Consider the following 57,671-nt stretch of genomic DNA (forward strand, 5'->3'; position numbering starts at 1 on the left):
CAAACGGAAAATGTCCGTATTTCACGTCAAACACCCACACCACCGAGGCGCACCACGCATCGACCACCGACCCCGTGTCCTCGCTGCGCAGTCCCTACCGCCGCCGTAAGTAAACGGTATTGAGCTTAGTGAGGATGACGACTCCTCTGAATGCTCCGGATTGCAGCCTTCGGGAGTTCGATCTCCGCATTTCAGAGGGTTATTCTTCCGATCTGACGCACCGTGACCCTCGCCATCGTGAATGCCCCAGGGGCTATCGCTTCGGTAGATGCTCAATTTGTCACAAGTAGAGATATCTACATCGAAAATTCAGCCCGCCGACAGTTCCACTCCAGGTCTTGATTGCGGACTCGATCAAAGGTTCAAGGATCGCCCGATGATCTCCTTCATGATCTCGGTGGTGCCGCCGTAGACGGTCTGGATGCGAGAATCCATGTATGCCTTAGCGATGGGGTATTCCTTCATGTAGCCGTAGCCGCCGTGGAGTTGGAGGCATCGGTCGATCAGTTTGACCTGGGCTTCGGTGGTCCACCACTTAGCCATGGCGGCTTCTTGCACGGTCAACTTCTCGGCATTGAGTTGCTCGATGAACTTGTCTACGAGAACGCGGACGGCCGTAGTCTTCGTGGTCTCTTCCGCCAGTACGAATCGGGTGTTCTGGAAGCTACCGATGGACCTGCCGAAGGCCTTGCGCTCGCGGCAGTACTGGATCGTGCTTTCCAGAACGGATTCCATGACTGCAGCAGCGACCACGGCGATGGAAAGCCTCTCCTGGGGAAGGTTCTTCATCAGGTAGAGGAAGCCCATTCCCTCCTCGCCGAGCATGTTGGATGCGGGGACTCGGACGTCGGTGAAGCTCAGTTCTGCGGTGTCTTGTGCCTTTAACCCGATCTTGTCGAGGTTGCGCCCTCGTTCGAAGCCTGGCATTCCGCGCTCGACAACGAAGAGGCTGAAGCCTTGCGCTCCGATGTCGGGGTCAGTGCACGCAACGACGATGACGATGTCGGCGTTGATGCCGTTGGTGATGAACGTCTTGGACCCGTTGAGAATCCAGTCATCGCCGTCGCGGACGGCTCTGGTCTTGATGCCCTGTAGGTCGCTGCCGGTTCCGGGTTCTGTCATGGCGATCGCAGAGATCAGTTCTCCCGAGGTGAATCCCGGCAGCCAACGCTGTTTCTGCTCGTCGTTACACAGATCGACCAGATAGGGCGCCACGACGTCGTTGTGGAGCATGAAACCGATACCGCTGTAACCAGCCTTGGTCGCTTCCTCGGTGATGACGACGTTGTATCGAAAGTCTTTGACGCCGCCGCCGCCGAATTCCTCGGGAACTGCCATTCCCAGGAAACCTTGCTTGCCGGCTTCCACCCAGACGTCGCGATCGACGATGTTCTGCTCTTCCCACTTGTCGTGGAAGGGCGCGACGTGCTGTGCCAAGAACTTCTGGAAGGACTCCCGGAAAAGATCATGTTCCGGTTCGAACAGGGTACGTTCCACGCCAACTCCTACTACGTCGATGTTTTGTGGGAGAACTGAATTTCGTTGCGTCCGTTTGTACTTTCGTAGGACGGTACGAACTCGTCAGAGCATTCGTCGATGATGTGAGCGATCAGGAGGGTGACTGCATCCGCCTGTAGAGCAAGCTTTCTGGCGCATCCTCACTGCGCGAGGAAACGCAGATCGACCGGTTGTCCGTCGGAGGGGAACGGCAGGGACGTGAAGTTGAGCGGGGCGACGTAGTCGGCGTCGACGCGCCAGTCGAAGCGCAGAAGGAGATGATGCATGATCGCTTTGATCTCGGCGCCGGCGAAGTGCATGCCGAGGCATTTGTGCACACCACCACCGAACGGCTCCCACGCGTATCGGTGCACCTTGTCTTCGCGTCGATGCTCCGCGAAGCGCTCGGGATCGAAGCGTTCTGGTTCGGGCCAGTACTGCGACATGTGGTGCGTGAAATGCGGCACCACCGCCGCGTACGTTCCTGCTGGCACGAAATGTCCCTGGACCTGGGTGTCGCGGACCGCGCGGCGCGCCATGACCGGTACCGGAGAGACGATCCGGAGGCATTCTTTCATGACCAGATCGAGGCTGACGAGTCGGTCGAGATCGGCGTAGCTCGGTGACGCTGTTCCCAACTCGAGGGACTCTGCCCGGCATCTGTCCTGCCACTGTGGGTGTTGGCCCAGGTATTGCATCATCGTGGAGATGGTGATGGTGGAGGTGTCGTGCGCGGCCATCAGGAGGAAGATCATGTGGTCGACGACTTCGTCGTCGCTGAAGCGTTGTCCTGCTTCGGATTCGATGTGGCAGAGCACGGAGAACAGGTCATCGGTTTCGTGTGATCGGCGTGCCGGTAGGTACTGCCGGAAGAAGTCTTCCAGGACCCGGCGTCCGTCGAGTCCTCGCTTCCACCTGGTTCCTGGGACGTTGTAGCGCACGACTGAGGTGGCTGCCTGTACACAATCGACGAAAGCTTTTTTCACCGAGTCGATTTCGCTCTCGGTGGATCTTTCCGCGCCTCCCATGAAGATGTCGGTGGCGAGATCTAGGGTGAGTGATTTGAGTGCGGTGTAGGCGCGGAATCCGTCGGTGGGAGTCCAGGCGTCGAGCGCCGAGGCGATCGCCGGGTTGAGAACGTCGACTGTTTTTTCCAGGCGTGATCGGGTGAATGCCTCCTGCATGATTCGTCGGTGTCGTAGATGTTCTTCCGAGTCGAGAAGCATGAGACCGCCGTGGAAGAAGGGGCCGATCAGGACCGACCAGCCGTCGCCGTTGATGAATGCTCGATCTTTGTTCTGCAGCACTTCTTGGCATGCGTCGGGTCCGAGGACCGCGACCCAACGTCGCCCGATCATGGAGAACCAGGAGACCTCGCCGTAGCGGTCCCAGTGCTTTTGCATCAAGGCGAGGGGATCGCGGATGTATTCGAGTGCGTGCCCGACACCGGGGAGCCCCGATCGGCCCGAGATCGGGAGTAACTGCGACTGTGCTGGTGGATCGGCCAGGATCTTGGACATGGATGAACCTCGACTTCCGCATTGATCTGACAGTGCATCCTGTCAGATATTGGTAGTCTGCGTCACAGTGATCGGATCTGTCAATATCGACCTATGACTTCTCCTACGCCACGTCGATACGCGGGCCTGAGCGGCGACCAGCGTGCAGCACTGCGGCGTGAAACCTTGCTCGAAGCCGCATTGGAAGTCTTTGCTGCCACAGGCAAGAGTGGTGCCACCATGACCGCCATCTGCGCGCACGCCAAGTTGACCGAGCGGTACTTCTACGAAAGTTTCACCAGCAGAGACGAAGTCCTGCAGAAGGTCCTGGACGGAATCGCCGACGAAGTCCGCGAAGCCGGACTGGACGCACTTCGGGCGAGCGGCGGGACGCTCGAGCAGCGCGTACGAAATGCCATCGCCTCGTTCGTCACCATCTTGACCGACGATCCACGCAAGGGACGTGTTGCGATGATCGAATCCGCCGCGTTCGAACCTCTGCGCACCCACCGACGTGCAGCGCTGCGGGGCTTTGCTCAGATGGTGGCCGACGAAGCCACCCGCATGTACGGCGACCGGGCATGGCCACCACACCAGGGCGAAATCAACGGATTGCTGTTTGTGGGCGGCTTGGCCGAGTTGGTCACCGCATGGTTGAACGACGAGATCGCCATCACCCCTGACGAGATCGTCGATGCGGCAACATATCAATTCACCTCCACCGCCCACCGGTAAGGAGTCGAGTGCTGGAGTTCACGATCGAACGGGTAGCGAAGGCTCCAACCACACCCCCTGCAGGGCATCGGCCAGCTGAAGAGTGTCACTCGTGGATGGCCGGACCGTAGGTGTCGGCGTATTCGAGCGCAAGTTCGAGTTTGAGCCGGTTGGCCCCGATGGGGTGTCCGAGCATCTCCTCGGCGCGCTGGATGCGGTACCGCACGGTGTTCTTGTGCACGCCGAGCGCGCGAGCTGCCGCGTCCGGGCTGCGGTTCACATTCAGATAGGTGCGCAGAGTGCGGCGCAACTGGGTGGAGGCTGCATCGGTACCGTCGAGGCCGCGTAGTTCACGCGAAACCAGTGCCCTCGCCGCGTCGGGGTGGCCGTCGAGTAGGTGGATAATTTCGACGTCTGCATACAAAATCGGGCGAGCCGCAACCTCCTGATGTTCCGAAATATGTTGAGCGGAAACAGCTTCGGTGTGACTTTGCCGAAATCCTCGAATTCCCTTGCCTGGGTTGCCCATCGCGATCGATATCCCGGCCGGGATATCCGCACCGATGTCCACTGCGGCGAGATCCGACTCGACGTCCATCGACAGCCACGCCCAGAGCCCTCGCGATCCCGACGGCAGAGTCAGTAGCTGCCGAGCCCCGATCGTGGCCGCGACCGCGCGGACAACGGAATTCAGGACGCCGATCACGTCCTCGGTCTGCTCGGACGGCACGTTGTCGAACCACAACACCAGTGCCGTGTTATGCCTGATCAACGGGTAATTCAAACGGTTCGATGCCGCCGCGGCATCGACGATCTCACCTCGGATGATCGCCTGCACGGTTTCCGCCTGCCGTGCGAACGCGCCGCTCAATCCGCGCTCTCGTTCCTCACTGTAGGTATCGGTGAGTATCTCCAACGACACGTTGAGCCAGTGATTCGCCCGCTCCAAGAGCCGTATCAATACCTTCGGTTCCAGTACGGGGTCGGTGATGCGCTCACTTGCCGTTTCCGCGGCGAACCTCAGCAGCGCCTTCTGGCCGACTCGGTAGATCTGCATCAAGACCCTCAGATGCAGACCTCGTCGGGCGATCGTGCGCGCGAGATCATGAGCTGCGAGCGGCAGGTCCACCTCGGCGGAGTCGTCGGTGAGCCAGATCAACAGCGCACGCCCTTGCCCGCGGGTGCTGGCATCGAGGTCCCGTCGCAACTCCCGGTCCGCGGAAACTTCGGGGACCTCCGCCACTATTGCTGCGTCGAAGCGCGCGACAAGGCCATCGAGGGTGCCGGGCACCAGCGCCTCCGCAGCGAATTCCCGGAGCCAGGCCATCACCATGTCGTCAGCGGACACGTTGGCACCTCTTTCGGATTTGGACTCAAAGTACAAGAATGACCAATCTCCTTGGCCTATTTCGCCAAGAAAACTTCGGTTCGCTTGTGTAATTCTAATAAGACGTGGCGCACATCATAGAAGGCGGGGTTCATATGAGATCCGGAAGCAAGGCCGAGACGGGCTATGACGACATCGATGTGCACTGCCCCGCGGACGGACGCCTCGTCGCGCGCGTACCGGACAATAGTTCCGAGACAGTGACCGAGACCGTCCGGCGTCTGCGCGCTCACCAAGTCGAGTGGGAAGCGCTGGGGCCGAAAGGTCGGGCCAAGTGGCTACGGAAGCTGCGGGACTGGCTCCTCGACAACGAGCGCCATCTCATCGACGTACTGCAGTCCGAGACCGGCAAACCGCGCGCCGAAGCAGCCATCGAGCCCGCGCTCGCGTGCGATCTGATCAACTACTTCGCTGACAATGCCGGCACGTTTCTCGCCGACGAGCGTGTGAAACCCCACGGACCGCTCTCGATGACCAAGCGACTGATCAAAACTGTCCGCCCCTACCCGGTAGTCGGTGTGATCACTCCGTGGAACTTCCCGCTCGCGATGCCGGCGATGGACATCATCCCGGCTCTGCTCGCCGGCGCGGCGGTTCTGCTCAAACCGTCCGAGGTGACGCCGTTGGCAGCCGTCGAACTCGCACGGGGATGGTCGGACATTGGTGCGCCCCCTGTTTTCTCGGTCCTCACCGGCCGCGGCGACACCGGTGCAGCGGTAGTGGATTCGGTGGACTTCGTGCAGTTCACCGGTTCCACAGCAACCGGTCGAGCGATCGCGGTGCGGGCTGCCGAGCGACTGGTGCCGTGCAGCCTCGAACTGGGCGGCAAAGACCCAGCGATCGTGTTGGCGGATGCCGACCTGGACCGCGCGGTAGCCGGAATCGCCTGGGGCGGCCTGTTCAATGCCGGACAAGTGTGTGTGTCGATCGAACGCGTCTACGTCGAGGCCCCCGTCCACGACGAGTTCGTCGCGCGACTGGTGGCACTCGTCGGCTCGCTCCGACAGGGCACCGACGACGACGGATATCGCACCGATGTCGGCGCGCTGGCCACCGAGGCGCAACGTGACCTCGTTGCCCGGCACGTCGCCGACGCTGTGGACAGCGGCGCCACGGCCCTGACCGGAGGCAAAGCCGGGAGCACCGGCACCTTCTTCGAGCCGACTGTCCTCGTCGACGTAAACCATTCGATGGCCTGCATCCGGGAAGAGACCTTCGGGCCCACCATCCCCGTGGTCAAGGTCGCCGACGCCGACGAAGCCGTACGTTTGGCCAACGATTCCGAGTACGGCCTGTCTGCGACGGTGTGGTGCGGGAACAGAACCCGCGGCGAGGAGATCGCCCGCCGACTCGACGCCGGCGCGGTGAACATCAACGACGCCTTCTCCAATCTGTTCGCGCTGGGGCTACCGCACGGAGGCTGGAAGCAATCCGGTCTCGGCGCACGATTCGGGGGTGAATACGGAATCCGCAAGTACACCCGGCAGCAGGCGATCACGATGCCGCGCGGACCCGTGATGAAGCGGGAATTGCTCTGGTATCCGTACACCCCCTTACGTGGTCGTTTCGTCGGCCGGCTGCTGCGCGCCCTCGTCGCGCGTGACCCGCGCCGCCGACTGTCCGTATCAAGCCGCTCGAACTCCCTGTAACGACGACTGAAGGACACAAGGAAAATGACACAATCTCTGCACGGTCGCGTCATCGCGATCACCGGCGGTGCCCGCGGAATCGGGTTCGCGACCGCGACCGCGTTGACCAGACTCGGCGCGAAGGTGGCAATCGGGGACATCGACGAGGCCAAACTCAAGGAGTCCGCGACCCAACTCGGCCTGACCAGCTACCGCAAGCTCGACGTGACCGACACCGAATCCTTCGAGGCCTTCCTCGACGACGTGGAAGCAACGCTCGGGCCTATCGACGTGCTCGTCAACAACGCCGGCATCATGCCCGCCGGCCGGATCGCGGACGAACCCGACGCGGTCACCCGCCGGATCCTCGATATCAACGTCCTCGGGGTGATCACCGGCTCCAAACTCGCTGTTCGGCGAATGCTGCCGCGCGGCCGTGGACACGTGGTCAACATCGCCTCACTCGCCGGCGAAATTTACACGCCCGGACTGGCCACCTACTGCGCCAGCAAATATGCCGTCGTCGGTTTCACCGACGCCGCGCGGGTGGAGCACCGCGGTACGGGAATCGAGTTTTCCGCGGTACTGCCATCCTTCGTCAACACCGAGTTGACGGCGGGTACCAAGGGGCTTCCCGGACTCAAGAACGCTGAACCCGAAGACATCGCACGTGCCGTCGTGGCATTGATCGAACGCCCCAAGCCGAAGGTACGGGTGACCAAGCTCGTCGGCGCCCTCGCCGCCAGTCAGAAGTTCTTCCCCCGCCAGGTCAGCGAAGCGCTCACCCGAGCGCTTCACACAGACAGAGTGTTTCTCGAAGACGTCGACACCGCAGCCAGGCGGGCCTACGAAGAGCGGGCTCGTCACAGCTGAGCCGATTGCCCGCGATGCACGGGCCCTTCGTCTCGGTCGTCGCTCCGATTCTTCCGGAGTCGACATGACAGCACTTCATCTCAGTCAACGACAGAAGGCACAGAAGATCTTCATGGCCACCGAAGCTTCCATTTCCGCGACACCGATGTCGCCCGAGGACAACCTTTTACGCCCACTCCGGGTCGCGATCATCGGCGCCGGCCCCGCCGGCATCTACGCCGCCGACGCCCTCATGAAATCCGACACCGCAGTCTCCGGCCGCGGCGTCAGCATCGACCTCTTCGAGCGTATGCCCGCGCCCTTCGGACTCATCCGCTACGGCGTCGCACCAGACCACCCGCGCATCAAAGGCATCATCACCGCCCTGCACAAGGTCCTCGACAAGCCTCAGGTACGCCTCCTCGGCAACATCGACTACGGCACCGACATCACCCTCGATGACCTGCAGTCGTTCTACGACGCCGTCATCTTCTCCACCGGCGCCAATGCCGACCGCGCACTCGGCATCCCCGGCATCGACCTCGACGGCAGCTACGGCGCCGCCGACTTCGTCTCCTGGTACGACGGCCACCCCGACGTACCGCGTACGTGGCCGCTCGAAGCCGAGAAGGTCGCTGTCCTCGGTGTCGGCAACGTCGCCCTCGATATCGCCCGTGTCCTCGCCAAGACCGGCGACGAACTTCTCCCCACCGAGATCCCCGCCAACGTCTACGAGGGCCTCAAGAACAACAAGGCCGTCGAGGTCCACGTCTTCGGACGACGCGGCCCCGCCCAGGCCAAGTTCACGCCCCTCGAACTGCGTGAGCTCGATCATTCGCCCACTATCGAGGTCATCGTCGACCCCGAGGCCATCGATTACGATGAGGGTTCCGAGCAGGCTCGCCGTAACTCCAAGCAGGTCGACATGGTTGCGAACACCCTGCAGGACTGGGCAATTCGCGACGTCGGAAACCGCCCGCACAAGCTGTTCCTGCACTTCTTCGAATCTCCCACCGAGATCCTCGGCGAAGACGGCAAGGTCGTCGGCCTGCGCACCGAGCGCACCCAGCTCGACGGCACCGGCAACGTCAAGGGCACCGGCACGTACAAGGACTGGGATGTCCAGGCCGTGTACCGCGCCGTCGGTTACCTCTCACAGAACGTCACGCAGCTGCCGTTCGACGACCAGGCCGGCACCGTCCCCAACGACGCCGGACGCGTCGTCGCCGACGACAACGCCGAGGGCGCAGCCCGGTTCATGCCGGCCACCTACGTCACCGGCTGGATCAAGCGCGGCCCCGTCGGCCTCATCGGCCACACCAAGGGTGACGCCAACGAAACCGTCGCGAACCTCCTCGAGGATTCCGTCGACTTCGCTGGCGCCGCGAACCCCGACGAGAACGCCGTCATCGAGTTCCTCGAAGGCAAGCAGGTGCCGTACACGACCTGGCAGGGCTGGTACCGCCTCGACGCGCACGAGCGCAGCCTGGGCGAGCCCGAAGGCCGTGAGCGCATCAAGGTCGTCGAGCGTCACGACATGCTCAAGGCATCCGAGCCCGACCGCACCCACTGAGTCGAATCCACGTGAACTGAGTGCTCGAACACCTGAATGTGCCCAAAAGTGTCCGAACTCTTCAATGCGTTTCATGTGGCAGACACCATCCCCGATTCCAAGAAGAACGGGGGTTTTCATTTACCGACGCGGCCACAGAGCTGTCACTGAAGGGGTCAATAGTGCGCGAGTTCTCAGTTTCACAGTCGTTCTCAATTCCTGGAAACATTTCCACGGCCGACTCCGTGTTCCGTCACGCCGAAGAAGACCCCACATTCGTGCCGTTCAAGAGGCCGTCGAACGGCGGCTGGGTCGACGTCACCGCAGCTGAATTCGCGAAGCAGGTCTCCGCAGTTGCTAAGGGCCTGATCGCGTCAGGTGTCGAACTCGGCGACCGCGTCGCTATCCTGTCCGCGACCCGCTACGAGTGGGTCGTTCTCGACTACGCCATCTGGACTGCCGGCGGATGCACCGTCGCGATCTACGAGACCTCCTCCCCCGATCAGGCGCAGTGGATCCTCGAAAATTCAGCGACAACACTTCTGGTCGTCGAAACGGCCAAGCACGCAGAGACCCACAAGGAAGTCACCGACGGCGCAGAAGCTCTCCGCGAAGTCCTGATCATCGAATCGGGTGCCATCGACGAGCTGTCCAGCCGCGGTTCCGCCATCACCGACGAAGAACTGCACACACGTCGCCACCAGGTCACCGCCGCCTCGCCCGCGACCCTGATCTACACCTCCGGAACCACCGGACGCCCCAAGGGCGTCCAGCTGACACACTCCAACCTCCACGCCGAGTCCAACGCCTGCCGCCTGGCCCTGCCGGAGTCGATGATCCCCGGCAAAAAGACGCTGATGTTCCTCCCGCTCGCCCACGCATTCGCACGAGCGATCTCCTACGGCGCTTTCGACGCCAAGGTCACCGTCGCCCACACCTCGGACCTGACGACGCTCCTCGAGCAGTTCGCCGGCTTCAAGCCCAACTTCATCCTGTCGGTGCCCCGCGTGTTCGAGAAGGTCTACAACTCGGCTCGCCAGAAAGCCGTCGACGGCGGCAAGGGCAGCATCTTCGACAAGGCTGCCGCCACCGCCATCGAATACAGCGAATCCCTCGAAAAGGGTGGCCCCGGACTGGCACTCAAGCTCAAGCACGCGGTATTCGACAAGCTCGTCTACTCGAAGCTGCGCGCAGCACTGGGCGGCGAGTGCGAGCGAGCAGTCTCCGGCGGCGCAGCCCTCGGCGCGCGCCTCGGCCACTACTTCCGCGGCGTCGGCATCCCGATCTACGAGGGCTACGGCCTCACCGAGACCAGCGCCGCAATCACCGTCAACACCTCGAGCGCGCAGCGCGTCGGCACCGTCGGCAAGCCGATCAACGGCCACGCCGCCCGAATCGCCGAAGACGGCGAACTCCTCCTGCAGGGCCCGGTCGTGTTCGCCGGCTACTGGCACAACGACAAGGCCACTGCCGAATCCATCGTCGACGGCTGGTTCCACACCGGCGACCTCGGATCGATCGACAACGAGGGCTACGTCTCCATCACCGGCCGCAAGAAGGAAATCATCGTCACCGCCGGCGGCAAGAACGTCGCACCGGCAGGCCTCGAAGATTCCCTGCGCGCGCACGCTCTGATCAGCCAGTGCCTCGTCGTCGGCGACGGTCAGCCGTTCATCGGTGCACTGATCACCCTCGATCCGGAGACACTGCCCGGTTGGGTCGAGCGCAACGGCCTACCCGCGAACACCGCGATCGCCGATCTGGTGAAGAACGCCGACCTGATCGCCGAAATCGACTCGGCCGTCGCCGACGCCAACAAGAAAGTCTCCAACCCCGAGCAGATCAAGAAATACACGATCCTCGAGGTCGACTTCACCCAGGAGACCGGCGAATTGACGCCGACGCTCAAGCTCAAGCGCAACATCATTCACGAAGCTCACAAGACCAAAATCAGCGCCCTCTACGCCTGACCCATCGACTCCGCTCACTGGTATCCAAAATTCCCTTGGAGAGCTGAAGGAGAAAATCGACAAACCTCAAAGCATGCCAAATCAGGCATCGAAAACCACGCCACATTCACCCGAAAGTCACAGGTGTGAGATCGAGTCGGCGCAACAATTGTGCGTTGGCTGCGACGATGATCGTTGACAACGACATCAGGATCGCGCCGATCGACATGGGAAGCACGAACCCGATCGGTGCCAGCACTCCCGCCGCGAGCGGAACGGAAATCAAGTTGTATCCCGCTGCCCACCACAGGTTTTGCTTCATCTTCCGATACGACGCCTTCGACAGTTCGATCACCGACAACACCGACCGGGGGTCGTCGCTGGCGAGGATCACTCCCGCCGACGCGATGGCGACGTCGGTACCCGCGCCGATCGCGATGGCGACGTCGGTACCCGCGCCGATCGCGATGCCGACATCGGCCTGCGCTATAGCGGGCGCATCGTTGACGCCGTCGCCGACCATCGCCACAGTGCGGCCCTCCCGTTGGAGATCAGCGACGGTGTGCGACTTGTCTTCCGGTTTCACTCCGGCGAAGTAGCGGTCCACACCGAGTTCGGTGGCTACGGATTTCGCGACAGCGTCGGCGTCACCGGTGATCATGACCACCGTGACACCGCGGGCGTGCAGCGCATCGATCGCTGCACGTGATTCGGGCCGGACCTCGTCGGCGAGCGCGAGCGCGCCGATCACGGTGCCGCCGGCGAAGACGTGCAGGATGATCGCTCCGTCTTCGCGCCACCGGTCGGCGACGGTGAGTTCGGTTGCATGTTCCTGCTCGAGCAGTGCAGGGCCGCCGACCTGGATTGTGGTGCCGTCGACGTCTGCGGACACCCCGATCGCTGGGGACGACTGGAAGTCGGTGGCGGCCGGGACTGTCAGGTTCCGCGTTCGTGCGGCGTCGATGATGGCGCGGGCCAGGGGATGTTCGGAATCTGCTTCCGCGGCTGAGGCCAGGCCGAGGACGTCGTCGGCGGTGTGCCCGTCGGTCACCTCGACCCCGGTGACGGTGGGTTCACCTTTGGTGAGGGTGCCGGTCTTGTCGAACAGCACGGTATCCACTGTCCGCATGGTTTCCAGCGCCAACCGGTCTTTGACCAGGACTCCGCCGCGGGCGGCGCGTTCGGTGGCGATGGACACCACCAGCGGGATAGCCAGGCCGAGTGCATGCGGGCAGGCGATGACCAACACGGTGATCGTCCGGATGACGGCGTCGTCGGGCATCCCGAACAGCGTCCACACGGCCGCGGTGATGATCGCGGATCCGAGGGCGAACCAGAACAACCACCCCGCAGCGGTGTCAGCAATTCGTTGAGCTCGCGACGTCGAGTTCTGGGCGTCGGCAACCAGTCTTCCGATACCGGCGAGGGCAGTGTCCTCACCTACCGCGGTGACTCGAACCCTGATTCCGGAGTCGGTGGCCACGGTCCCCGCGACGACGTGCTCGCCGTCGCTACGGCGGATCGTGCGCGATTCTCCGGTGATCATCGACTCGTCCATACTCGCCGATCCGGACACAATGGTCCCGTCAGCCGGTAGTCGCCCGCCGGGGCGGACGACCACGACATCGCCGAGCTCGAGCTGATCCGGTGATACCGGCACCACATCGTCGCCGTCGACGCGTTGGGCGGTGTCCGGTAGCAACGCTGCCAGCGAATCCAAGGCGGACGTGGTCTGCGCGAGTGATCGCATTTCGATCCAGTGCCCGAGCAGCATGATCACGATCAGTAGGGCCAGTTCCCACCAGAAGTCGAGCTCATGAGAAAGCACACCGAGGCTCGCGCCCATCGACGACGCGAACGCAACACTGATGGCCAGGGCGATGAGAAGCATCATTGCTGGTGCACGCGAACGGATTTCGCTCACTGCGCCGGTCAGAAACGGGGAACCGCCCCAGACGAACATCACCGTCCCCAACACCGGGGAGATCCAGGCGATCCACGACGCGTCGGGTAACGAGTAGCCGACGAGCATCGCGAACATCTCGGAGGCCAAGACCACCGGGAACGCGAGGACCAGCATGATCGCGAACAGGCGCCGGAACATACCGACGTGATCACCATGCCCCGCATGACCACCGTGACCGGTGTGACCCCCGTGGTCCGCGTGCCCGCCATGTGCGGGTGAGCCGCCGCTGTGACCGGACATGTCCTGGCCCGCGTCAGGGCCGCTGTGCGGCGACGAAGTGGGCTGATCCGTCGCAGCATCGACGCCTGCATGTATGTGCTCGTTCATCGTGCGAGTCCTTCCATCCACCTGATTCGGTGGTTACACGGAGCGTGAATCTGCGGGTTGCGGTTCTGCTGTGTATCCGGCCTCGCGGACGGCAGCGATGACCTGAGTCTGGTCGAGTTCTGCGGCACTGGTCACTGTCATCGTTCCCGCCGACGCGGACGCTTCGACCGTCTCGACTCCGGCTACGGCACCGACTTCTTCTCGCACCGAGGCCTCGCAGTGACCGCAGGTCATGCCGATAACTCGGTAGTTCGTGGTGATCATGGGTGCCCCTTCAGTTGATTCGCATACCCCCTAGGGGTATCCGATTGCCGTATCGGGACGATACCCCCTCCCCGTATGTTTTGGAAAGGGACGGCCGTTGCTGAGGGCGTGCACACACCCTCAAAACGCCTGCAAAGAGTGCAGTCGTCTTCTGAAACTGACACGCGGTGCAGACACTCTTGATAATCACGCGGTGGGGGCCCGGTTGCTCGTCATCAGCCCGCTTCGGATACGTCGAGGACGCCTCATGCCCGACTCAGGGGAACATACGTTCGACTCACATGGGGGGCTTGTGGTTACGAATCTGGCATCGGACATCGCTTTGACGGCACAGGACGTGCTTGTCTTCGTCGCGCGTGTGCAACGGGCTCAGTTCGATGTCGACGCGGCCACCGGCATCGACATCATCTCGGCGCTCGAAACGGCGAAGTGCGCGTGCGTCGCAGCCCAGGCTGTGGTCACGGACGCTGTTGCGATAACGATCAGCAACGAGCGAAAAGAGCGCGGCAAGCCGAAGCCTCAGTGGCGCAGAGGCATTGCCTCGCAGATCGGGCTTGCACGACGCGAATCTCCCCACCGAGGTGGCACACATCTCGGTCTCGCGCGGGCACTCGTTCACGAGATGCCACACACGATGGCCCGGCTGCGCGCCGGGGACCTCAACGAATGGCGCGCCATGATTCTCGTCCGTGAGACGGCATGTCTGACAGCCGAGGATCGAGGCACCATCGACGAGCGCCTGTGTGCCGATCCCGCCACGCTCGCTGGCGCCGGTGACAGGAAAATCGAGGGCCGCGCCCGGTCGCTCGCCAATCAACTCGACGCTGCCTCACAGGTCAAACGCCGAGCCAAGGCGTACTCGAACCGACGCACCAGCACCAGGCCGGCACCCGATTCCATGTGCTCCTTCACGACCCTGACCTCGATGGAACGAGCCGTGGGCATGTGGGCGACGCTGCGGCGCGATGCCGACACCATCATCAATGCAGGTGGAGAGACCCGTACCCGCGACCAGATCATGGCCGACCTCGTATTCGAACGGATAACGGGAGTCTCCGCCGCTGCAGGTTCACCGGTCACCGTCAACGTTGTGTTGCCGGACACCGCACTATTGAGCGGCAACGCCGGGTCCGCGCACCTGCAGGGCTACGGCGATATTCCCTCCGATGTCGCCCAGAAACTGGTACGTGAGGCACTCGACAGTGAGACGCGCGTCGCACTTCGCAGGCTCTACGCCAACCCTGAGACCGGGGCGCTCACCGCGATGGAATCGAAATCGCGGACCTTCCCGACGGCACTCGCGCGCCTGATCGATGTTCGCGACCGGACATGCCGCACCCCGTGGTGCGACGCACCCATCCGGCACCACGACCACATCGTGCCGCACGCTGCCGGTGGCAGAACAACAGCCGAAAACGGGGCAGGCCTCTGTGCCGCATGCAATTACGCGAAGGAAGGCGAAGGCTGGAAAGCAAGACCGGAACGCACCGGTCGCCGCGAGCTTCACAAGTACGGGGTTATGACACCTACCGGGCACACATACATATCCACAGCGTCAGGGGTGTCGGTTATCGAGCATTACACCTCACAGATCGAGAACGGCATCGTCTTCGACATCGGTGTGGTGGCGTGACGATGCCGATGACTCGGTTACACTTGTCGACGACGCGCGTAGCTGCTCGTCAGACGTCGTGGAATGCTTCTACTTCCGCCCGGCTCCGGCCGCGTAGTCCATGTGCACCCTGCACAGGCTTTTCTTACGGCGATCGAAACTGCCCACCGGCAGTCTCGCCACCCTTTGCATCTGACGGCCATCGGCCATGGGTGCAACACCCTGCCCGAAAGGCACATCTCATCGTTATGACTACTTTTGCTTCGCTCGGCGTACCGCACGCACTCGCCGATGTCCTCTCCGCACAGGGCAAGTCCGAACCGTTTCCCATCCAGGCCGACACCCTCCCCGACACACTCGCGGGACGTGACGTGCTCGGACGTGGAAAGACCGGAAGCGGCAAGACCCTCGCCTTCTCCATCCCGATGGTGGCCCGCCTCGCCGGACAGCTGCCCGGCAACCGCAAGCCCGGCCGTCCGCGCGGACTGATCCTGGCTCCCACCCGCGAACTGGCCACCCAGATCGCCGTCGCCATCGAACCGTTGGCGGCCGCATACAAGCTCAGGGTCACCACCATCTTCGGTGGCGTCTCGCAGAACCGCCAGGTCTCCGCACTCAACGGTGGCGTCGACATCGTCGTCGCCTGCCCCGGCCGTCTCGAAGACCTGATGAAGCAGCGCCACGTCACCCTCGACGGCGTGCAGATCACTGTCCTCGACGAGGCCGACCACATGGCCGACCTCGGCTTCCTCCCCGTCGTGACGCGAATCCTCGCTGCCACCCCGCCGAAGGGTCAGCGCCTGCTGTTCTCGGCGACGCTGGACAACGGTGTCGACAAGCTGGTCAAGCGTTTCCTCACCGACCAGGTCACTCACTCCGTAGACGAGGTCAACTCACACGTCGAAGCCATGACACACAGTGTGTTCGAGGTCGACGGTGTCGAGGCGAAGAAAAAGCTGGTGCAGCAGCTCGCATCGGGCACGGGTCGCCGAATCCTGTTCATGCGCACCAAGCATCAGGCGCGCAAGCTCGCCAAGCAGCTCACCGAAGCGGGAATTCCGTCGGTCGACCTGCACGGCAACCTGTCTCAGGCTGCGCGCGATCGCAACCTGTTGGCGTTCTCCTCGGGTGCAGCTCGGGTCCTCGTCGCCACCGACGTCGCCGCCCGCGGCGTCCACGTCGACGACGTCCAGCTGGTCGTGCACGTCGACCCGCCCGCCGAGCACAAGGCTTACCTGCACCGCTCGGGCCGTACGGCACGCGCCGGGAGCGCCGGAGACGTCGTCACCGTCGTACTTCCGGAGCAGCGCCGAGACACCGCAGTCCTGCTACGCAAGGCCGACATCAAGGTCACACCCGTTCGGGTCACCTCGACGTCACCTCAGGTCGCCGAACTCGTCGGCGAGCAGGCCCGCTACGTCGAGCCCGTCAAGGTCGCACCGCAGCAGCAGCCGCGGCAGGGCGGCTCGCGTCAGGGTTCGCCGCGCCAGCACGCCGCCGGCGGCGGACGTCGGCGTCGTCCCGCCGGTCCCGCCACCAGCCAGCGGTCGCGCTAGGGACCGACGAGGTTGCGCAAGTCCTTGGCTCTGACGCCCGCCGAAACGGCGACAGCAGCGGTGATGAGCAGCATCGCGGTGGCGCTGTCGGTCGTTGCCATGGTCGTTCCGATGGCATCGGCCCTGCAGATCGTCGCCGCCGTCCCGTTGGCAGTGGTGATCCAGCGTCACCGCACACGCGCGCTGGTCGCGGCTGCTGCCGCCGGGATCCTCGTCGCATTCGTCGCCGCAGGTACCACCACGGCCTTCACGGTGGCCACGTCGGCGTTGCTCGGCGGCATCGTGGGGCGGGCGAAACGCAAGAAACAGGGGCTGCTCTCGGTCCTTGCGACGGCTACCATCATCGGCCCGTCGCTGGGCCTGTTCACGGTGGGGATGCTGTTCGTTCTGACGCCGCTGCGCGAGCTGTTCCTGCGAACCATCGAGAACACCATCGAAGGTGTTGCACGCATGATGTCGCGCGCCGAGATGCTCGTGACGCCCGCAGATGTGCTGCGCTCGAGCGTCGGCGCCGTACTGGACAACTGGTGGTGGTGGATTCTCGGCACGATGTCGTTCAGCATCATCTTCGGCGCCCTGTTCACGTGGTTGATCCTCGGCGCCGTCCTCGATCGCCTCGCTACCATTCCGGTAGTCGAGCACCTGCCCGCGGCGGGTGACGGTGTGGTCGAGGCCCTTCCGCTCCGATTGACCGGCGTCGGCTTCCGCTACGACAATGCCCGCGCGGCCGCGCTCGAGAACATCGACCTCACCATCGACATCGGTGAATTCGTAGCCGTGGTGGGACACAACGGTTCAGGCAAGTCCACCCTCGCCCGCATCCTGGCCGGAACCCTGCCCACATCGGGAACCGTCGAACGTCCGGGTATCGCGGGCCTCGGACTCGAAGGCGGCACCGCCGTTGTGCTGCAGCGCCCCGAAAGCCAGGTGCTCGGCAGTCGGGTCGCGGACGACGTGGTGTGGGGACTCGCACCGGGCGTAGACCTCGATGTCGAGAAGTTGCTCGCCGAGGTCGGACTCGCTGGAATGGGCACGCGCGAGACATCGTCGCTGTCCGGTGGCGAACTTCAACGCCTTGCTGTCGCCTCGGCCCTCGCTCGCCGACCTACACTGCTGATCGCCGACGAGGCAACAGCCATGATCGACGCCGAAGGCCGGAGGTCGCTGGTCGCGCTGCTCGCTGCACTGCCGAAGCGGCACCGGATGTCGGTTGTGCTTGTGACACATCAGGACGCGGAAACAACGGCAGCCGATCGAGTTATCCATCTACACGACGGCGTGCAGGTCGAACACACACCGGAGTGGATGCGCGGACCGTACCAGGACTCCGACGCCATCGAATTCCGTACCGGCAAACCGTTGCTCGAACTGCGCGGTGTGCAACACACCTACAATCGCCGCACCCCCTGGGCGCAACGCGCACTCGACGGCATCGACCTGCAAATCCACCGGGGCGACGGAATCCTGATGCTCGGTGGAAACGGGTCCGGGAAGTCCACCCTCGCATGGATAATGGCCGGCCTGACCAAGCCGACCGCAGGGACAGCCACCATCGACGGCACAGACATGAGCGACAAAGTCGGCGCTGTCGGGCTCGCCTTCCAACATTCGCGGCTACAGCTTCAAAGACGCACAGTCGCCGAGGACATCGAAGCAGCCGGAGGTCCCGAGGTGGGGTCGGCGAAGGTCGCCCGGGCAATGGACGCCGTCGGCCTGGACCGGATGCTCGCCGGCCGCGAGATCGACTCGCTCAGCGGCGGCCAGATGCGACGCGTCGTCATCGCCGGTCTCGTGGTGAACAGCCGACCGCTTCTGGTCCTCGACGAACCACTCGCCGGGCTGGATCCACCCGGCCGCAGCGAGATCATCGACGTCCTCGGTTCACTGCGCAGTCAGGGCATCGCGATTGTCGTGATCTCCCACGACGTCGACGGTATGGACCGGATCTGCGACAGAACCATCACCCTCGACAGCGGCCGCATCGTGTCGGAACTGTCGACGAGAGGAGTGCCCTCGTGACCACAGTGGTACTCCGGCAGGTGCCGGGAAATTCACCTATCCACCGACTCTTGGCCGGCACGAAACTGATCGCCGTCCTGCTGATCAGCATCACCATCGTGGTGGCACCGTCGTGGCCCGCGATCGGGGTGATCGTCGGCCTGCTTCTCGTCACCGCGGTGATCGCACGAGTACCGCCGGGCGCGGTACCACGACCACCCCTGTGGATCTGGGGCCTGTTCCTGTTGGGGGCGTTGCTCAACCTGCCCATCGGCCTCGACGCCGTACTACTGTTCGCTCGCTCGACCGTCTTCGCGTTCGTCCTGCTCGGGGCCTCGGTGATGATCGGGTGGACCACATCGATGAGCGACATCGCCCCTGCCGTCGCGGTTCTCGGGTCCCCGCTGAAGAAGTTGAGGGTGCCGGTCGACGAGTGGGCGGCGACGGTGGCACTGTGCCTGCGCTCGCTGCCACTGCTCATCGAGGAGATGCGCACGATGAACGCGGCACGCAAACTGCGACCGAAGTCCGTTCTCAACAGCGCGTCCGACAACTCCATCGTCGACCTCATCACGGCGACGATGTCCATAGCGATCAGGCGGGCCACGGAGATGGGTGCGGCGATCACCGCCCGCGGGGGAACCGGCAAGATCACCGCCTACCCGCGCGGACCCTCTTTCGCCGACGCGATCGCGATTGCCATCGTGATCGCGTGCTGCGCAGCGGGAATCGTTCTGACCTTCGTCTGAGTCACTCTCCGCCGATGCGCTGAGTGCGGCTGTTGAGTGCCTTGACGAAGACCTCCGGGATATCGCGGGGATCCTCGGCGATGTAGCTGGTTCCGCCGGTGGCCGCCGCGATTGCCTGCAGCGCTACCGGATCGGCGTCGGTGGTGACTCCCACGGTCACGATCACCACGGGCCGCACCGGGTCCTGCTCTCGTTGAAGAGTGTCGACCAACTCGTCCAGGCTCGGGCTGCCCTCGTCCTCGTTCGAGCCGTCGGTCAACAAGATGACGCTGTTGACGAAGTTGGGATCGTAACCCTCCTTCACCCTGCGGAACGCGGCGAGAGTCGTGTCGTACAGGCCTGTTCCGCCGCCGACCAGCGAAGGCAGCGACCGCACCGCCGAGAGAATCGCTTCCCGCTGAGGCAGACCGTTGACGACGTTGCTGACCGGGCCGAGTGGCACCAGTTCTCGATAGTCCTTGTCACCACCGCCCAACCCGATCGAGAACGCCCACAAACCCATCTCCGTGCGATCACTGAAGAGTGCGTTCGCGCCGAGGCTGGCGTCGACAGTCAACGCGATTCGAGTCGAATCCCCCGAAGCCGCGGCCATCGACCCAGAAACATCCTCGACGACCAGCGTGCGCAACGGCAGCGCCAGCACCGACCAGTCACGCAGCGTGCTCTCGATTCCCAACGGGTTCTTCAATTCGAGCGACGCGGCCGATCCGACACCTCGGCCGTCGGCCAGCGGAACTGCGCTCGATGGTCGAAAACCAGCCTCGGACAGGCTTTCTGCTGCAGCGACGGTGGACAAAACTGATGCGAGCGCAGCTCCTGCGTCCCTCGCCGTGCCGTAACGCGGTCCAGCCTCGGCCGTCACCGCCAGCGGATAGTTCAGGAAGTAGCTGCCCGTCGGGGGAACAACCGCGTGCAACGGGGTCGACGGATTCTGCGCGTTATAGGTCACGACGCTCTGCTCTGTGGCCACGCTCGTGCCACCGTCGACCGCTACCTGCTCGACCAGGTCGGCGGTACCGTGCGGCTGATCAGCGATCCGTCCGAAGTCCTGCGCCATCGGCACGAGAGCTGCCGCCACCGCCTCGGCATCGGACAGACCGACTTCGGACTCCGCGAGAGCCCCGAGAATCGATGCCAGGGAGGCGCTGCTGTCCAGTGGGTCGCCGATGCGCTGCTCGGGGGTCTGCAGGACGCTCAGCCACGTGGCCGGCGCGGGTGCGTCAGCGTCGCGGGTCACCACCACGGGCAGGGTGTTGGCAACGGACGACTTGGCCACCTCCGGCAGAGCGCCCGTCGAGCGGAGTGTCTTGAGCAGCCACAGGGTCGAGTCGGGGATCCACAGATCGGGTCGCTCGGCATCGGAGTTGGCAAGTTCGGTGGCGGTGTCGGTGGGCGCCTCGGCGCGCACCTCGAACTCCGCGCACCCACGCTCGGCTACGTCGGTGGCAGCCAGAGCATCCGAGACCACCGGCGCGAGCGTCGGATCGACCGCCACCGAGATCCGCTCGACCGTCTCACATCCGGACCCGCCTGCGCCGACTGCGGTGACCGCGAAGTAGCCACCGGCCACCACGACGACCGCCGCGGCAGCCACCGCGCCCCACATGAGGACCGGACTTCTCCGCGCCCCAGCTCCATGCCGCCCCGACATTGCCCCAACTCCCCCGGTCGATACTTGCTTAAATGCAGGGTCAAACCTAGCCCTCGAATCAGCGCCCTGCCCTGGCTTTGAGCGCATTGACGAACACGTTCGGTATTTCGGCCGGGTTTCTCGCCAGATAGCTCGATCCGCCGGTGGCCGCGGAAATCTGCTGCAGAACCGCGGCGTCGGCGTCCTCGGTGATGCCGATCGTGACGATGACTACCGGCGCCGTCGGATCCTGCTCCGCACGGAGCGTCTCGAGCAACTCGTCGAGCGAGATGCTGTCCGGATCCTCGTTGGAGCCGTCGGTGAAGACGATGACACTGTTGATGAAGTCGGGGTCGTATCCCTCTTTCACCTGCCGGAACGCCGCGAGCGTGGTGTCGTACAGCCCGGTGCCGCCGCCGACGAGGCCGGGCAGCGCCCGCATCTGCTGCATCAGCACCTCGCGCTGCGATATGCCGTCCACGTCCTCGTCGAGACGCCGGATCGGTGCCAGTTCGCGATAGTCCTGATCCCCGCCGCCCAGACCGATCGAGAATGCCCACAGCCCCATCGCGGCGTTGTCCGGGAACAGGCCTATGCCCGTCTGGTTGGCCTGCACGGTCAATTCGATCCGAGTATCGGCCCCAGCGTTGTAGCCCATCGATCCGGATACGTCCTCGATGACCAGGGCACGCGAGGGCATCGCAAGCACCTGATAGCGACGCAGCACGGTTTCTGCCGTCTGCTGATCGGCGATGCCCAGCGAGGCGACCTCGCCCACGCCTCGTTCAGCACCTGCCTCGCTGCTGGTGAGGGGCGCCATGTCCGGTGCCCTGAACCCCGCCTCGGACAGGGTCGCCAGACCCGTTTCCGAACCCAGGGCATCGGCGAGAGCCAGACCGGCGGCCTTCGCACCCTCGTGCCGGTCGCCGTCGGGCTCGGTGACGGCCAGCGGGAAGTCGAGGAAAAAACTCCCGGTGGGAGGGAAAGTCGCCTGCAGATCGGCGCCGGAGACCTGGTGGCGCACGAGTGTCTGCTCCGAGACGACAGCGACGCCACCGTCCTCGATCACCTCGTCGAGCCGGGATGCGGCGTCGGACTCGTTCTTGACTTCGGCCTGCGCCTGGGCAATGGGCACCAGGGCCGCCTCTACCGAATCCACCGCCTCGTCATCGGTGCCCGCTTCCGAGAGGGCGCCGAGGATCGGGGCGTCGGAGGTGGTATTGGTCAGCGGGTTGCCGATGCGCAAGCCCTTCAGCTGCAGCGCCGTCAGCCAGGAATCGAAGAACGGCACCTCGTCGGTCCGCGCCGCGATGACCGCGGGCGTCGTTGCCACCGACTTGCTCGCAAGATCGACCAGTGAGCCCGTCGCACGTACCGTCTTGCCCACCCACAACGAGGAATCGGGGATCCACAGCGACGGGGGCTGCGACCCCATCGAGACAGCAGCGGAGGCCTCACCCGAGTCGGTGGCAGTGACCTCGATGCTCGCGCAACCCAGGTCCTCTGCGGGCACGTCGGCGACGACCTGCGTCACCACCTCTGCGATGGCCGGGTCGGCCGCGAGCGTGTATGTGGAGGTGTCGGCGCACCCAGAACCGAGTGCTTTCTGTGCGGCGAAGACACCGCCGACGATGACCACGATCGCCACAACGGCGATGACAACGTACTTGAGCAGCCCTGTCGAGCTGGACGCCGTCTGCGGCGCACTGTGTCTACCGGGCATGTGTGGAACCTCTCCGTGGTGAGCGCGAGACCGAAGAGGTCGGACTCAGGCTGTGCGGCGGCGCGGCAAAATCTAGGCGTACAGCGACTCGAACGTCTTCATCGAGTTCTCGATGTCGCCTTTCAAAGCACGTGCGACGCCGGATCCGATGGGCCCGAACAGCGGCGCGCCACCGAGGTCGACGTCGAGGGTGACGTCCGCGCCGCCACTCTTTCCCGCAGCGACGGTCAGCTTCAGACCGATCTTGACGCCGCCTTTGCCGTTGCCCTTGAGTTCGAGCTTCTTGGGCGGGTCGTACTTCTCGATGGTCCAGCGAACGCGGTTGCGCATCCCCTTCACGCTCGCCACCGACTCGAGGGTGACGCCGTCGGCGAGTTGTTCGGGCAGGTCGCAGCGCCAGGCCTCGTGGATGGACAACCACTTGTCGTAGTCGGCAAGGTCGGACGCGTGCGTCCATGCCACATCGGGTTCGAGGGGGACATTGACGGTTACCTTCAGCTTGGCCACGGAAGGGATCGTAACCACCGGCGTCAAGCGAACGGTGTGAGGTACGACTCGTCAACACCACAGCACGTGTGATATCTCCCGATCTCGACGAGTGCGATAGTGACGGCAACCAACGCTCAGAGGGCGGCCGACACAATGTCGGCCGCCCTCTGAGCGCTATCGGAAAACTTGATCAGTGCGCGGTTGCTTTCTCGGCTCCGATGCCGGTCAGCGAACGCACCTCCATCTCGGCCTGCTTGGCCCTGCTCTCGGAATCCTTCGACATCAAGGTGCCGACGATGCCGAGGACGAACGCCAGCGGGATAGCGACGATGCCGGGGTTGGACAACGGGAACCAGGCGAAGTCCGAGTTGGGGAGCATCGACGTGGGCGAACCCGATACTGCCGGCGAGAAGACGATCAGGATGAGCGTCGAGATGAGGCCGCCGTACATGCTGCACAGTGCGCCGGTGGTGTTGAAGCGGCGCCAGAACAGCGAGTACACGATGGTCGGCAAGTTCGCGGCGGCAGCGACGGCGAAGGCGAGAGCCACAAGGAAGGCGATGTTCTGCCCGTTCGCCAGGATGCCCAGGCCGATGGCCAGTACACCGATCACGATTGCGGTGATTCGCGAGACCCGGACCTGCTTTATCTCGTCGACATCGCCCTTCTTGATGACGTTGGCGTAGATGTCGTGAGCGAACGACGCCGAGGCCGTGATGGTGAGACCGGCCACGACCGCGAGGATCGTTGCGAAAGCCACCGCGGAGATCACACCGAGCAGCACAACCCCGCCGAGTTCGAAGGCGAGAAGCGGTGCTGCGGAGTTCTGCCCGCCGGCGGAGGCGAGGATTCGGTCAGGTCCGACGATTGCTGCGGCGCCGTAGCCGAGGACGAGAGTGAACAGGTAGAAGGCACCGATGAGCGCGATGGCCCAGACGACGCTACGACGAGCTTCCTTCGCGGTGGGCACCGTGTAGAAGCGCATGAGAACGTGCGGCAGACCTGCTGTTCCGAGCACCAGGGCGATACCGAGGGAAAGGAAGTTCAGCTTGGAGAGGTCGCTGCCGCCGTATTGCGCGCCCGGTTCGATGATGTTCCGAGCGTTGACGACCTCGTCGGAGGAACCGGCGATCATGGCCTGCGCGGAACCGAGCAGGTCGGAGAAGTTGCCACTGAACTTGACGAGCACCAGAATTGTCATGAACAGGGCGCCGGCGATCAGTAGGACGGCCTTGATGATCTGCACCCAGGTGGTGCCCTTCATGCCACCGACGAGGACATAGACGATCATGAGCACGCCGACCACCGCGATGACGATCGACTGACCGGTGCGGTCGGTGATGTCGAGGAGCAGTGCGACGAGGCCGCCGGCTCCTGCCATCTGCGCGAGGAGGTAGAACAGCGAGACCGTCAGCGTCGAGATTGCGGCCGCGGTACGAACCGGCCGTTGCTTGAGCCGGAAGCTGAGCACATCCGCCATGGTGAATTTACCTGTGTTGCGGAGCAATTCGGCGACCAACAGCAGCGCGACGAGCCAGGCGACGAGGAAGCCGATGGAATAGAGGAAGCCGTCGTATCCGTAGACGGCGATAGCTCCGGCGATGCCGAGGAAGCTGGCGGCCGAGAGGTAGTCACCGGCGATGGCGACGCCGTTCTGCGGTCCTGAGAAGCCACCGCCTGCGGTGAAGAACTCGGACGCAGTCGCATTCTTCTTGCTGGCGCGGATAACGACGAACATCGTCACCGCGACGAACGCGACGAAGATCGCAATGTTGATGAGTGGTTCGCCGACTGTGGTGTCGACGGCTTGTGCGAGATTCGCAGTAGTGGAGCCTGCGGAATGACCCAGTATCATAGCTTGGCCTCCTGAGATTCCAGCATCTCGGCGCGGAGAGCGGCTGCACGCGGATCGAGTTCACGGTTGGCGAATCGGACGTAGATGCCCGTGATGGCGAACGTGGTGACGAACTGGCCGAGCCCGAGCAAGAGGCCGAGGTTGATGTTGCCGAACACCTCGATGGACATGAAGTCCGACGCGTAAGTGCTCAGCAGGACGTACATGACGTACCAGGTCAGGAAGAACCCGGTCATCGGAAAGACGAAGCTGCGCAGCCGTCGTCGAAGTTCCTGAAATTCCGGGCTCGCTTGCATGTCGATGAACGCCTGCGCGTCCGGTGGCGGAGATGTATCCGGTCGTGTCACCTTCGTAGCTCCCTCTTTGCGCTTATCGTCACGGAATGTGACCGAACAACTGCAAGGAACGCTAGTGAGAGGTGAATCACAAAGATATGCAGTGGCGCCGCTCACACGCCCAGCTGCGCGAGTGTGCGCCGAGCGGTCATCTCACCACGACGAGTGGGCGGGAGATCCAACCGGTTCAGGAGGGGCGCTACAGCTCCTGTTCGCGGTCTCGGCCCACGCCCAGGCGCTCCGGCGCGTGCAGTCGAGTGAAGATAGTCCCGACATCGGCGGGAACCGACGCCGCGGTGAGCTTGCTGACGAAAAACATCAACCCGAATGCCAGCGGAACGGACACCGCCGCCGGGTAGCCCAGGATCGTCGACGCCCATCCGCTGAGCCACGTTTCGGACACTCCGAACACCGACAACGACGCGGCGACGATCGACACCGAACCACCGCCGATCAACCCGGCAGCTGCGCCCGCCGCCGTCAACCCGCGCCACCAGATACCGAGCACGAGCAGCGGACAGAGCGTCGACGCCGCCACCGCGAATACCAATCCGACGGTCCGCGACAGGTCGAGCGAGGCGACCCCGACCGACAACGCGAGAGGCACGGCACCGCCGAGCACCGCCGCGATCCGGAAGTCCCGCACCCGGCCCCGCAGCACATCGGTGCTGAGCACTCCGGCGATGCTCACCAGCAAGCCGGAGGAGGTGGACAGGAACGCCGCGATCGCCCCCGCCGCGACGAGCGCCGCCAGGAGCTGACCGGGCAACCCGGACAACACCGAACCCGGCAACAGCAGCACCGCGGCGTCCGAGGTACCGGTGATGAGTAGCTGCGGCACATACAACCTGGCGAACACGCCGAGCAGTGTCGGAAACAGATAGAACAGCGCGAGTAGACCGAGGACCGTGAGCGAGGTCAGACGCGCGGCCCGACCGTCGGGATTGGTGTAGAAGCGCACCAGTACGTGGGGCAAGCCGAGCGTGCCGAGAAACGTCGCCAGAATCAACGAATACACCTGGTAGAGCGGATGCATGCCGCCGAGACCCCAACCCGGCTCCGCCCAGTCGCTGTCGGTGGTGGGCGCGCCCGCCACCACCGGCACCGGCGACCCGGCATCGAGAATCAGCGAGGTTCCCTCGGCGAGCTGGTGCGTGCCGTCACCCAGGACCAGCCGGCCGTCGACGCTGACTCCGTCGACCATTCCCGTCGCCGTGACTTCGATCGGAACCTCGACCTGAACCGACACGTCGGTGGTGATGTCCACCGTGGTCACACTGTCTACTGTGGGCGGCGCCGGGCTCCCTACTGCACGATCGTCGGCGAAGAAGTGCATCGCGAGAACGATCGCTGGGACCGCCACCGCGGTGAGCTTGAGCCAGTACTGGAAAGCTTGAACGAAGGTGATCGAGCGCATCCCACCGCCGACCACGTTGGCGATCACGATGAGTCCCACCACGGCGGCGCCCACCCACCCCGGAACACCGAGCAGGATGTTGAGCGTGAGCCCTGCGCCCTGAAACTGCGGCACCAGGTACAGCGCGCAGATGACCACGACGACGAGCATTGCGAGCTTGCGTAGCCTGCGTGAACCCAACCGGAACTCGGCGAAGTCCGGGACTGTGTAGGCGCCGCTGCGGCGCAGCGGCGCTGCCACGAACAGCAGCAGACCCAGGTAACCGGCGGTGAAGCCGATCGGATACCACAACGCGTCGGCACCGTACTTCGCTATCAGACCGGCGACACCGAGAAATGATGCGGCCGAAAGGTATTCGCCCGAAATGGCGGCGGCATTCCAGCGCGGTCCGACGGTGCGCGAGGCCACGAGGAAGTCCGAGGTCGTACGGGCGAAGCGCACCCCGTAGATCCCGATGGCGACGGTCGCGACTGCCGCGAGCAGAAGGGCGATCACCGTGACCACCGGAATGGATTGACCGTTCACTCGACGCGTATCTCCTGGTCTCGCACGAAGCCGGACTCCCGCTCATCGTGGCACAATTCGAACATGCGCCTACCGAGGATCAGCTGATGTCCATATCGGGGGCCGTCTAGTCGTCCATCAACTCGGTGAACTCGTGTTCGTTGCGCTCGGCCTTGCGTATGTACACCCAGCCGACGCCGAGCAGCAACGGGTAGACGACGATGCCGAGAATCAACCACGGCAACCGGATTCCGAAGACCGTGGCCTGAGAGTAGGCGGGAACCAGCAGCCCGACGAGTGGGATCGCAAAGAGAATGCACAACGTCAGAGCGGCGAGTCGAACCGATAGCCACAGTTGCGCTCGCACAAGACTGCGCACCAACACGTCGCCGACTTCGGTCTGCTCCTGCACTTCGACGCGCGTGCGGACCATCCGAGCACCGCGCCGCTCGGCGAGAATCACCCGCTGGCGCTGGGGCCTCGGACCGGTCACCGACTCGTCCATGTCTGCAATGGGCCTCGGACCAGCCGGTCCTTGAGTTCCCGGGTGTGCCTTCGGCTCACCGGCAACTCGACGGCGGGCAAGTCCCCGGCCGCGCGCAGGCACACCACCAGGCCCGATCCGACGCTTCTGATACCGGTCACCAACGACAACGACACCAGGTAAGAGCGGTGCACCCGCAGGAAACCGACGCCCGCCCATCGGCTTTCCAGCGCCGAGATCGGAATCCGCACGAGATGAGACCCGTTTGTGGTGTGCAGTCTGGCGTAGTCCCCCTCGGCCTCGACCCACCCGACGGAGGATCGCTGCACCAGCGTGGTGGTACCACCGAGCTCGACCGGAATGATCTCCTCCCCGCCTGCCGAGTCCTGGGCCTCGGCTCTGCGGCCGGCGACGATACGGCCGAGCGACTCGGCCAGCCGCTCCTCACGCAACGGTTTGAGCAGGTAATCGACGGCCCCCAGATCGAACGCGGCCACAGCTCGATCGTCGTGCGCCGTCACGAACACCACGGCAGGCGGACGCGCGAAATTGGCGAGAATTCCCGCCAGTTCCATACCGTCGAGACCGGGCATGTTGATGTCGAGGAACACTGCATCGATCGCTGGCGAGGACGGCCCCGGTTGCTGCTGCAACCGTCGGAGCGCGGTGGTCGCATCCGAGGCGGTGTTCACTTCGGTGACGGAATCCTGCCTGTTGAGCAGGTATGCGATCTCGTCGAGTGCCGGCTTCTCGTCGTCGACGGCGAGCACGACGAGGCCGGTGGGAGCTGGCGGGTCAGCAGACGGTGTCATGGGCGACCTCATCCTCTCATTCACGCTTGGGTCATGCGCGAATACCTGCTTTGAACTTCGGCACCCGCATGCTCACTTTCGTACCGGCACCAGGGGCGGTGTCGACGACGAGGCCGAAGTCGTTGCCGAACGCCGCGCGCAGCCGGTCATCGACGTTCGACAAACCGATATGGGCCGCTTCCTCCGCGTTCAGTGATCCCGAGCGCAATACCTCCGGGTCCATGCCCACGCCGTCGTCCTCGACGCTGATGAGACAGTCGGTGCCCTCGTCCGCGGCAACGATGGTGATCGTCCCGCCCCCTGATCTACCGGAGAGGCCGTGCTGCACTGCATTCTCCACGAGTGGTTGCAACGCCAGGAACGGCAGCGCGACGCCCAAGACCTCGGGCGCCACCTGCAGGGTCACTTGCAGGGAGTCGCCGAACCGCGCTCGCTCGAGCGTCAGGTAGCGATCGATATTGCGCAGTTCGTCGGCCAGCACCGTGAATTCTCCTGCGGTGCGGAACGAGTATCGGGTGAAGTCGGCGAACTCGAGCACCAGCTCGCGGGCCCGGTCCGGGTCGGTCCGCACGAACGACGCGATGGTTCCGAGCGCGTTGTAGATGAAATGGGGGCTGATCTGTGCCCGCAACGCCCGCACCTCGGCCCGATCCAAACGGGCTCGGGAGGCATCGAGTTCGGCGAGCTCGATCTGACCGCACGCGTACCGCGCGACCTCGGTGATGGCACCGAGCATGCCGGGACCGGGAACGTGCGTCGTGACGGCCCCGAACACACCGACGACACCGACGCCCTCGATCATCAACGGTTGCGCGATCAAGGCCCGCACCGAGTCGTCTGCACCGAGCGGGTGGGCCAGCAGTACCCGTCGTTCTCCATCGATCGCCCGTCGCGCGGTCAGCCGGAACTGCTCGATCAGTTCCTCGTGCTGCCCGTTCCAGGTCAGCAGTGTGGCGTCGGCGTCGCTCACCCCGAGGGCGTCGGCACCCATCAATGCCCGCAGATGCGGCGCTGCCTCGGCCGCGGACTGTGCGTCCAGGCCCGTACGCAGCGGTCGAGCCGCCAGCGACGCGGTGTGCAGCGTCGCGTGCACCGCGCGTTCCTCGGGCGTGGTCAAGGCTCTGCGTCCGCGAAGACTGATGACGGCGATCGCCACGATTGCGACGGCCATGATCACCGCAAACCACATGAGGGCATAGGTCACGGCGATTGTCTCCGGCAGGCGCGGCCGCTACGCATCATCGCTCACCCTCCCTGACATGTGTCGCGCGTGGGCAGTCCCGCGAATCGTTCGCCGATCCACCGGACACCGTCCGACGTCGCGAGCTGATCCGAGTGCCCCTGCTCCGGTGCCCGAGAAAACTCGACGATGTCACCCATCGAGCATGCCCGGGCGACGGCATCCTGTGTCCATTTCGGATCGATCAACTGGTCGCGTCCTCCGACGATCACCAGCAGCGGCACCGTGGTCGACCTTCGTGGAAGCGATACCGACCGCAACCAGTCCGCCATCTCGACCCGCGCGGCCTCGGTTGCCGGCGCCGCGTCGGCGGGAGTCAAGCGCGTCGCCGCCTCGGCTTTTTGTACACCGAGCAGATCCGTGCACGCAGTGAGCGCGCGTCTTTCGGCCTCCAGTGCGCCACGGACGTACGCCGACCTGGTGACCTCGGGGCGCTCGAACTGCAGACCGTCCACGAGAAAGGGAGTCAACAACATCTGTGGGAGCGTCATCGAACTGCCCGCATCGAACATCGGCGACAGGTTCAGCACCGGCGACAACGCGGCGCTGCCGACGAGGTCGAGTCCGTCGCCGTAGTCGCCGCGCTCGGCAGCCGCCCACACTGCCTGTCCTCCTTGCGAATTGCCGATCGCTGCCCACCGGGTGCCGGCGGACGGGACGACGTTTCTCGCCGCGCGCACCGCGTCGATCACGTTGTGGGCCGCGGCATCGGGATCGAGATACGGGTGTGAGCCGGGCGTTCCGATTCCCTCGTAATCGGTGACAGCGACCACCATTCCACGTTCGAGGAAGGGAGCCACCGTCCCGATGGTGCCGAGCAGGTTGGGGTAGAGCGATGGCGCGCATTCGTCGGTGACGCCGGTGGTTCCGTGCGCAACGGAGACGATCGGCCAACCCCCCTCGGGCGGATCACCTTTCGGGATGAACACGACCCCGGACACCTCGGTGCCCGCATCGCCGGCACCCGAGGTGGATCGATACACCACGTGAACGGCCTCGGCCCCGAAGTAGCGCACAGCGAAGTCCGTGTGCCCCATCGTCATCTGCGAGACGAGCGATCCACGTTCCTCGCCCACCGGCGCTGGCGCCCAAGTCGTGATCGCCGCAGGAGCGGCCTGGGACACAGGCTCGGCGCTGCAGGCCCCAAGGGTTCCCACCAGCGCCAACGCGAGTACTACCTTCCGCATCATTGCCTCCAGCGTTCGAGTCGAGCCTCGGCCGCCGCCTCTTCGACATCCAAGCCGTCGAGGACGGCACGCAGAACCTCGTCGTCGAGGTCACCGTCATCTCTGGCCTTGACCAGGGCAGCCCGCTGCGCGACGAGGACGTTGCGACGCAGCGTGTCGAACATCGTTCCGGCAGCGGCGAACCGCTCCTCACGGTCCTCGGTCTCGTCGGCGTCCAACCGGGCGCGGACCGACCGTCGGACGCGCTCGAGAACTGCCTCCACCGCCTCACGATCCGCTCCCGGTAGGCCGGCATACGCGGTTTCGGTCAGATACTGCTCGGCCGCCGACCGAGAGATCGCCCGCGCCAACGCCTGCTGTTTCTCCGTCTGCTGCTGCTCGAGCGGGTCCGCGACGTCGAGCCTTCGGATCAGCATCGGCAGCGTCAAACCCTGGATCAGCAGTGTCCCCACGGCGACGACGAATGCAACGGCTTGAATGACTGCACGGCCGGGGAACGCCTCACCTGTAACGGTCACCAGTGGCACACCGGAGGCGGCAGCGAGTGTGACCACCCCCCGCATACCAGCCCACGACAGCACGAGATTCTGGCGCCAGGTCAACCCGACAGCGTCGGTGTCCTCGGTTCTGCGCCGGCGCAGCAGGGCGCGAAGCGCAGTCCGGCCGCCGGTGTTGGCGAAGATCCAGGTCGGACGCACGAGGATCACGACGCCGAGAACAAGCACCGAGTAGGCGAAAACATGCAGCACCGGCAGTCCGTCGCTCTCGACCTGCTCGATGACCGATTTCAGTTGCAGGCCCATGTAGGCGAAGACGAACGCCTCGAGCACCAGGTCCATCAGCGGCCAGACCTGACGTTCCTGAATACGTGTGGTCACCGCAACGTCTGCGGTGACCCGCCCGAGGACGAAGCCCGCGGTGACCACGGCCAGTACACCGGAGGCGTGAATTTCCTCGGCCGCAAGGTATGCCGCGAAGGGAAGAACCAGGCCGAGAACGGTTTCGAGTGCGGAGTCCGAGATTCGGGCCCGCACGAACCGGACGATGCGAGCGAGTATCAATCCGACGAGTACGCCCCCGACGATCTCGTAGGCGAAAAACAGTACGGGCGAGTCGATCTCGATTCGCTTGCCCGTCACCGATGCCACCGCGAGGGTGAACAGGGTCAACGCGGCCGCGTCGTTGACGAGGCTTTCACCGGTGAGGATCGACATCATGCGGGCGGGCAGACCGAGTTTGCGACCGACTGCCACCGCAGCCACGGCGTCGGGAGGTGCGACGACGGCGCCGAGGACCAGCGCGGCACCGAGGGTGAACTCGGGCACGAGCCAGTCCGCGAACCATCCGACCACGAAAGTCGTCACCACCACCATGACGACGCCGAGGCGCAGAATGTGGCGGAGGTTCTTTCGGAAGCTGACGAACGAGAAATCCAGGGCCGCCGAGTAGAGCAGCGGGGGAAGTACCACCCCGAGGATGAGTTCGGGCGAGAGCGTCACCTGTGGGACGCCCGGAATGAACGACGCGACCGACCCGACCGTCACGAGAACCAGCGGGACCTGCAGGTTCAGACGCTTCGCGAAGCCGGCCACCGCGACAGCGGCGATGACGACGAGAAGCAGTGTCGGTCCGTCCACAGCTAGATCATGCCGCGTCGCCGTCCGACCTACTTGTCGGGTATCGCCTTCTTGACGGCATCCTGCACCTTGTCGACCTTGTCGGCGTACTTGCCGCCGGTCTTGTCATCGACGAAGTCGCCCGCCTTCTCGACGGCGTCCTCGATCTTGTCCGAGTTCTCGGCGGCAGCCTGCTTGCCCTTGTCGACGAGACCCTTGAGGTTGTCCGAAAATCCCATCATCGCTCCATCTCGTAGGCGGTTGAATCCGGCTCACCAGAGCGTACCCGGCTCCGGAGCTCGGCTCTCTTCTGCAGCGCGCCGTTGATCAGCCAGGCGGCCTCGACGGCGACGATCCCGACCGCGCCCACGACGAACGCAGTGGTGGTGAGTGCGACGTTGGACGGATCGAGCTTGAAGAACGTGCGGCAGAACGGAATCGTGAACAGCACCAAATACCCGAGAACGGACCCGGCGATCAACGCGATCTTCCACCACACGTAGGGCCGTGCGACGAGCGCGAGAACCCACACCGCGATCACGATCAGCGTGATCAATGCGGTCGTACTGGCCTGGGTCACCTGCGTCTCGGTGGCGTTCGGCCCCTCGTACGCGATGAGGTAGGAGGTGAACGTCGCGACACCGATGACGATTCCCGACGGCACCGCCAGGCGCATGACCCGCGGCACGAAACCGCTTCGAGCTCGCTCGTGGTTGGGCGCGAGGGACAGGATGAAGGCCGGGATGCCGATGGTGAACCAGGCGGCGATGGTCACGTGGCGCGGCAGGAAGGGATACGGCAGCGGTTCGGTGTCGAAAAGCTGTGAGAGCACACCGGATGCGCCGATCAGGAACGCCAGCAACACCGAGTACACGGTCTTGGTCAAGAACAGGTTGGAGACGCGCTCGATGTTGCCGATGACGCGTCGACCTTCGCCGACCACGTACGGAAGCGTCGCAAACTTGTTGTCCAGCAGCACGATCTGCGCGACCGCACGAGTCGCGGGGCTGCCCGAACCCATGGCGACGCCGATATCGGCGTCTTTGAGGGCGAGCACGTCGTTGACACCGTCGCCGGTCATCGCGACGGTGTGACCGCGTCCTTGCAGCGCACCGACCATTCGGCGCTTCTGATCGGGCCGCACTCGCCCGAACGTCGTGGACTTTTCGACGATGTCGGCCAGGCCGTCCTCGTCGTCCTCCGGCAATTCGCGGGCGTCGATCGGCTGACCCGGCAGGCCCAGTGACGCCGCCACCGCGCCGACGGAGACGGCGTTGTCGCCGGAGATGACCTTGACCGTCACCGACTGGCTCGCGAAGTATTCGAGCGTCTCGCGGGCGTCGGCGCGCACTTTCTGTTCGAGGACCACCAGTGCGCGCGGTGTCACGACACCGGGGGCGTCGTTGTCGTCGACGGGGAGATCGCTGCTGGCGAGGAGCAGCACGCGCAAACCGGCCGAGCCGACCTGTTCGGCCGCACGGGCGATATCAGATTCGGGATCGAGCAGAACGTCGGACGCGCCGAGCAACCAGTTTCCGTGCTCGCCGTAGGACAGCCCACTCCACTTCTTGGCCGAGGAGAACGGCGCGACGGCGCTCTGAGTCCAACCCGGATCATCATCGAAGGCTTCGGCGATGGCAAGGACGCTTGCGTTCGGTCGCGGATCGTCGTGGGCCAGTGCGGCAAGCACGGACCCCAGCAGTCCTGCTTCTCCTTCGGAGACGACGCGCAGCTCCTTCAGGCGCATCCCGTTCTCGGTGAGGGTGCCGGTCTTGTCGGCGCAGACGACGTCGACTCGGGCGAGCCCCTCGATGGCGGGCAGTTCCTGCACGAGGCACTGGCGGTGGCCGAGTCGGACGATGCCGACCGCGAACGCGATGGACGTCATCAGCACCAGCCCCTCGGGGACCATCGGCACCAGTGCCGCGACCATTCCGCTCAGGGCCGGGCCGAGCGACTGGCCGCTGGAGAAGAGCTGGTTGTAAATGATCAGCGCGCCCGCGGGCACCATCAGATACGTGATGAACTTCAATATCTTGTCGATGCCGCTGCGCAGCTCGGAGTGCACCAGCGTGAACTTGCTGGCCTCCTCGGCGAGCCGTGCGGCATAGGCCTCGCGGCCGACCTTGGTCGCCCGGTAGGCCCCGCTGCCGGCGACCACGAAACTGCCGGACAGCACCTGCGCGTCCACTGTCTTGTGCACCGCGTCGGCTTCTCCGGTCAACAGCGATTCGTCGATCTCGAGGCTCGCGCCCTCCACGACCTCGCCGTCGACGACGATCTGGTCTCCCGGGCCGAGTTCGATGATGTCGCCGAGTACCACTTCGTCGGGGGCTACCGCGCGGGCGGTGCCGTCGCGACGCACCACCGGCTTGCTCTGCCCGACGATCGCGAGCTTGTCGAGCGTTCGCTTGGCGCGGATCTCCTGGATGATGCCGATACCGCTGTTGGCGATGATCAGGAGCCCGAACATGCCGTCGATGACAGACCCCGTCGCCAGCACGATGACAAGCAACACGCCGAGAATTGCGTTGATGCGGGTGAACACGTTGCCTCGGACGATGTCGCGCACCGATCGGCTGGCACGAGCGGGGACGTCGTTGGACTTCCCCTCGGACCGGAGGCGTACGACGTCTTTTTCGGAAAGCCCACCCTCGTGGTGTGCGTCCGTCTCGATCGACATGGCGGTAAGCCTAGGCGCAAACGCTCAGCCGAGTCGTGCCCACCACCGATCGCCTGCGAAGCCGTGTGAGACGTCGAGACGCTGCCCGGGAATGGGCACCGCCGTCGTGACCGATGCCTGTTCGGCCGCGGCTTCGAGTCGCAGAATCGGCTCGGACCACGGGTGGAATGCCAGGTTGAAAGTGGCCCAGTGCACCGGCACCAGAACACCACCGCCCAGATCGCCGTGCGCGCGCACGGCCTCCTCAGGGTTCATGTGAATGTCCGCCCAGCGCGGATCGTAGGCGCCGACCGGCAGCAGAGTCAGGTCGAAGGGCCCGTATTTTGCCCCGATCTCGGCGAACTTGACGGTGTAGCCGGTGTCACCGCCGAAGAACACGCGGTGTTTCGGTCCGGCGAAAGCCCAGGACGCCCACTGCGTCAGGTCGCGCCGCAGTCCTCGTCCGGAGAAGTGGCGCGCCTCGGTGCAGGTGATGGTGATACCGGCAATCTCGGTCTGCTCGTCCCAGTCGAGTTCGATGATGCGATCCTCGGGGACCTTCCAGTGCCGCAGGTGCGCGCCGATGCCGATCGGCACCACGAACGGAGCATTCTGCAAACCGGCGAGCCGCTGAATGGTCGCCTTGTCGAGATGGTCGTAGTGATCGTGGGAGATGACGATCGCATCGACCTTCGGCAGCCCATCCAGCGAGATCGGGGTGGGGTGGAGTCTGGCCGGGCCGACGGTCTTCGAGGGCGAGACGCGGTGGCTCCAGACCGGATCGGCGAGCACTCGGCGGCCGTCGATCTCCACGAGGACCGAGGAGTGGCCGTACCAGGTCACTGCCGACTCGCCCGCGTCGACGGGCGCCACCGGAGGCGCCAGTGGGATGGGCTGCTGCGGTCGGCCCGTGGCACCGCGCCGCATCAACGAGAGCAGAATCGACTCCCCGTCGCTGGCGCTGAAACTCGCACTCGGCTCCGTGTTGTGGAACCGTCGGCCGCGATAGCGCGGCGAACCAGCCGCGTACGGCGCGATGGACTGCGTGCGAGCACCGATTTGCGACGGCAGGCCCCAGGCCGCCCGGGCCAACCAGGTGGCGCCGGCGAAGGCCGCGGCGACCGGCACGATCTTGTTGTTCTTCACCATTTCCACATTAGGTGAGCGGGGCGCCGTGCGTCGGCTCGTGCGGACGCGGGCACAATCGAGTTGCGTCCCGACGCCCTTTGTAAAATAACTGCGACGGTTTTGCTCTAGAAGGAGATCGCACACACTCATGACCACCGAACAGCGGGAATTCCAGGCCGAGACGCGCCAGCTCTTGGACCTGATGGTTCACTCCATCTACTCCAACAAGGACAGCTTTCTCCGCGAGCTGGTGTCCAACTCGTCGGACGCCCTCGACAAGCTGCGGCTCGAGTCGTACCGAGACAAGGATCTCGACGTCGACGTCTCCGACCTCCACATCGAATTCGAGATCGACAAACAAGCACGCACCCTCACCATCCGTGACAACGGCATCGGTATGACGCGCGAGGAGGTCATCGACCTCATCGGCACGCTGGCCAAGTCCGGCACGGCCGAGGTGCGCAAGAAGCTCAAGGAAGCGAAGGACGCGGCGGCGTCCGAGGAACTCATCGGTCAGTTCGGCATCGGCTTCTACTCCACCTTCATGGTGGCGGACAAGGTCACGCTGCTCACCCGCAAGGCGGGCGAGAGCACGGCGACGCGATGGGAGTCCACGGGCGAGGGCACCTACGAGATCTCCGACGTCGACGGCGCGGCGCAGGGCACCTCGGTGACACTGCACCTCAAACCGACCGACGAGGAGGACCACCTCTACGACTACGCGTCGGAATCGAAGATCAAGCAGCTCGTCAAGAAGTACTCCGATTTCATCTCGTGGCCCATCCGGATCGACGTCGAGAAGAGGGTGAAAGCGGAGGAGGAAGGCGCCGAGGACACCGTCACCATCGAGACCGAGACGATCAACTCGCAGAAGGCGCTGTGGACCCGCCCCAAGGACGAAGTGTCCGAGGAGGAGTACAAGGAGTTCTACAAGCACGTCAGCCACGCCTGGGACGAGCCGCTCGAGGTCATCCCGTTCCGGGCCGAGGGCACTTTCGAATACCAGGCGCTGCTGTTCATTCCCTCGCAGGCGCCGTTCGACCTGTTCATGCGCGAGGGCAAGACCGGCGTGCACCTGTACGTCAAGCGTGTGTTCATCATGGACGACTGCGAAGAACTCATGCCGGAGTACTTGCGCTTCGTCAAGGGCGTTGTCGACGCGCAGGACCTCTCGCTGAACGTCTCACGCGAGATTCTGCAGCAGGACAGGCAGATCCGCGCGATCCGTCGCCGCCTGACTCGCAAGGTGCTCTCGACGATCAAGGAAATGCAGAGCGAGCACGCCGAGAAGTACAGCACGCTGTGGTCGCAGTTCGGCACGGTCCTCAAGGAGGGCCTGATCTCCGACGCCGACAACCGCGAAACCCTTTTGGGCATTTCGTCGTTCGCGTCCACGCACTCGGAGGAGGGCGTGACCACCCTCGCCGCGTACGTCGACCGGATGAAGGACGGCCAGGAGCAGATCTACTACATGACGGGCGAATCTCGTCAGCAGATCGAGAGCTCACCGCACATGGAGGCGTTCAAAGCTCGCGGCCTCGAGGTCCTGCTGCTGACCGATTCGGTCGATGAGGTGTGGGTCGGCAACGTCCCGGACTTCGACGGCAAGCCCTTCCAGTCCATCTCCAAGGGCGAGGTCGACCTCGACACCGAGGAGGAGAAGAAGGAAGCCGAGGGCAAGCGCGAGGAGCAGGACAAGGAGTTCGAGGACCTGCTGAAGTGGATGAGTGAAACGCTGTCCGAGGACGTGAAGGAAGTACGCCTGTCCTCGCGGCTGACCACCTCACCCGCGTGTGTCGTCGGCGACGAGTTCAGCTTCTCCCCGCAGCTCGAGAAGATGTACAAGGCGTCGGGACAGTTCATCCCCACCTCCAAGCGCATCCTCGAACTCAACCCGAATCATGAGTTGGTGACGGGGCTGAAGAAGGCGCGCGAGGATCGCAGCGAGGATGCCTCGCTGGCCGAGACAGCCGAATTGCTCTATGCAACTGCTCTTCTCGCCGAGGGCACCGAGCTCAAGGATCCAGCGAAGTTCTCGCGCCTGCTCGCGGATCGGCTGACCAGGACCGTGTAGGCAGCTTCGCTGCATGTGCGTGGAAATACATAGTGGGGCACGTATTTCCGCTCACATGCGCCGGAGGCGCACAACGAGAAGGAGTGCAACAATGACCGAACCAGTGCTGGTCGAACGCCGGGGCGACGTCGTCGTGTGGACGTTGAACAACCCAGAGGCCCGCAATCCGATCTCCGAGGCCGAGACCATAGACGCGCTCGAAGCGGCTGTGGCCGAGGTCGATCGAGACGACAGCGTGCGGGTCGCCGTACTGACCGGCGCTGGTTCGGCATTCTCCTCCGGGGGCAATGTCAAGCACATGCGCGACAAAGAGGGCATGTTCGCCGGCACCCCCGCCGAACTGAGAGAGGGTTATCGACGCGGCATCCAACGCATCCCGAAAGCCCTGTACCACTGCGCAGTTCCGACCATCGCTGCGGTCAACGGTCCGGCCGTCGGCGCGGGCTGCGACCTGGCGCTGATGTGCGATCTTCGCATCGCCTCGACGACGGCGAAGTTCGCCGAGAGCTTCGTCAAGGTCGGCATCATTCCCGGCGACGGTGGCGCGTGGCTACTCCCTCGGGCAGTCGGCATGGCGCGAGCGAGTGAGATGGCATTCACCGGCGAAGCGATCGACGCGGCGACAGCCCTGGAGTGGGGTCTGGTCTCACAGGTCGTCGAACCGAGCGAGCTGCTCGGCGCGGCACACACATTGGCGTCGAGAGTCGCCGCGAACCCGCCGCAGGTGCTGCGGATGACCAAGAAGCTGCTGCGCGAGGGCCAGCACCAGTCTCTGGAGAGCCTGCTGGAGCTGTCCGCGGCGTACCAGGCGATCGCGCACACCACCTCCGACCACACCGAGGCCGTCGACGCGATGCTGGCGAAACGAAGCCCCGAGTTCGGCGGGCGCTGACAGGCGCTGACGCACATGTGAGCGGAAATACGTGCCCCACTATGCATTTCCACTCACATGCGGCGAAGCCGCCTCACCGACCCGTGAACTTCGGCTTCCGCTTCTCGTTCCGCGCCCGCCGAGCTTCCTTCATGTCCTCACTCGTCCAGGCCGCACCGAAGGCCGACCACTGCTCCGGCGTCGGCTCGTCGCGGGTGCCGTCGTCGTTGAAGACGAGTTTGAGGTGCCGCAGCGCGAGCGGCGCAAGTTCGGTGATCGAGGACGCCCATTGCTGCGCGATCGCCAGATCGCCGCGCTTGTTGGCCAGGCCGCTGGCGTAGGCCCGGTCGGCGTCGAGCCGCTCGCCGCCCAGCAGGATGGTGCGGGCGACGCTCCCGCCCGCAAGGGACGCGAGCCGCTTGATGGTCCAGTTGTTGACGGCGATGCCCAGGCGGGTCGACGGGATTTCGAAAAATGCGCCATCGGCGACGACGCGTAGGTCGCTGGCGATGGCAAGTTGGGTTCCGGCCCCGACAGCCGGGCCGTTGACGGCTGCGACGACGGGGATGGGAGCCGCCTCGATGGCCCTGAGCATGGACTCGAGCGCCTCGGGGAACTCCTCCGGGAACTGATCCCCCTCGAGGTCCGCGCCGGCGCAGAAGCTCGAGCCCTGCCCGGTGATCACGATGACGCGCGCGTCGGCGGCGACTGCACTGACGATCGCGTCGCGCAGCGCGACGCACAGCGCCGTGTCGAGAGCGTTGCGACGTTCGGGTCGCTGTAGTTCCAAGGTCACGACGTCGCCGTCACGGGTCTGTTCGATCATGTCGCTAGAGGTTACCCATCGCCCAGCGCACCGCAGTCCCGCGGGCTGATGTACTGGTGGATGTGATCTTCACTGATGTGGCAGTAATCGGTGCCGGGCAGGCAGGCCTGTCGGCCGGCTATCACCTCCGGAAGGCTGGGCGCTCTCCCGGCGACGGGTTCGTGATGCTCGACCGGTCCCCCGGCCCGGGCGGTGCCTGGCAGTACCGGTGGCCGTCACTGACGCTGAGGACGGTCAACGGCGTTCACGATCTACCCGGGATGGCGTTCGCCGACACCCTCACGGGCGCTTCTCCCGACAAAGTCACCGCTGCCGAGGCCGTGCCGCGCTACTACCGCGCGTACGAGGAAAAGTTCGACCTACAGGTCCAGCGCCCGGTGACGGTCACCGTGGTGTGTGACCGCGAGCCGAGGTTTCGGGTGGAGGCGGGCGAGACCGTCCTCTCAGCACGCGGACTGATCAACGCGACGGGGACCTGGGAGAAGCCGTTCATCCCGCACTACCAGGGCGCCGAGACGTTCCGCGGGCAACAACTGCACACCAAGGACTATTCGACGCCGGACGCGTTCACCGGCAAGCACGTCGTTGTCGTCGGCGGCGGCATCTCCGCTGTGCAGCTGCTCGACGAGATCTCCCAGGTCACCTCGACCACGTGGGTCACCCGTCGCGAACCCGTCTTTCGCGATTCCGAGTTCGGGCCCGAGGCCGGCCGCGCTGCCGTCGCGATGGTCGAGGAGCGTGTTCGGAGTGGGTTGCCGCCGGGTTCGGTCGTATCGGTCACCGGATTGTTGCTGACCGACTCGTTGCGGGCCGCGCGCGATCGCGGTGCATTGCAGCGGCTGCCGATGTTCTCGCACATCGTCCCGGACGGCGTCGCCTGGGCCGACGGATCGACAGTGCGCGCCGATGTGATCCTGTGGGCGACGGGGTTTCGGAGCGCGCTCGATCACTTGGCGCCGCTGCGCCTGCGCGGACACGGCGGCGGCATCGTCATGGACGGAAGGCTCGCGACTCGGGTGGCGGCGGACCACCGCGTGCACCTGCTCGGGTACGGGCCGTCGGCGAGCACGATCGGCGCCAACCGCGCTGGGCGGGCGGCAGTGAGCGAGCTGCTGGAAACCCTGAGGATCCGGTAACGATTTCAAGCATTTCGCCCAATCCTGCACCCGGTGTCGGTTACCTTTCTTGATATCTCCTACACATGAGATGGCCTGCCGTGGACGCGTTGCCTCGCAGGGTGATGCGCTGCGCGAGCGCTGTTCTCGCCACACGAGGAACAAGGAAGTTCGCTCATGGGAAAGCTCGACGGAAAAGTTGCATTCATCACCGGAGCCGCGCGCGGACAGGGACGCAGTCACGCCCTGAAATTGGCGCAGGAAGGTGCCGACATCATCGCCGTCGATCTGTGCCGACAGGTCGACAGCGTCGTCTACCCGCTCGCCACCGAGGCCGATCTCGCCGAAACGGTAGCGCAGGTCGAAGCGCTCGACCGCCGGATCGTTGCCTCGACGGCCGACGTACGCGACACCGCCCAGCTGACGAAGGCCGTCGACGACGGGGTGGCCGAACTCGGCCGTCTCGACATCGTCCTCGCCAACGCAGGCATCGCGAGTTTCGCACCGATCGAGGAACTCACCGACGAGGCCTGGGACGACATGATCGGCATCAACCTCACGGGTGTGTTCAAGACGGTGCGCGCCGCAGCGCCCCATCTCAAGGCCGGCGGCCGAGGCGGTGCCATCGTCCTGACCAGTTCGACGGCAGGCATCAAGGGACTGGCGAACCTGGCGCACTACGTGGCCGCCAAACACGGCGTCGTCGGATTGGTCAAGACGCTGGCAAACGAACTGGCGCCGTTCTCGATTCGGGTGAACTCTGTTCATCCCACCGCCGTCGATACCGATATGATCCACAACACCGCGACCTACTCGATGTTCATGCCGGACAAGCCGAGTCCCACCCGCGCGGACGCCGCCGAGGCGTTCAAGACACTCAACGCGCTTCCCATCGAATGGGTCGAGTCCATCGACATCTCCAACGCCATCGCGTTCCTGGTCTCCGACGAGGCCCGGTACATCACCGGCGTGCAGCTACCCGTCGACGCAGGTTCGGTGATCAAATGACCGTCGACACGCTTCCCGCCTGCTGCACCAACACATGACAGCGGTGCTGTCGATCGCCGACGTGCGCCGTCGGGTCGCGGCTCGCGTCGTCGGTAGGGATCGCGAACTCGACCTATTACTGGCGGCGGTCGCAGCCGGGCGGGACCTGCTGATCGAGGGTCCGCCGGGCACCAGCAAGAGCACGCTGCTCGGGGCCATCACCGCCGAGTGGGGTATTCCCATGCTCTTCGTCGAAGGAAACGCCGATCTCACTCCGGCTCGTATCGTCGGGCATCACAACCCTTCTCGCGTGCTTCGGGAGGATTACAGCGAGGACAACTTCGTCCCGGGGCCCCTAGTCGAGGCGATGCGCAGCGGCGGATTTCTGTACGTCGAAGAGTTCAACCGCGCCCCCGAGGACACGTTGAACACGCTGTTGACCGCTATGGCCGAGCGGCGCATCGCGATACCCCGCGTCGGGACGGTGACGGCCGCGCCGACCTTTCGAGTGATCGCGTCGATGAACCCATACGACAACGTCGGCACCAGCCGGTTGTCCACCAGCGTGCACGACCGGCTGTGCCGCCTCGCCGTCGGCTATCAGGATGCCGCAGCCGAACGGGGCATCGTCGCGCTTCGAACCGAATCGGACTCGGCGCGGGTGATCGCCGATGCGGTCGCGATCACGCGGGCCACTCGCGAACACGAGGACATCACCCAAGGCAGCAGCGTTCGCGGCGCAATAGACCTCACTCTGGTGGCCGGCCGGCTCGCCGAACTACGCGAGGTCACCATCCCCGTCGTCGCCGATATCGACCCTCCGCGCGATCTTCCCGAGGATTACCGACGGGTGATGCTCGACGCCGTGCTCGTCGCCCTGTCCGGGCGCATCCACGTCGACGAGACGTCCGATGCCACCCCCGAGCGGATCCTGCACGAGATCTGGGAGGACCACTTCGTCCTTCGACCGGCCGCCGCTGCGCCTGGTTGAAGAGCCGTCGTCGCCGATTCTCCGGTCCGAAAGCCGGGCAGCACGACGGCGTCGCGCACGCTGAAACCGTTGCGCCGCAGACCCAAGACACTCACCGAAGCACCCATCCTGTTCGAGCCGGGTGGCGGTGGTTCGGTTCTGATCGGCGGCGACCGCAGCAGGTCCGGCCCGGCAGGTGGCGAGCACAATCCGTCGGCAACCGGGTTCACCGAGGAGAGCGCCGCGGTGATCTCGCTCCGTGATACCGCCGAGGAGGATTCGGCAGCCGACGCCGCCACACGGGCCCGCGCCCGGGCGATCGCAGCGCGCATGGCACTACGGCGACCCCGCCGCGATCCCCGGGCACGCCGCGGTGTCGGCGCCCTGACCTCCCTGCGATACCGAGACGGATCCGACGAGATCGACTTGGACCGGACCATCGACGTGCTCGCGGCCAACCCGATGCCCGAGGACGCCGACATCGTCGTACGCGAACGTGTCCTGAGCAAGAGGTCCGTGGTACTCGTCGTCGACATCTCAGGGTCGATGAAAGGTGAACGCGTCCGCACTGCGGCAGCGGCCGTCGGCGCACTCGCGGGGGGACTTGACCGCGACGATCTCGCGGTTCTCGCCTTCTGGTCGGATGCTGCGGTTCTGGCCCACTTCGGCGACTCGACGACCCCGCTCGCACTTCTCGACACGGTGCTGAGCATCCCCGCGCGCGGGTTGACCAACGTGCACTTCGCCCTCGACACGGCCGCGGGCCTACTGCGCGGGGTGTCCTCGCCTGATCGACGGGTGCTGCTGCTCTCCGATTGCGTGCACAACGCCGGCCCCGATCCGCGCGGCGTCGCCGCAACGATTCCCCGACTCGACGTGCTGCTCGACATCTCCGGTGAGCAGGACCTCGAGCTGGGACGCGACCTCGCACGACTCGGACGTGGCCGCATCAGGACGGTCCGCACCTACCGCGACGTCGGGCCGGCGTTGACGTCGTTCTTTCAGAGGTGAGGAGGTTCAGAGGTGAAAAGGTTATTCGCCCAACTCGTCGACGACGAATTTCGCCAGCGAACCCAGCCGAGCCCGCTCCGGCATACGCGTCGGCACACCCAAGGCATCGAGTGGCGCCGAGGTGACCGGCCCGACGCAGATGGCGGCGACCGGGCCACGCAGGGCCTCGAGGAACTCGTCGAGCAAGCCGTTGTCCTTGGCGGTCGACAGAAGCGAGGCGACGGCAGGAGCGCTGGTGAAGGTGACTGCGTCGACCTCGTGGTCGAGGATCCTGGCCAGCAGATCGATCAACGGCTGCTGATCGGACGGACGGATCCATCGGTACACAGGGATTTCCCGGACGTCGGCGCCGAGGCGGGCCAGCGATTGTGCCAGGTGGATCGTCGGCTCCCACTCGGTGATGGTGCCGTGCAGCTGCACGGCCACGTCTACGCCCACGATTCCCTCGGCTTCGAGATGATCGGCGACTTCCTGGGACGCTTCGGTGGCGGGGGACCACACTTCTCGTAGCCCCGACCCACGGATCGCTCCCCGCGCCTTGGGGCCCCGCGCAATGATGCGCGAGGCCCCGAGGGCAGCGAGGAGTTCCGTTCGGTTGCCCCACCCTTCTGCGGCGTCGAGCCAGCCCCGGAAGCCGACGCCGGTGCTGATCACCACCAGCTCCGGGGGCTCGTCGATGATGCCGGCGGTCTTTTCCTGCAACACCGAATCATCGAGCAGCGGTAGGACGTGAATGGCGGGCACGTGAATCGTCTCGGCGCCGCGGCGCTCGAGCAGCGTCGCGAACTCCTCCGCACGTCGCTCGGCGGTCAGCGCTATCGTCTTGCCCTTCAGCGGTCCCATGCGGCTCAGACTAGTGCTAGTGGGACTTTTCGGGCCTAGCTGCTGAACTTGTCCGGATCTGGGCCGGTTCGGCCGTCCGGGGTGTCCAGTGCGTTGATCTGCTGGATCTCGTCATTGCTGAGCGCGAAGCCGAAGACATCGAAGTTGCTCGCGATGCGCTCAGGCGTGACGGACTTCGGGATCACGACGTTGCCGAGTTGAATGTGCCACCGCAGAATCACCTGAGCAGGCGTCACACCGTGGGCCTCGGCGATCGGTGCGAAAGCCGGATCGTCGAGCACGGTGCCGGAACCGAGTGGGCTCCACGCCTCGGTGGCGATCGCGTGCGCGGTGTGAAAGGCCCGCAGTTCCTCCTGGATGAGGCGCGGATGCAGCTCGATCTGATTCACCGCGGGGGTCTCACCGACCGCATCGATCAGCTTCTCGAGCGTCGGGATGGTGAAGTTGGAGACGCCGATGGAGCCGATGCGGCCGTCGGACTTCAGCTTCTGGAACGCCTTGAATGTGTCGATGTACTTGCCGCGGTCGAGCTGCTGCCAGTGGATGAGGTACAGATCGAGGTAGTCGAGGCCGAGTCGTTCCATACTGGCGTCGAACGCCTTCAAGGTCGAGTCGTAGCCCTGGTCGTCGTTCCATAGCTTGGTGGTGATGAACAGCTCGTCACGGGCAATGCCCGACTCGGCGATCGCCTTGCCAGTGCCGGTCTCGTTCTCGTACACCTTCGCGGTGTCGATGCTGCGGTAGCCGACTTTCAGCGCCTCGGACACTGCGGCCTGGGCGCCGTCGTCGGGAACCTGCCACACACCGAACCCGAGCTGGGGAATCGCGTGCCCGTCGTTGAGCACGATTGTCGGAACAGTACTGGTCTCGGCTGAAAACGTCATACATATTGCAACTGCCGGGCGGGCGGCTGTGTTCCCGACCTGTCTTGGATACTTCAGATGTGACTGCGACGCTCCGAATCGACGACCTTGCTGCATTTCACGGCGATCGCACCCTGTTCTCCGGGCTCGACCTCACTGTCACTGAAGGTGACGTGATCGGTCTCGTCGGCGCCAACGGCGCGGGAAAATCGACGCTGTTGACGCTGCTGGCCGGGGTGGGGACTGCAGATTGGGAGGGTGAGATCCACACCAGCCCGCCCGACGCCACCGTCGGCTATCTCGCGCAGGAACCCGAGCGGCTGGCCGGGGAATCGGTTCTCGCGTTCGTCGGCCGACGAACCGGAGTCACCGCCGCGGAACAGGCGATGAACGAGGCGGCCGAGGCACTGGGCGGCGAGGACGGTGAGGACCGCTACACCCCTGCCCTCGAACGCTGGCTCGCACTCGGCGGGGCCGATCTTCAGGAGCGGACCGCGAAAGTGCTGGCCGAGCTGGGCTTGGATGTCGACGGCAGTGCTTTGATGTCGACGCTGTCCGGAGGACAGGCCGCGCGCGCAGGCTTGGCGGCCATCTTGCTCGCCAGGTACGACATCCTGCTGCTCGACGAGCCAACCAACGATCTCGATCTCGCGGGCCTGGAGCAGCTGGAACGGTTCGTCGTCGATACCCGTGCCGCCATCGTGGTGGTGAGCCACGACCGCGAGTTCCTGGCTCGGACGGTCACCGGCATCGTCGAGTTGGATCGCGCACAGCATCGGATCGACGTGTACGACGGCAGCTACGAGTCGTACCTCGCCGAGCGTGAGATCGCTCGCGAGCATGCCCGCGAGAAATACGACGAGTTCGCCGATACCAAGGCCTCGCTGGAGACTCGTGCGCAGATGCAGCGCAACTGGATGGAATCCGGTGTCCGCAATGCTCGCCGCAAGGCGACCGACAACGACAAGATCGCCCGCAAGACCCGCGCGGAATCGACCGAGAAGCAGGCCGCGAAGGCCCGTCAGACCCAGCGCAGGATCGAACGCCTCGAGGTGGTCGAGGAGCCGCGCAAGGAGTGGGAGCTGCGGATGGTGATCGCTGCCGCGCCGCGCAGTGGAACGGTCGTCGCGACGGCGAGCGGCGCCGTGGTTCGGCGCGAGGGCTTCACGTTCGGCCCCGTCACGACGGCGATCGAGTGGGGCGATCGCATTCTGATCACCGGTCCGAACGGATCCGGTAAGACGACGTTGCTCTCGGTATTGCTGGGCAGGCTCAGCTCGGACGAGGGATCTGCCTCACTGGGATCCGGAGTTGCCGTCGGTGAAATCGACCAGGCACGAGCATATTTCGTGGGCTCGGACACCGTATCGGAGGCGCTCGGTGCCGCGGTTCCCGAGTGGCCCGACGCCGAGGTCCGCACGCTGCTGGCCAAGTTCGGCCTGCGCGGCGACGACGCACTACGGCCGGCGTCGTCCCTCTCACCCGGCGAGCGGACCCGTGCGGCGCTGGCATTGCTTCAGGCTCGCGGCGTGAACCTCCTCGTGCTGGACGAGCCGACCAACCATCTCGATCTGCCCGCGATCGAGCAACTCGAGCGGGCGATGGAGAACTTTGAGGGCACCCTGTTGCTGGTGACGCACGATCGCCGAATGCTCGACACGGTCCGAAGCACGAGGCACTGGACGATGACGGATGGGCAACTGAACGAGCTGTGAGACGCAGTGAAATCGGGTGCAGCCAGCCGCGCCAGGCGCGGTCAGCTGCACCCGATTCGCTTCGAATTCTTGGTTCAGCTCAGCAGAATCTCGTCTACCTCAGCGGAAGGGTGCATCGGTAGTCCGTGATGCGTGGCGTTGTCGAGGATCACCGTTCTCGCTGTCGGCAAAACGGTGCGCACTGCCGACGCGATGCGAGCGGCGTTGTGCACCTTGCCCTTACCTGCCAGCACCACTGTGGTTTCGACACCGAAGTTCTCGAATGCAGCGGGCTTGGGCCGCGCGGGAACGACGGTCTTCGCCGTCGGGACATCTGCGGCTCCGAGCGCGAGCACGTCGAGCCAGTCGGGATCCAATGCCAGGCCACCGGTCTCCCACCGCACGAATCGTCGTTGCCGTGTGTCGTTGGGAGAAAGCAGAATCGGGATGGCGTGCAGCAGGTACCGCGGACTCATGGAACCGAAGCAAGCATTGGGATCGAGCAGCGTGAGCGCGTCGACGCGACCTGGATTGCGAAGCGCGTAGGCCAGGGCGATCATCGCGCCGTAGGAATGCCCGCACAGCGCCGCCGTGAACACATGCAACCCATCCAGCACGGCCGTCACCCAGTTCAGCAACTCGTCCACGGAGTCGATGGACCGCACACCGGGAACGCTGCGTCCGACGTCGCCCATCGGATCAACCGCGTACACCCGATAGCGCTGTGAGAGCGCGGCCACGTTGGCGAACCACACGGTGGACGTCGCACCGGCCCCCGGCAGCAGCACCAGCGCGGGGGCATCGACGGGTCCACAGGCGTTGATCCGGGTGGTCCCGTGCACCGTGTTCACGTCGATGGCCTCGACATCTGCCGGCCACTTCTGCAGCACTCGGTCGTAGGCAGAGAAGAACTCGTCGAGCGTCATCGCATCCCCCATTCTCTCGATGATCGAGATAGTAGACAATAGAGAGACCTTACGTCCAGCATCGCCCGAGGGATCAACACATGACCGAACCTGACTCCACCGAACTCGTCGCCGTGCATCGATTGCGCGCATTGACCGTCGAGCTCGATCTGCTCGGCGCAGACTTCGCCCAGAAGCACTCGCTTCACCCGACAGACATTCGCGCGCTGATCTGCCTGCTGGACGCCGACCGAGCTGGAACGCGCGCCACGCCGGGCTGGCTCGGCGGACAGCTGGGCCTGGAATCCGCGTCGGTCACGGCACTGATAGATCGAATGACCAAGCGAGACTTGGTATCACGTGAACACGACCAAAACGACCGCCGACGAGTACTCCTACAGGTCACCGCACATGCAGCCGAACTCGGTACCACATTCTTCGGCCCCGTCATCGACCGCGCCGTCAACGAACTCGCGCGTTTCACACCCGAGCAGCGCGCCACGATCGACGAATTCCTGACGGCCATGCATGCAGTGGTCGCGGCGACTCGCGAACAACAGAACCCCTAGACGCATCGACAATTCTGTTACTACCGGTTGACACATCGTTGGGTTTATACAACACTTTGTTCCATGAGCCCCGTCAAGCGTGGCAACACGCTCCCGATCTACAACCGGGTGGGAGTTCTGCGAGCCGAACGAAAAATGAGCCGCGCGCAACTGGCCGAACTGATCGAGGTGAACCCACAGACAGTGGGCGCACTGGAACGAGGTGACCACTACCCCAGCCTCGACCTTGCGATGCGAATCTGCGACGTCTTCGACCTCCCCGTCGAGGCAGTGTTCTCGCGACAAGAACTCGGACCACTCTCCGCCGAACTCTTTCGAAGGGAGAAGAACGCATGAACACCTCCGACTCGAACGTTCTCACCCGATACCAGGCCTACCGAACCCGGCGCTTCATCGAGAACGACGCGAAAACCCGCCACTGGCTTCCGAAATGGCGTACGCAGCGCCGAAGACGCATGCTTGCTATCGCAGTGGCGGCCACCCTGATCATCCTGTTGATCATTTCGATCTGTTCCTTGTTTCTCGAATGGGTACCGATTGCTTGGTTTCCGGCCACCGCACTGTTTCTTGTTCTGTGGACGATGCTGCAGACGGTGTCCGGGCGACACAGCGATGCTCCGACGGGAGCCCTGGATGAGTGGGAAGTGCAGCAGCGCAACGAGGCTCGATCCATCGGGCTCACCATCACACAGGGAACGGTGCTGGCCGCGATTGTCCCGTTGATCTTTCTGTCGACGACGATCGACAACGAGAACCTCGCCTATGCGGGAGCGTCCTGGACTCTCACGGCGCTGCTGGCCGGAATCTGCTCACCCGCAATGATTCTCGCTTGGATCACCCCCGACCCCGATCCCGAAGACCTCTGACGCTCGAAGAATTCTGACACTCGAAGAGAAGGGCACCATGAGCACTCTCACGATCGACAACATCTCCAAGAGATACGGCGACACCATCGCCCTCGACTCGCTCAGTTTCGATGTACGGCCCGGTGAACTGTTCGGCTTCGTCGGCAGCAACGGAGCCGGCAAGACCACCACCATGCGCATCACCCTCGGAGTGCTGTCGGCCGACTCGGGCCAGGTACTGCTCGGCGGCAAACCCGTCGACCTCGATGTGCGCCGCACCATCGGCTACATGCCGGAGGAACGCGGCCTCTACCCCAAGATGAAGGTCGGACCCCAGCTGGAATACCTGGCGCAGTTGCACGGCCTGTCCAAGTCCGACTCCGAATCCGCGGTACAGCGATGGACCGAAAGGCTCGGCATCTCCGCCAGACTGAACGACACCGTCGACGCATTGAGCCTGGGCAATCAGCAGCGTGTGCAGCTTGCGGCAGCACTCGTGCACGACCCGGCCGTGCTGGTGCTCGACGAACCCTTCTCCGGCCTCGACCCGGTCGCCGTCGACGTGATGAGCGAGGTGCTGCGCGAGAAGGCCGCCTCCGGTGTCCCCGTCATCTTCTCGAGCCACCAACTGGATCTGGTGCAGCGACTGTGCGACCGCGTCGGCATCATCGCCGCCGGTTCGATGAAGGCAGTCGGAACCGTCGACGAACTGCGCGGCAGCGGGAATGCGCAGCTCGAAGTACACGCGCCGGCTGCCACACCGGGATGGGCCGACGGTATCCCCGGAGTCGAGACGGTCGACCACTCACACGGCACAACCCTCCTCAGCATCAAGCCGGGCACCGACGACCAGGCCATTCTCCACGCCGCTCTGGCAACCGGACCGGTCCACGAATTCTCGACGCACAAACCATCCTTGAGCGATCTGTTCCGAGAGGCGGTCGAAGCATGAACCACAACGTCAGCTCCAGCAGAGCCATCGGATTGATCGCCCGACGCGAGTTCACCGTGCAGGTGATGAAGAAGAGCTTCGTCATCAGCAACATCATCATCCTGGCCGCCATCATCGGCGGAATCGTCGCCTACTCCATCTTCTCCGGCGGCGGCGAGGACCGCGACGCCATCGGAGTCGTGGGCGATCAGTCCATCGCCGCCGTACTGCAGGCGAACGGAGACGCCATCGGCTATCCCGTGGAGGTCCGCGAGATCGCGGACGCGGCGGCCGCACGCGCGGACGTCGAATCCGGTGATCTCGCAGTAGCTCTCGTACCAGGTGGTTCAGGCGCCTACACCGCCATCACCGACTCCGAACTGATCGGAGCCCTGCGGGCCGTTGTCGAGGGCAGTGTGCAAACGCAGGCCACCGACGGCGCACTCGCCGCCCAAGACGTCGACCAGGCGGCTCTGGCGGCGGCAACGGCGAACGCGACAGTCACCGTCACCGCGATCGATCCGCCGGATCCGGAGGCCGGCCAGCGCGTTGCGCTGTCTCTGGCCGCGGTGTTCATTCTCTACGCCCAGATCATCGGCTTCGGCATGTATGTCGCCATGGGTGTCGTGGAGGAGAAGTCCTCGCGCGTCGTCGAACTGCTGCTCTCGACGGTTCGGCCGCTGCAACTGCTATGGGGCAAGATTCTCGGCATCGGGGCGGTCGGCATCCTGCAACTCGCACTGTACGGCGTGGCCGGTGTCGGGGCCGGCTTGGCGACCGGAGTCCTGACCGTCACCGGTACTGCCATCAGCGTGTTCGTCGGCACCCTCGGTTGGTTCGTGCTCGGCTTCGCATTCTTCGCGGTGCTCTACGCCGCCGGCGGGTCGATGGTTTCCCGCCAGGAGGACGTCAACTCGACGACGATGCCGCTGCTTGTGTTGATCATGGCGATGTTCTTCGCGGCGTTCTACTCGGTCGGCGATCCGGAGAGCACCCTGAGCAACGTGCTCAGCTGGATACCCCCGTTCTCCGCCGTCATGATGCCGTTGCGCATCGCAGCGGGAGTGGCACCGCTCTACCAGATCGTCGGGACCGTCCTGATCATGGCCGCGACCACCGCAGCGCTCGCCGTCGTCGCAGCGAAGATCTACCAGCGCTCCATCCTGAGGATCGGTAAGACCGTCACGTGGAAGGAAGCGTTCGCTCGCTAAGCTCTCCCCATGAACACACGGACATCCGCCGCCGAGATCCTCGATGCGATTCTCGACGGCGGATCGTTCGTCTCCTGGGACAGCACGCCGATCGACGTCGCGCCCAACGCCTCGTACGCTGCAGACCTCACCAAGGCGCGGGAGAAGAGCGGCGTCGACGAGGCCGTCCTCACCGGGCAGGGCCTGATCGACGGCCGGGTCGTGGCCGTCATCGCATGCGAGTTCTCCTTCCTCGCCGGCTCGATCGGAGTGGCTGCCGCGGAACGGATCGCCTCGGCTGTCGAGCGGGCCACCGCCGAGAAGTTACCGCTGATCGCCTCCCCCACCTCCGGCGGAACTCGGATGCAGGAAGGCACACTCGCCTTCGTGCAGATGGTGAAGATCGCCGGCGCGGTCACTCTGCACAAACAGGCCGGTCTGCCATATCTGGTTTACCTGCGCAATCCCACGACGGGTGGCGTGTTCGCATCCTGGGGATCGCTGGCGCACGTGACATTCGCCGAGCCCTTTGCACTCATCGGATTCCTCGGCCCTCGCGTCTATCAGGCGCTGTACGACAAGCCATTTCCCGAAGGCGTCCAGACTGCCGAGAATCTCTACCACCACGGTGTCATCGACGGTGTGGTGCCCGTCCCGAACCTTCGGCACCTGCTGGTCCGGGCCCTCCGCGTGGTCAGCGGGGACACCGACCTCCCGCACGAACTCGCGCCCGCACCTGCCGTCGCCGATATCCCGGAACACTCGGCCTGGCATTCGGTCATGTCATCGCGAAACCCCGACCGCCCAGGGGTGCGGCAGTTGCTCGAACACGCCGCCACCGAGCAGGTACCGCTCAGCGGCACCGGCCAGGGTGAATCCGACACCACTATCCTGCTGTCGCTGTGCCGTTTTCGTGGGATCTCGTGTGTGGTGTTCGGCAACGACCGCAGCGGTCACAGCGTCACCGCCACCATGAGCCCAGGAGCTCTACGCGAAGCGCGCCGCGGGATGAAGCTGGCCGAGGAACTCGGCATCCCACTCGTCCTCGTCATCGACACCTTCGGGGCCGCACTGTCCAAGGAGGCGGAGGAGGGCGGGTTGGCACCGGAAATCGCCCGCTGCATCAGCGATCTCGTCACCGTCGACACCCCGACCGTGTCGGTGCTGCTGGGCCAGGGCACCGGCGGCGGGGCATTGGCGTTGCTTCCGGCCGACCGGACGCTGTGCGCTCAAAATGCCTGGCTGGCCCCGCTGCCGCCGGAGGGCGCGAGCGCAATCGTGCACCGAGACACCGCACACGCCGCAGAGATGGCGGAATCACAGGGAATACGGTCGGTGGATCTGCTTCGCGACGGCATCGTCGACGCGATCGTTCCCGAGCACCCGGACGCCGCCGAGGAGCCCGTCGAGTTCTCGTTGCGCGTTGCCGGCGCCATCGCACGCGAACTCCGAGTCATCGCCCAAGCCGACTCCGACAGCCGCCTCGAGATGCGTATGTCGCGATACCGCAGGCTGGGGGTTCGTAACCTCGGGTGAGTCGGGCCTGGTTCCGAACCTGGCTGCACGGTTCGCCACTAGGCTGCATCCATGAGTGGTGAATACCGGACCGCATTCGACCGCAGCGTCTCCGACCGCGAAGGGTTCTGGCTCGACGCTGCCCGCGACATCGACTGGGAGAGCCCTCCCACCACTGCCTACGGCGAGGGCCGGTGGTTCCCCGACGGCCGACTCAACACGTGCGTCAACGCCCTCGACCGCCACGTCGACGCAGGTCATGGCGACCGGACGGCGTTGATCTACGACTCTGCGATGATCGGGGTCCAGCGCAGCTACACCTACTCCGAACTCCTCGACCACGTCGCGCGGTTCGCCGGAGTCCTCGCAGCGAACGGCGTCACCACCGGCGATCGCGTGGTGCTGTACCTGCCGATGATTCCGGAGGCGGTCATCGCGATGCTCGCCTGTGCGCGCATCGGCGCAGTGCATTCGGTCGTGTTCGGCGGCTTCGCGGCCAAGGAACTCGCGGCCCGCATCGACGACGCCGAACCCGTACTCCTCGTCACCGCAAGTGGCGGTTTCGAGCCGGGCAGGGTCGTCGAATACCTGCCGATCGTGGAGAAAGCGCTGGCCATGGCCACTGGCACGCCTCCGCAGGTCATCGTCAAGTCACGCGAGGGCATCGCAGGCGAACACTCCTGGCTCGATTGGGACGAACAGTTCTCCGACGCAACCGCAGCCGACCCGGTCACGGTGCAGGCAACCGATCCGCTCTACATCCTGTACACCTCCGGAACCACCGGAAAGCCCAAGGGCGTGGTGCGCGACAACGGAGGCCACGCCGTTGCACTGACGTGGTCCATGCGCAACATCTACGACGTCGGCGCCGGTCAGGTCATGTGGACGGCATCCGACGTCGGCTGGGTTGTGGGCCACTCCTACATCGTCTACGGCCCGCTGTTCGCCGGCGCCACAACCGTCCTGTACGAGGGCAAACCCGTGGGGACTCCCGACGCCGGTGCGTTCTGGCGCGTCATCTCCGATCACGGTGTCCGCGCGCTCTTCACCGCACCCACTGCGCTCCGGGCGATCCGCAAGGTGGACCCGCATGCCGCCGAACTCGAGAAATACGACATCAGCACTCTGGCAACACTCTTCGTTGCCGGTGAGCGCCTCGATCCCGACACGTACGAGTGGAGTTCACGCACCCTGGACCGGCCGGTCGTCGACCACTGGTGGCAAACCGAAACGGGCTGGGCGATCTGCGCCAACCTGCGCGGCCTGGAACCGCTTCCGATCAAATCAGGCTCGCCGACGGTGGCCGTGCCCGGATTCCGCGTCGCCATCCTCGACGCTTCGGGCAACGCGGTGGACGCCGGCGCCGAGGGCAACATCGTCATCGAACTGCCGTTGCCGCCGGGCACACTCGTCGGATTGTGGAACGACGAGAACCGGTACCAGCGTTCCTATCTCGACACCTTCCCCGGCTACTACCTGACCGGCGATTCCGGCTACATCGACGCCGACGGTTATGTCTATGTCCTCGGCCGAAGCGACGACGTGATCAACGTTGCCGGACATCGACTTTCGACAGGTTCGATGGAGGCCGTGGTGGCGGGCCACCCCGCCGTCGCCGAATGCGCCGTCATCGGAATTCACGACGATCTCAAGGGCCAGCGTCCGAGCGGGTACGTGGTGCTCAAATCCGGTGAGACCATCACCGAGGATCAGTTGCGTGACGAACTCGTCGCGATGGTTCGCGATCAGATCGGCGCGCTCGCAACCTTCCGTGACGTCACGATCGTCGGTGCGTTGCCCAAGACGCGATCCGGAAAGATTCTCCGCAAGACGATGCGGCAGATCGTCGCCGGTGAGGAATACGGCGTGCCGTCGACCATCGAGGATCCGGCGGTGCTCGATGCGTTGGAGAAGCTGCTGCGACACCAGTAACGGCAGTAATCCACGCAACGTTGTCCGAAATCCGCGCGCGCACAACCACGAGCCCGCAGTAGCGTCGTATCCCATGACAGACCTCGATACCGAACCGAAAACGGATTGGCTCGCCCTCGGCGCCGTCGCTGTGACGGTGTTGTCCTGGGCATCGGCGTTCGTCGCCATCCGAGGCATCGGGGAGTCGTTCGGCGCGGGCCCGCTCGCGCTCGGCCGGCTGCTGATCGGCAGCCTCGTCCTGGGCGCACTCGTGCTCTCGCGGGGCCGATGGGTCAAACCCAACCGTGCGCAGTGGATTCAGATCTTCAGCGTCGGGGTGTTCTGGTTCGCGATCTACAACGTCGCGCTCAACGCCGCCGAACAGCGCGTCGACGCGGCGACGACGTCGATGCTCATCCAGATCGGCCCCATACTCGTCGCTGTCTTCGCCGGAATTCTGCTCGGTGAGGGCTTTCCACGCTGGTTGCTGATCGGCGCTGCCATAGCTTTCGCGGGGGCTGTGATGGTCGGTGTCGTCAGTGCCGTCACCACCACCGACACCACTCGCACCGATCCGGGCTTCCTCGGTATCGCACTGTGCTTGGTAGCTGCGGCCACCTATGCCATCGGAGTGCTCAGTCAGAAGCCCGTGCTCAGATCCATTCCGGGGCTGCAGGTCACGTGGATGGCCTGCGCGATCGGCGCAGTGTGCACGCTTCCGTTCGCGCCGGGTTTGATCGACGACCTTCGAGATGCGTCACCGGCCGCCACCGGCGGTCTGATCTATCTGGGACTCGTCCCGACCGCGATCGCATTCAGCACCTGGGCCTACGCGTTGACGCGAATGGATGCCGGCCGGCTCGGCATCACCACCTATGTCATCCCACCGCTGACCATCCTGCTCGGCTGGGTTCTGCTCGGCGAGATCCCGCACTACCTGGCGGTCGTCGGCGGAATGATCTGCCTGGTGGGCGTCGGATTGTCCCGCAAACGCTAGAGGGACTTGAAACGCGCAATCGCCACTTCCCGCTCGTGTTTGTGGTCCACGATCGGCTCCGGATAGTCCTTGGGGCGACCGAACTTCAAGGTGTGCACCGCTTTTCCCTCCTCGCCGCGCAGTTCCGGCACCCAGCGTCGCACGTAATCGCCGGTGGGGTCGAACTTCTCGCCCTGCGTGATGGGGTTGAACACCCGAAAGTACGGGGACGCGTCGGTACCCGTCCCGGCGGTCCACTGCCAGCCGTGCTGATTGTTCGCCAGGTCACCGTCGACGAGTTGCGCCATGAAGTAGCGCGCCCCCCACCACCACGGCAGATGCAGATCCTTGACGAGGAATGACGCGACGATCATGCGGACACGGTTGTGCATCCACTTCTCGGAGTCGAGCTGGCGCATTCCGGCGTCCACGATCGGGAATCCGGTCCGGCCCTCTTTCCAGGTGTCGAAGAGCTCGTAGGCGTGTTCGCTGGTGTCGAGTTCGATCTTGTCGAATTTCTTGTCGTAGTTCTCCCTGGCACTGTCGGGTCGCTGAAACAATATGTCCGCGTAGAAATCTCGCCAGGCGAGCTGCTTTCGGTAGCCCGCAGCCCCCTCGCTGCGGAGCTTACCCAGGTCCGCGAGCATCGTGCGCGGGTGAATGTTCCCGTACTTGAGGTATACCGACATTCGGCTGGTCGAGTCGAGATCCGGGCGGTTGCGTTCGTCCTCGTACACCGAAACACGCTCGAGAAACTCCTTCCAGTTCGCCAACGCTGCAGTCTCCCCGGCCTCCACCGTCGACCCGTCCTTTTCCTCGGGGATCGCGGCACGGCGCGGCAACCCCGAGACCTGCGATGGATCGAGCCACTCCACGGTGTCCGCCGACGTCGCGGCGGGCCCTCGCCAGCCATGCTCCATCCACTGGCGGAAGTACGGGGTGA

General features: G+C 64.6%; 47 protein-coding genes and 1 pseudogene (1 of these 48 running past the window's edge). 24 read left to right on the forward strand and 24 right to left on the reverse strand.

What is annotated here, in order from left to right; translation table 11 throughout:
• Nucleotides 1-354: 354 nt before the first annotated feature.
• Nucleotides 355-1,497 (reverse strand): acyl-CoA dehydrogenase family protein, encoded by a 1,143-nt coding sequence (locus KVY23_RS15660; protein ID WP_008713957.1) that lies wholly within the window; start codon nt 1,495-1,497, stop codon nt 355-357.
• 161 nt (nt 1,498-1,658) lie between these two features.
• Nucleotides 1,659-3,017 (reverse strand): cytochrome P450, encoded by a 1,359-nt coding sequence (locus tag KVY23_RS15665; protein ID WP_230557366.1) that lies wholly within the window; start codon nt 3,015-3,017, stop codon nt 1,659-1,661.
• A gap of 93 nt (nt 3,018-3,110) precedes the next feature.
• Here KVY23_RS15665 and KVY23_RS15670 point away from each other — a divergent pair, with 93 nt between their 5' ends.
• The gene (locus tag KVY23_RS15670; RefSeq protein ID WP_042938614.1) at nt 3,111-3,731 is read left to right on the forward strand and encodes a TetR/AcrR family transcriptional regulator; all 621 of its coding nucleotides are present in this window, start codon (nt 3,111-3,113) and stop codon (nt 3,729-3,731) included.
• Between the two features lie 85 nt (nt 3,732-3,816).
• Here KVY23_RS15670 and KVY23_RS15675 read toward each other — a convergent pair whose 3' ends face one another.
• A complete protein-coding gene (locus tag KVY23_RS15675; protein WP_230557367.1) occupies nt 3,817-5,058 on the reverse strand; it encodes a CdaR family transcriptional regulator in 1,242 nt (413 codons plus the stop codon).
• Between the two features lie 134 nt (nt 5,059-5,192).
• On the opposite strand from KVY23_RS15675, the gene KVY23_RS15680 reads away from it, so the two are divergent.
• The 4 genes from KVY23_RS15680 to KVY23_RS15695 all read left to right on the forward strand — a co-directional run bounded on the left by KVY23_RS15680 (nt 5,193) and on the right by KVY23_RS15695 (nt 11,099).
• Complete coding sequence (locus tag KVY23_RS15680; RefSeq protein WP_230557368.1) at nt 5,193-6,746, forward strand: aldehyde dehydrogenase family protein; 1,554 nt, start codon at nt 5,193-5,195, stop codon at nt 6,744-6,746.
• 24 nt (nt 6,747-6,770) lie between these two features.
• On the forward strand, nt 6,771-7,598 hold the full coding sequence (locus KVY23_RS15685) for an SDR family oxidoreductase (protein ID WP_021343271.1): 828 nt from the start codon (nt 6,771-6,773) through the stop codon (nt 7,596-7,598).
• A gap of 145 nt (nt 7,599-7,743) precedes the next feature.
• Nucleotides 7,744-9,150 (forward strand): FAD-dependent oxidoreductase, encoded by a 1,407-nt coding sequence (locus tag KVY23_RS15690; RefSeq protein WP_230557432.1) that lies wholly within the window; start codon nt 7,744-7,746, stop codon nt 9,148-9,150.
• A gap of 161 nt (nt 9,151-9,311) precedes the next feature.
• Nucleotides 9,312-11,099: a long-chain fatty acid--CoA ligase gene (locus KVY23_RS15695; protein ID WP_008713945.1), complete on the forward strand. Its 1,788-nt coding sequence runs from the start codon at nt 9,312-9,314 to the stop codon at nt 11,097-11,099.
• 106 nt (nt 11,100-11,205) lie between these two features.
• Here KVY23_RS15695 and KVY23_RS15700 read toward each other — a convergent pair whose 3' ends face one another.
• Nucleotides 11,206-13,371 (reverse strand): heavy metal translocating P-type ATPase, encoded by a 2,166-nt coding sequence (locus KVY23_RS15700; RefSeq protein ID WP_371829813.1) that lies wholly within the window; start codon nt 13,369-13,371, stop codon nt 11,206-11,208.
• Between the two features lie 33 nt (nt 13,372-13,404).
• A complete protein-coding gene (locus tag KVY23_RS15705) occupies nt 13,405-13,635 on the reverse strand; it encodes a heavy-metal-associated domain-containing protein (RefSeq protein WP_008713930.1) in 231 nt (76 codons plus the stop codon).
• Between the two features lie 322 nt (nt 13,636-13,957).
• On the opposite strand from KVY23_RS15705, the gene KVY23_RS15710 reads away from it, so the two are divergent.
• From KVY23_RS15710 to KVY23_RS15725, 4 genes are all read left to right on the forward strand, one after another.
• On the forward strand, nt 13,958-15,268 hold the full coding sequence (locus KVY23_RS15710) for an HNH endonuclease signature motif containing protein (protein WP_268995172.1): 1,311 nt from the start codon (nt 13,958-13,960) through the stop codon (nt 15,266-15,268).
• 227 nt (nt 15,269-15,495) lie between these two features.
• Entirely contained in the window at nt 15,496-16,803 is a 1,308-nt protein-coding gene (locus tag KVY23_RS15715) for a DEAD/DEAH box helicase (protein WP_075837315.1), read from the forward strand.
• A 111-nt stretch (nt 16,804-16,914) separates the two neighbouring features.
• Nucleotides 16,915-18,822 (forward strand): ABC transporter ATP-binding protein, encoded by a 1,908-nt coding sequence (locus KVY23_RS15720; protein ID WP_230557370.1) that lies wholly within the window; start codon nt 16,915-16,917, stop codon nt 18,820-18,822.
• Complete coding sequence (locus KVY23_RS15725; RefSeq protein ID WP_230557371.1) at nt 18,819-19,550, forward strand: energy-coupling factor transporter transmembrane protein EcfT; 732 nt, start codon at nt 18,819-18,821, stop codon at nt 19,548-19,550. The genes KVY23_RS15720 and KVY23_RS15725 overlap by 4 nt, the downstream gene beginning before the upstream one ends.
• A gap of 1 nt (nt 19,551) precedes the next feature.
• On the opposite strand, the gene KVY23_RS15730 is transcribed toward KVY23_RS15725, so the two are convergent.
• From KVY23_RS15730 to KVY23_RS15795, 14 genes are all read right to left on the reverse strand, one after another.
• Nucleotides 19,552-21,201 carry a VWA domain-containing protein gene (locus tag KVY23_RS15730; RefSeq protein ID WP_230557372.1) on the reverse strand — a complete coding sequence of 550 codons (1,650 nt, stop codon included), beginning with the start codon at nt 21,199-21,201 and terminating at the stop codon, nt 19,552-19,554.
• A gap of 58 nt (nt 21,202-21,259) precedes the next feature.
• On the reverse strand, nt 21,260-22,903 hold the full coding sequence (locus KVY23_RS15735) for a substrate-binding domain-containing protein (protein ID WP_230557373.1): 1,644 nt from the start codon (nt 22,901-22,903) through the stop codon (nt 21,260-21,262).
• Nucleotides 22,904-22,975: 72 nt separating this feature from the next.
• Complete coding sequence (locus KVY23_RS15740) at nt 22,976-23,410, reverse strand: SRPBCC family protein (RefSeq protein ID WP_075837318.1); 435 nt, start codon at nt 23,408-23,410, stop codon at nt 22,976-22,978.
• Between the two features lie 172 nt (nt 23,411-23,582).
• A complete protein-coding gene (locus KVY23_RS15745; RefSeq protein ID WP_230557374.1) occupies nt 23,583-25,247 on the reverse strand; it encodes a cation acetate symporter in 1,665 nt (554 codons plus the stop codon).
• The gene (locus KVY23_RS15750) at nt 25,244-25,543 is read right to left on the reverse strand and encodes a DUF485 domain-containing protein (RefSeq protein WP_083667171.1); all 300 of its coding nucleotides are present in this window, start codon (nt 25,541-25,543) and stop codon (nt 25,244-25,246) included. Before KVY23_RS15750 ends, KVY23_RS15745 begins: the two co-directional genes overlap by 4 nt.
• 238 nt (nt 25,544-25,781) lie before the next feature.
• A complete protein-coding gene (locus KVY23_RS15755; RefSeq protein ID WP_075837321.1) occupies nt 25,782-27,524 on the reverse strand; it encodes a cation acetate symporter in 1,743 nt (580 codons plus the stop codon).
• A 106-nt stretch (nt 27,525-27,630) separates the two neighbouring features.
• The gene (locus KVY23_RS15760) at nt 27,631-28,008 is read right to left on the reverse strand and encodes a hypothetical protein (RefSeq protein WP_230557375.1); all 378 of its coding nucleotides are present in this window, start codon (nt 28,006-28,008) and stop codon (nt 27,631-27,633) included.
• The gene (locus KVY23_RS15765; RefSeq protein ID WP_230557376.1) at nt 27,993-28,799 is read right to left on the reverse strand and encodes a LytTR family DNA-binding domain-containing protein; all 807 of its coding nucleotides are present in this window, start codon (nt 28,797-28,799) and stop codon (nt 27,993-27,995) included. Before KVY23_RS15765 ends, KVY23_RS15760 begins: the two co-directional genes overlap by 16 nt.
• A 31-nt stretch (nt 28,800-28,830) precedes the next feature.
• The gene (locus tag KVY23_RS15770) at nt 28,831-29,988 is read right to left on the reverse strand and encodes a sensor histidine kinase (protein ID WP_206511121.1); all 1,158 of its coding nucleotides are present in this window, start codon (nt 29,986-29,988) and stop codon (nt 28,831-28,833) included.
• Nucleotides 29,989-30,044: 56 nt separating this feature from the next.
• Nucleotides 30,045-31,229 (reverse strand): lipase family protein, encoded by a 1,185-nt coding sequence (locus tag KVY23_RS15775; protein ID WP_230557377.1) that lies wholly within the window; start codon nt 31,227-31,229, stop codon nt 30,045-30,047.
• On the reverse strand, nt 31,226-32,863 hold the full coding sequence (locus KVY23_RS15780) for a Na+/H+ antiporter (protein ID WP_230557378.1): 1,638 nt from the start codon (nt 32,861-32,863) through the stop codon (nt 31,226-31,228). Before KVY23_RS15780 ends, KVY23_RS15775 begins: the two co-directional genes overlap by 4 nt.
• Before the next feature lie 29 nt (nt 32,864-32,892).
• Nucleotides 32,893-33,081 (reverse strand): antitoxin, encoded by a 189-nt coding sequence (locus KVY23_RS15785; protein ID WP_075837324.1) that lies wholly within the window; start codon nt 33,079-33,081, stop codon nt 32,893-32,895.
• Nucleotides 33,081-35,525 carry an HAD-IC family P-type ATPase gene (locus KVY23_RS15790; RefSeq protein WP_230557379.1) on the reverse strand — a complete coding sequence of 815 codons (2,445 nt, stop codon included), beginning with the start codon at nt 35,523-35,525 and terminating at the stop codon, nt 33,081-33,083. Before KVY23_RS15790 ends, KVY23_RS15785 begins: the two co-directional genes overlap by 1 nt.
• A 24-nt stretch (nt 35,526-35,549) precedes the next feature.
• Nucleotides 35,550-36,650 (reverse strand): MBL fold metallo-hydrolase, encoded by a 1,101-nt coding sequence (locus tag KVY23_RS15795; RefSeq protein ID WP_230557380.1) that lies wholly within the window; start codon nt 36,648-36,650, stop codon nt 35,550-35,552.
• A gap of 130 nt (nt 36,651-36,780) precedes the next feature.
• On the opposite strand from KVY23_RS15795, the gene htpG reads away from it, so the two are divergent.
• On the forward strand, nt 36,781-38,706 hold the full coding sequence (gene htpG, locus KVY23_RS15800) for a molecular chaperone HtpG (RefSeq protein WP_230557381.1): 1,926 nt from the start codon (nt 36,781-36,783) through the stop codon (nt 38,704-38,706).
• Between the two features lie 91 nt (nt 38,707-38,797).
• A complete protein-coding gene (locus tag KVY23_RS15805; RefSeq protein ID WP_075837327.1) occupies nt 38,798-39,598 on the forward strand; it encodes a crotonase/enoyl-CoA hydratase family protein in 801 nt (266 codons plus the stop codon).
• Nucleotides 39,599-39,671: 73 nt separating this feature from the next.
• On the opposite strand, the gene KVY23_RS15810 is transcribed toward KVY23_RS15805, so the two are convergent.
• A complete protein-coding gene (locus KVY23_RS15810; RefSeq protein ID WP_206510897.1) occupies nt 39,672-40,403 on the reverse strand; it encodes an enoyl-CoA hydratase in 732 nt (243 codons plus the stop codon).
• Nucleotides 40,404-40,459: 56 nt separating this feature from the next.
• Between KVY23_RS15810 and KVY23_RS15815 the strand changes: the two genes are divergently transcribed.
• From KVY23_RS15815 to KVY23_RS15830, 4 genes and pseudogenes are all read left to right on the forward strand, one after another.
• Nucleotides 40,460-41,539 (forward strand): NAD(P)-binding domain-containing protein, encoded by a 1,080-nt coding sequence (locus KVY23_RS15815; protein ID WP_230557382.1) that lies wholly within the window; start codon nt 40,460-40,462, stop codon nt 41,537-41,539.
• A 156-nt stretch (nt 41,540-41,695) separates the two neighbouring features.
• Nucleotides 41,696-42,526 (forward strand): mycofactocin-coupled SDR family oxidoreductase, encoded by an 831-nt coding sequence (locus KVY23_RS15820; protein WP_230557383.1) that lies wholly within the window; start codon nt 41,696-41,698, stop codon nt 42,524-42,526.
• A 16-nt stretch (nt 42,527-42,542) separates the two neighbouring features.
• Nucleotides 42,543-43,496: pseudogene (locus tag KVY23_RS15825) on the forward strand (AAA family ATPase); the annotation flags it as partial.
• Between the two features lie 69 nt (nt 43,497-43,565).
• Nucleotides 43,566-44,486, forward strand: a complete 921-nt coding sequence (locus tag KVY23_RS15830; protein ID WP_230557385.1) for a VWA domain-containing protein — start codon at nt 43,566-43,568, stop codon at nt 44,484-44,486.
• 21 nt (nt 44,487-44,507) lie between these two features.
• On the opposite strand, the gene KVY23_RS15835 is transcribed toward KVY23_RS15830, so the two are convergent.
• The gene (locus tag KVY23_RS15835; RefSeq protein WP_230557386.1) at nt 44,508-45,329 is read right to left on the reverse strand and encodes a uroporphyrinogen-III synthase; all 822 of its coding nucleotides are present in this window, start codon (nt 45,327-45,329) and stop codon (nt 44,508-44,510) included.
• Nucleotides 45,330-45,364: 35 nt separating this feature from the next.
• On the reverse strand, nt 45,365-46,213 hold the full coding sequence (locus KVY23_RS15840) for an aldo/keto reductase (RefSeq protein ID WP_206510900.1): 849 nt from the start codon (nt 46,211-46,213) through the stop codon (nt 45,365-45,367).
• 59 nt (nt 46,214-46,272) lie between these two features.
• Between KVY23_RS15840 and KVY23_RS15845 the strand changes: the two genes are divergently transcribed.
• Nucleotides 46,273-47,907: an ABC-F family ATP-binding cassette domain-containing protein gene (locus KVY23_RS15845; protein ID WP_230557387.1), complete on the forward strand. Its 1,635-nt coding sequence runs from the start codon at nt 46,273-46,275 to the stop codon at nt 47,905-47,907.
• Nucleotides 47,908-47,981: 74 nt separating this feature from the next.
• Here KVY23_RS15845 and KVY23_RS15850 read toward each other — a convergent pair whose 3' ends face one another.
• Nucleotides 47,982-48,812 (reverse strand): alpha/beta fold hydrolase, encoded by an 831-nt coding sequence (locus KVY23_RS15850; RefSeq protein ID WP_230557434.1) that lies wholly within the window; start codon nt 48,810-48,812, stop codon nt 47,982-47,984.
• Nucleotides 48,813-48,892: 80 nt separating this feature from the next.
• Between KVY23_RS15850 and KVY23_RS15855 the strand changes: the two genes are divergently transcribed.
• The 8 genes from KVY23_RS15855 (at nt 48,893) to KVY23_RS15890 (ending at nt 56,749) form a co-directional block, all read left to right on the forward strand.
• Nucleotides 48,893-49,360, forward strand: a complete 468-nt coding sequence (locus tag KVY23_RS15855) for a MarR family winged helix-turn-helix transcriptional regulator (RefSeq protein ID WP_230557388.1) — start codon at nt 48,893-48,895, stop codon at nt 49,358-49,360.
• A gap of 63 nt (nt 49,361-49,423) precedes the next feature.
• Complete coding sequence (locus tag KVY23_RS15860; RefSeq protein WP_075837333.1) at nt 49,424-49,696, forward strand: helix-turn-helix transcriptional regulator; 273 nt, start codon at nt 49,424-49,426, stop codon at nt 49,694-49,696.
• The gene (locus KVY23_RS15865) at nt 49,693-50,226 is read left to right on the forward strand and encodes a hypothetical protein (RefSeq protein ID WP_230557389.1); all 534 of its coding nucleotides are present in this window, start codon (nt 49,693-49,695) and stop codon (nt 50,224-50,226) included. Before KVY23_RS15860 ends, KVY23_RS15865 begins: the two co-directional genes overlap by 4 nt.
• A gap of 37 nt (nt 50,227-50,263) precedes the next feature.
• On the forward strand, nt 50,264-51,157 hold the full coding sequence (locus KVY23_RS15870) for an ABC transporter ATP-binding protein (RefSeq protein ID WP_206510905.1): 894 nt from the start codon (nt 50,264-50,266) through the stop codon (nt 51,155-51,157).
• The gene (locus KVY23_RS15875) at nt 51,154-52,347 is read left to right on the forward strand and encodes an ABC transporter permease (RefSeq protein WP_206510906.1); all 1,194 of its coding nucleotides are present in this window, start codon (nt 51,154-51,156) and stop codon (nt 52,345-52,347) included. Before KVY23_RS15870 ends, KVY23_RS15875 begins: the two co-directional genes overlap by 4 nt.
• A 9-nt stretch (nt 52,348-52,356) precedes the next feature.
• The gene (locus KVY23_RS15880; protein ID WP_206510907.1) at nt 52,357-53,862 is read left to right on the forward strand and encodes a carboxyl transferase domain-containing protein; all 1,506 of its coding nucleotides are present in this window, start codon (nt 52,357-52,359) and stop codon (nt 53,860-53,862) included.
• A gap of 51 nt (nt 53,863-53,913) precedes the next feature.
• Entirely contained in the window at nt 53,914-55,773 is a 1,860-nt protein-coding gene (locus KVY23_RS15885; protein ID WP_075837338.1) for a propionyl-CoA synthetase, read from the forward strand.
• Nucleotides 55,774-55,846: 73 nt separating this feature from the next.
• A complete protein-coding gene (locus KVY23_RS15890; protein ID WP_230557390.1) occupies nt 55,847-56,749 on the forward strand; it encodes a DMT family transporter in 903 nt (300 codons plus the stop codon).
• Here KVY23_RS15890 and KVY23_RS15895 read toward each other — a convergent pair.
• Nucleotides 56,746-57,671 carry the 3' portion of a deoxyribodipyrimidine photo-lyase gene (locus KVY23_RS15895; RefSeq protein ID WP_230557391.1) on the reverse strand. It continues 406 nt past the right edge of the window, so the window shows 926 of its 1,332 coding nt (coding positions 407-1,332); its start codon lies beyond the right edge, outside the window — the gene reads right to left on this strand; it ends in the stop codon at nt 56,746-56,748. The genes KVY23_RS15890 and KVY23_RS15895 overlap by 4 nt on opposite strands.

Source organism: Rhodococcus sp. I2R (assembly GCF_020889545.1).
In the GTDB taxonomy this organism is placed as follows: Bacteria; Actinomycetota; Actinomycetes; order Mycobacteriales; family Mycobacteriaceae; genus Rhodococcoides.

What these genes read in the sequence shown, in the direction of transcription:
- KVY23_RS15665 (WP_230557366.1), bottom strand. Translation starts at nt 3,017, where the DNA reads ATGTCCAAGATCCTGGCCGATCCACCAGCACAGTCGCAGTTACTCCCG.
- KVY23_RS15670 (WP_042938614.1), top strand. Translation starts at nt 3,111, where the DNA reads ATGACTTCTCCTACGCCACGTCGATACGCGGGCCTGAGCGGCGACCAG.
- KVY23_RS15680 (WP_230557368.1), top strand. Translation starts at nt 5,193, where the DNA reads ATGAGATCCGGAAGCAAGGCCGAGACGGGCTATGACGACATCGATGTG.
- KVY23_RS15685 (WP_021343271.1), top strand. Translation starts at nt 6,771, where the DNA reads ATGACACAATCTCTGCACGGTCGCGTCATCGCGATCACCGGCGGTGCC.
- KVY23_RS15690 (WP_230557432.1), top strand. Translation starts at nt 7,744, where the DNA reads ATGTCGCCCGAGGACAACCTTTTACGCCCACTCCGGGTCGCGATCATC.
- KVY23_RS15700 (WP_371829813.1), bottom strand. Translation starts at nt 13,371, where the DNA reads ATGAACGAGCACATACATGCAGGCGTCGATGCTGCGACGGATCAGCCC.
- KVY23_RS15705 (WP_008713930.1), bottom strand. Translation starts at nt 13,635, where the DNA reads ATGATCACCACGAACTACCGAGTTATCGGCATGACCTGCGGTCACTGC.
- KVY23_RS15715 (WP_075837315.1), top strand. Translation starts at nt 15,496, where the DNA reads ATGACTACTTTTGCTTCGCTCGGCGTACCGCACGCACTCGCCGATGTC.
- KVY23_RS15720 (WP_230557370.1), top strand. Translation starts at nt 16,915, where the DNA reads ATGGCATCGGCCCTGCAGATCGTCGCCGCCGTCCCGTTGGCAGTGGTG.
- KVY23_RS15730 (WP_230557372.1), bottom strand. Translation starts at nt 21,201, where the DNA reads ATGTCGGGGCGGCATGGAGCTGGGGCGCGGAGAAGTCCGGTCCTCATG.
- KVY23_RS15735 (WP_230557373.1), bottom strand. Translation starts at nt 22,903, where the DNA reads ATGCCCGGTAGACACAGTGCGCCGCAGACGGCGTCCAGCTCGACAGGG.
- KVY23_RS15745 (WP_230557374.1), bottom strand. Translation starts at nt 25,247, where the DNA reads ATGATACTGGGTCATTCCGCAGGCTCCACTACTGCGAATCTCGCACAA.
- KVY23_RS15750 (WP_083667171.1), bottom strand. Translation starts at nt 25,543, where the DNA reads ATGCAAGCGAGCCCGGAATTTCAGGAACTTCGACGACGGCTGCGCAGC.
- KVY23_RS15760 (WP_230557375.1), bottom strand. Translation starts at nt 28,008, where the DNA reads ATGGACGAGTCGGTGACCGGTCCGAGGCCCCAGCGCCAGCGGGTGATT.
- KVY23_RS15765 (WP_230557376.1), bottom strand. Translation starts at nt 28,799, where the DNA reads ATGACACCGTCTGCTGACCCGCCAGCTCCCACCGGCCTCGTCGTGCTC.
- KVY23_RS15770 (WP_206511121.1), bottom strand. Translation starts at nt 29,988, where the DNA reads ATGTGGTTTGCGGTGATCATGGCCGTCGCAATCGTGGCGATCGCCGTC.
- KVY23_RS15775 (WP_230557377.1), bottom strand. Translation starts at nt 31,229, where the DNA reads ATGATGCGGAAGGTAGTACTCGCGTTGGCGCTGGTGGGAACCCTTGGG.
- KVY23_RS15785 (WP_075837324.1), bottom strand. Translation starts at nt 33,081, where the DNA reads ATGGGATTTTCGGACAACCTCAAGGGTCTCGTCGACAAGGGCAAGCAG.
- KVY23_RS15790 (WP_230557379.1), bottom strand. Translation starts at nt 35,525, where the DNA reads ATGTCGATCGAGACGGACGCACACCACGAGGGTGGGCTTTCCGAAAAA.
- htpG (WP_230557381.1), top strand. Translation starts at nt 36,781, where the DNA reads ATGACCACCGAACAGCGGGAATTCCAGGCCGAGACGCGCCAGCTCTTG.
- KVY23_RS15805 (WP_075837327.1), top strand. Translation starts at nt 38,798, where the DNA reads ATGACCGAACCAGTGCTGGTCGAACGCCGGGGCGACGTCGTCGTGTGG.
- KVY23_RS15810 (WP_206510897.1), bottom strand. Translation starts at nt 40,403, where the DNA reads ATGATCGAACAGACCCGTGACGGCGACGTCGTGACCTTGGAACTACAG.
- KVY23_RS15820 (WP_230557383.1), top strand. Translation starts at nt 41,696, where the DNA reads ATGGGAAAGCTCGACGGAAAAGTTGCATTCATCACCGGAGCCGCGCGC.
- KVY23_RS15835 (WP_230557386.1), bottom strand. Translation starts at nt 45,329, where the DNA reads ATGGGACCGCTGAAGGGCAAGACGATAGCGCTGACCGCCGAGCGACGT.
- KVY23_RS15840 (WP_206510900.1), bottom strand. Translation starts at nt 46,213, where the DNA reads ATGACGTTTTCAGCCGAGACCAGTACTGTTCCGACAATCGTGCTCAAC.
- KVY23_RS15850 (WP_230557434.1), bottom strand. Translation starts at nt 48,812, where the DNA reads ATGACGCTCGACGAGTTCTTCTCTGCCTACGACCGAGTGCTGCAGAAG.
- KVY23_RS15855 (WP_230557388.1), top strand. Translation starts at nt 48,893, where the DNA reads ATGACCGAACCTGACTCCACCGAACTCGTCGCCGTGCATCGATTGCGC.
- KVY23_RS15860 (WP_075837333.1), top strand. Translation starts at nt 49,424, where the DNA reads ATGAGCCCCGTCAAGCGTGGCAACACGCTCCCGATCTACAACCGGGTG.
- KVY23_RS15865 (WP_230557389.1), top strand. Translation starts at nt 49,693, where the DNA reads ATGAACACCTCCGACTCGAACGTTCTCACCCGATACCAGGCCTACCGA.
- KVY23_RS15870 (WP_206510905.1), top strand. Translation starts at nt 50,264, where the DNA reads ATGAGCACTCTCACGATCGACAACATCTCCAAGAGATACGGCGACACC.
- KVY23_RS15875 (WP_206510906.1), top strand. Translation starts at nt 51,154, where the DNA reads ATGAACCACAACGTCAGCTCCAGCAGAGCCATCGGATTGATCGCCCGA.
- KVY23_RS15880 (WP_206510907.1), top strand. Translation starts at nt 52,357, where the DNA reads ATGAACACACGGACATCCGCCGCCGAGATCCTCGATGCGATTCTCGAC.
- KVY23_RS15885 (WP_075837338.1), top strand. Translation starts at nt 53,914, where the DNA reads ATGAGTGGTGAATACCGGACCGCATTCGACCGCAGCGTCTCCGACCGC.
- KVY23_RS15890 (WP_230557390.1), top strand. Translation starts at nt 55,847, where the DNA reads ATGACAGACCTCGATACCGAACCGAAAACGGATTGGCTCGCCCTCGGC.